The sequence below is a fragment of the Serratia sp. TSA_105.2 genome (assembly GCF_052692115.1).
Map to the genome: position 1 here is coordinate 113,505 of NZ_JBQZFT010000008.1, position 43,196 is coordinate 156,700.

General features: G+C 60.8%; 46 protein-coding genes (1 of these 46 only partly in view). 30 read left to right on the plus strand and 16 right to left on the minus strand.

The genetic code is table 11. The features are described 5' to 3' along the window. Together ACUTSC_RS20295 and ACUTSC_RS20300 are read right to left on the minus strand one after the other, a co-directional pair. Positions 1-103, minus strand: the 5' portion of a protein-coding gene (locus ACUTSC_RS20295) for a GNAT family N-acetyltransferase (protein ID WP_194571821.1). 176 nt of this gene lie to the left of the window's left edge; only the first 103 of its 279 coding nucleotides appear in the window; its start codon is at positions 101-103; its stop codon lies off the left edge, out of view. Between the two features lies 1 nt (position 104). Beyond that, complete coding sequence (locus ACUTSC_RS20300; RefSeq protein WP_089196194.1) at positions 105-335, minus strand: (4Fe-4S)-binding protein; 231 nt, start codon at positions 333-335, stop codon at positions 105-107. 192 nt (positions 336-527) lie between these two features. On the opposite strand from ACUTSC_RS20300, the gene ACUTSC_RS20305 reads away from it, so the two are divergent. Then, the gene (locus ACUTSC_RS20305) at positions 528-941 is read left to right on the plus strand and encodes a DoxX family protein (protein ID WP_016929826.1); all 414 of its coding nucleotides are present in this window, start codon (positions 528-530) and stop codon (positions 939-941) included. Positions 942-991: 50 nt separating this feature from the next. Here ACUTSC_RS20305 and smrA read toward each other — a convergent pair whose 3' ends face one another. After that, a complete protein-coding gene (gene smrA, locus ACUTSC_RS20310) occupies positions 992-1,564 on the minus strand; it encodes a DNA endonuclease SmrA (protein ID WP_038872783.1) in 573 nt (190 codons plus the stop codon). A 184-nt stretch (positions 1,565-1,748) separates the two neighbouring features. Between smrA and ACUTSC_RS20315 the strand changes: the two genes are divergently transcribed. Both ACUTSC_RS20315 and ACUTSC_RS20320 read left to right on the plus strand, forming a co-directional pair. Continuing rightward, positions 1,749-2,084 (plus strand): MbeD/MobD family mobilization/exclusion protein, encoded by a 336-nt coding sequence (locus ACUTSC_RS20315; protein WP_004928976.1) that lies wholly within the window; start codon positions 1,749-1,751, stop codon positions 2,082-2,084. A 67-nt stretch (positions 2,085-2,151) separates the two neighbouring features. After that, positions 2,152-2,598: a DUF1198 family protein gene (locus ACUTSC_RS20320; RefSeq protein ID WP_445653523.1), complete on the plus strand. Its 447-nt coding sequence runs from the start codon at positions 2,152-2,154 to the stop codon at positions 2,596-2,598. 26 nt (positions 2,599-2,624) lie between these two features. On the opposite strand, the gene ACUTSC_RS20325 is transcribed toward ACUTSC_RS20320, so the two are convergent. From ACUTSC_RS20325 to ACUTSC_RS20335, 3 genes are all read right to left on the minus strand, one after another. Next, positions 2,625-2,963 carry a DUF2002 family protein gene (locus ACUTSC_RS20325; protein WP_038872785.1) on the minus strand — a complete coding sequence of 113 codons (339 nt, stop codon included), beginning with the start codon at positions 2,961-2,963 and terminating at the stop codon, positions 2,625-2,627. 102 nt (positions 2,964-3,065) lie between these two features. Next, a complete protein-coding gene (locus tag ACUTSC_RS20330) occupies positions 3,066-4,238 on the minus strand; it encodes an MFS transporter (protein WP_445653524.1) in 1,173 nt (390 codons plus the stop codon). Between the two features lie 90 nt (positions 4,239-4,328). Further along, positions 4,329-5,234: a LysR substrate-binding domain-containing protein gene (locus ACUTSC_RS20335; RefSeq protein WP_197773824.1), complete on the minus strand. Its 906-nt coding sequence runs from the start codon at positions 5,232-5,234 to the stop codon at positions 4,329-4,331. A 105-nt stretch (positions 5,235-5,339) separates the two neighbouring features. Between ACUTSC_RS20335 and ACUTSC_RS20340 the strand changes: the two genes are divergently transcribed. Both ACUTSC_RS20340 and ACUTSC_RS20345 read left to right on the plus strand, forming a co-directional pair. Further along, entirely contained in the window at positions 5,340-6,722 is a 1,383-nt protein-coding gene (locus ACUTSC_RS20340; protein WP_197768828.1) for an MFS transporter, read from the plus strand. Beyond that, positions 6,719-7,099 carry a DUF4440 domain-containing protein gene (locus ACUTSC_RS20345; protein WP_197773826.1) on the plus strand — a complete coding sequence of 127 codons (381 nt, stop codon included), beginning with the start codon at positions 6,719-6,721 and terminating at the stop codon, positions 7,097-7,099. The genes ACUTSC_RS20340 and ACUTSC_RS20345 overlap by 4 nt, the downstream gene beginning before the upstream one ends. A 195-nt stretch (positions 7,100-7,294) precedes the next feature. Here ACUTSC_RS20345 and asr read toward each other — a convergent pair whose 3' ends face one another. After that, positions 7,295-7,645, minus strand: a complete 351-nt coding sequence (asr, locus tag ACUTSC_RS20350; RefSeq protein WP_197768830.1) for an acid resistance repetitive basic protein Asr — start codon at positions 7,643-7,645, stop codon at positions 7,295-7,297. 229 nt (positions 7,646-7,874) lie between these two features. Here asr and ACUTSC_RS20355 point away from each other — a divergent pair, with 229 nt between their 5' ends. After that, a complete protein-coding gene (locus ACUTSC_RS20355; protein ID WP_004928950.1) occupies positions 7,875-8,183 on the plus strand; it encodes a DUF883 family protein in 309 nt (102 codons plus the stop codon). 61 nt (positions 8,184-8,244) lie between these two features. On the opposite strand, the gene pdxR is transcribed toward ACUTSC_RS20355, so the two are convergent. Beyond that, positions 8,245-9,678: a MocR-like pyridoxine biosynthesis transcription factor PdxR gene (gene pdxR, locus ACUTSC_RS20360; protein WP_445653525.1), complete on the minus strand. Its 1,434-nt coding sequence runs from the start codon at positions 9,676-9,678 to the stop codon at positions 8,245-8,247. 95 nt (positions 9,679-9,773) lie between these two features. On the opposite strand from pdxR, the gene ACUTSC_RS20365 reads away from it, so the two are divergent. The 5 genes from ACUTSC_RS20365 to nrdF all read left to right on the plus strand — a co-directional run bounded on the left by ACUTSC_RS20365 (position 9,774) and on the right by nrdF (position 14,228). Further along, positions 9,774-10,205 (plus strand): carboxymuconolactone decarboxylase family protein, encoded by a 432-nt coding sequence (locus ACUTSC_RS20365; protein WP_130018113.1) that lies wholly within the window; start codon positions 9,774-9,776, stop codon positions 10,203-10,205. A gap of 272 nt (positions 10,206-10,477) precedes the next feature. Further along, positions 10,478-10,708 carry a glutaredoxin-like protein NrdH gene (gene nrdH / locus ACUTSC_RS20370; protein ID WP_443002938.1) on the plus strand — a complete coding sequence of 77 codons (231 nt, stop codon included), beginning with the start codon at positions 10,478-10,480 and terminating at the stop codon, positions 10,706-10,708. A 9-nt stretch (positions 10,709-10,717) separates the two neighbouring features. After that, positions 10,718-11,122 (plus strand): class Ib ribonucleoside-diphosphate reductase assembly flavoprotein NrdI, encoded by a 405-nt coding sequence (gene nrdI / locus ACUTSC_RS20375; RefSeq protein WP_004928930.1) that lies wholly within the window; start codon positions 10,718-10,720, stop codon positions 11,120-11,122. Next, complete coding sequence (nrdE, locus tag ACUTSC_RS20380) at positions 11,104-13,248, plus strand: class 1b ribonucleoside-diphosphate reductase subunit alpha (RefSeq protein WP_197768833.1); 2,145 nt, start codon at positions 11,104-11,106, stop codon at positions 13,246-13,248. The genes nrdI and nrdE overlap by 19 nt, the downstream gene beginning before the upstream one ends. A gap of 8 nt (positions 13,249-13,256) precedes the next feature. Then, positions 13,257-14,228, plus strand: a complete 972-nt coding sequence (gene nrdF / locus ACUTSC_RS20385; RefSeq protein ID WP_025303987.1) for a class 1b ribonucleoside-diphosphate reductase subunit beta — start codon at positions 13,257-13,259, stop codon at positions 14,226-14,228. Positions 14,229-14,290: 62 nt separating this feature from the next. Here nrdF and ACUTSC_RS20390 read toward each other — a convergent pair whose 3' ends face one another. Together ACUTSC_RS20390 and ACUTSC_RS20395 are read right to left on the minus strand one after the other, a co-directional pair. Next, positions 14,291-14,494, minus strand: a complete 204-nt coding sequence (locus ACUTSC_RS20390) for a DUF1289 domain-containing protein (protein WP_197773829.1) — start codon at positions 14,492-14,494, stop codon at positions 14,291-14,293. Between the two features lie 64 nt (positions 14,495-14,558). Further along, entirely contained in the window at positions 14,559-15,299 is a 741-nt protein-coding gene (locus tag ACUTSC_RS20395; protein ID WP_197773830.1) for an SDR family oxidoreductase, read from the minus strand. A gap of 105 nt (positions 15,300-15,404) precedes the next feature. On the opposite strand from ACUTSC_RS20395, the gene ACUTSC_RS20400 reads away from it, so the two are divergent. Further along, the gene (locus ACUTSC_RS20400; RefSeq protein WP_197768836.1) at positions 15,405-16,298 is read left to right on the plus strand and encodes a LysR substrate-binding domain-containing protein; all 894 of its coding nucleotides are present in this window, start codon (positions 15,405-15,407) and stop codon (positions 16,296-16,298) included. A 12-nt stretch (positions 16,299-16,310) separates the two neighbouring features. Here ACUTSC_RS20400 and ACUTSC_RS20405 read toward each other — a convergent pair whose 3' ends face one another. After that, positions 16,311-17,255, minus strand: a complete 945-nt coding sequence (locus tag ACUTSC_RS20405) for an MBL fold metallo-hydrolase (RefSeq protein WP_197768837.1) — start codon at positions 17,253-17,255, stop codon at positions 16,311-16,313. 206 nt (positions 17,256-17,461) lie between these two features. On the opposite strand from ACUTSC_RS20405, the gene ACUTSC_RS20410 reads away from it, so the two are divergent. After that, positions 17,462-17,656 (plus strand): patatin-like phospholipase family protein, encoded by a 195-nt coding sequence (locus ACUTSC_RS20410; RefSeq protein ID WP_445653526.1) that lies wholly within the window; start codon positions 17,462-17,464, stop codon positions 17,654-17,656. Next, positions 17,646-18,416 carry a patatin-like phospholipase family protein gene (locus ACUTSC_RS20415; protein ID WP_445653527.1) on the plus strand — a complete coding sequence of 257 codons (771 nt, stop codon included), beginning with the start codon at positions 17,646-17,648 and terminating at the stop codon, positions 18,414-18,416. The genes ACUTSC_RS20410 and ACUTSC_RS20415 overlap by 11 nt, the downstream gene beginning before the upstream one ends. 97 nt (positions 18,417-18,513) lie before the next feature. Here ACUTSC_RS20415 and ACUTSC_RS20420 read toward each other — a convergent pair whose 3' ends face one another. Continuing rightward, positions 18,514-19,869: a 2-hydroxycarboxylate transporter family protein gene (locus tag ACUTSC_RS20420; protein WP_033635692.1), complete on the minus strand. Its 1,356-nt coding sequence runs from the start codon at positions 19,867-19,869 to the stop codon at positions 18,514-18,516. 326 nt (positions 19,870-20,195) lie between these two features. On the opposite strand from ACUTSC_RS20420, the gene ACUTSC_RS20425 reads away from it, so the two are divergent. Together ACUTSC_RS20425 and ACUTSC_RS20430 are read left to right on the plus strand one after the other, a co-directional pair. Continuing rightward, entirely contained in the window at positions 20,196-21,788 is a 1,593-nt protein-coding gene (locus ACUTSC_RS20425; RefSeq protein WP_130018108.1) for an ATP-binding protein, read from the plus strand. A gap of 32 nt (positions 21,789-21,820) precedes the next feature. Then, positions 21,821-22,507 (plus strand): response regulator, encoded by a 687-nt coding sequence (locus ACUTSC_RS20430; RefSeq protein ID WP_033635694.1) that lies wholly within the window; start codon positions 21,821-21,823, stop codon positions 22,505-22,507. 16 nt (positions 22,508-22,523) lie between these two features. Here the strand turns inward: ACUTSC_RS20430 and ACUTSC_RS20435 are convergent, their stop codons facing one another. Beyond that, positions 22,524-22,787: a hypothetical protein gene (locus ACUTSC_RS20435; protein WP_197768840.1), complete on the minus strand. Its 264-nt coding sequence runs from the start codon at positions 22,785-22,787 to the stop codon at positions 22,524-22,526. A 126-nt stretch (positions 22,788-22,913) separates the two neighbouring features. Here ACUTSC_RS20435 and proV point away from each other — a divergent pair, with 126 nt between their 5' ends. The 3 genes from proV (at position 22,914) to proX (ending at position 26,286) form a co-directional block, all read left to right on the plus strand. Beyond that, positions 22,914-24,116, plus strand: a complete 1,203-nt coding sequence (gene proV, locus ACUTSC_RS20440; protein WP_063990638.1) for a glycine betaine/L-proline ABC transporter ATP-binding protein ProV — start codon at positions 22,914-22,916, stop codon at positions 24,114-24,116. After that, complete coding sequence (gene proW, locus ACUTSC_RS20445; protein ID WP_443002935.1) at positions 24,109-25,215, plus strand: glycine betaine/L-proline ABC transporter permease ProW; 1,107 nt, start codon at positions 24,109-24,111, stop codon at positions 25,213-25,215. Before proV ends, proW begins: the two co-directional genes overlap by 8 nt. A 69-nt stretch (positions 25,216-25,284) precedes the next feature. After that, complete coding sequence (proX, locus tag ACUTSC_RS20450) at positions 25,285-26,286, plus strand: glycine betaine/L-proline ABC transporter substrate-binding protein ProX (RefSeq protein WP_033635697.1); 1,002 nt, start codon at positions 25,285-25,287, stop codon at positions 26,284-26,286. 30 nt (positions 26,287-26,316) lie between these two features. On the opposite strand, the gene ACUTSC_RS20455 is transcribed toward proX, so the two are convergent. Next, the gene (locus tag ACUTSC_RS20455; protein ID WP_038872847.1) at positions 26,317-27,195 is read right to left on the minus strand and encodes a LysR family transcriptional regulator; all 879 of its coding nucleotides are present in this window, start codon (positions 27,193-27,195) and stop codon (positions 26,317-26,319) included. A gap of 105 nt (positions 27,196-27,300) precedes the next feature. Between ACUTSC_RS20455 and ACUTSC_RS20460 the strand changes: the two genes are divergently transcribed. The 7 genes from ACUTSC_RS20460 to emrB all read left to right on the plus strand — a co-directional run bounded on the left by ACUTSC_RS20460 (position 27,301) and on the right by emrB (position 34,618). Beyond that, on the plus strand, positions 27,301-28,500 hold the full coding sequence (locus tag ACUTSC_RS20460) for an MFS transporter (RefSeq protein WP_060441098.1): 1,200 nt from the start codon (positions 27,301-27,303) through the stop codon (positions 28,498-28,500). A gap of 121 nt (positions 28,501-28,621) precedes the next feature. Next, on the plus strand, positions 28,622-29,368 hold the full coding sequence (locus ACUTSC_RS20465; protein ID WP_197773832.1) for an AzlC family ABC transporter permease: 747 nt from the start codon (positions 28,622-28,624) through the stop codon (positions 29,366-29,368). Then, positions 29,358-29,705 carry an L-valine transporter subunit YgaH gene (gene ygaH / locus ACUTSC_RS20470; protein WP_445653528.1) on the plus strand — a complete coding sequence of 116 codons (348 nt, stop codon included), beginning with the start codon at positions 29,358-29,360 and terminating at the stop codon, positions 29,703-29,705. Before ACUTSC_RS20465 ends, ygaH begins: the two co-directional genes overlap by 11 nt. A 162-nt stretch (positions 29,706-29,867) precedes the next feature. Beyond that, positions 29,868-30,386 (plus strand): transcriptional repressor MprA, encoded by a 519-nt coding sequence (mprA, locus tag ACUTSC_RS20475; protein ID WP_025160249.1) that lies wholly within the window; start codon positions 29,868-29,870, stop codon positions 30,384-30,386. 28 nt (positions 30,387-30,414) lie between these two features. Further along, positions 30,415-31,866, plus strand: coding sequence for an efflux transporter outer membrane subunit (locus tag ACUTSC_RS20480; protein ID WP_033649765.1), 1,452 nt, complete (start codon positions 30,415-30,417; stop codon positions 31,864-31,866). Positions 31,867-31,889: 23 nt separating this feature from the next. Then, positions 31,890-33,062 (plus strand): multidrug efflux MFS transporter periplasmic adaptor subunit EmrA, encoded by a 1,173-nt coding sequence (gene emrA / locus ACUTSC_RS20485; protein WP_049200874.1) that lies wholly within the window; start codon positions 31,890-31,892, stop codon positions 33,060-33,062. A gap of 17 nt (positions 33,063-33,079) precedes the next feature. Continuing rightward, on the plus strand, positions 33,080-34,618 hold the full coding sequence (gene emrB / locus ACUTSC_RS20490) for a multidrug efflux MFS transporter permease subunit EmrB (RefSeq protein ID WP_063990642.1): 1,539 nt from the start codon (positions 33,080-33,082) through the stop codon (positions 34,616-34,618). A 59-nt stretch (positions 34,619-34,677) separates the two neighbouring features. On the opposite strand, the gene ACUTSC_RS20495 is transcribed toward emrB, so the two are convergent. After that, positions 34,678-35,766: a tRNA/rRNA methyltransferase gene (locus ACUTSC_RS20495; protein ID WP_197768843.1), complete on the minus strand. Its 1,089-nt coding sequence runs from the start codon at positions 35,764-35,766 to the stop codon at positions 34,678-34,680. A 207-nt stretch (positions 35,767-35,973) separates the two neighbouring features. On the opposite strand from ACUTSC_RS20495, the gene trxC reads away from it, so the two are divergent. The 4 genes from trxC to pssA all read left to right on the plus strand — a co-directional run bounded on the left by trxC (position 35,974) and on the right by pssA (position 41,402). Then, positions 35,974-36,393, plus strand: coding sequence for a thioredoxin TrxC (trxC, locus tag ACUTSC_RS20500; protein ID WP_004928868.1), 420 nt, complete (start codon positions 35,974-35,976; stop codon positions 36,391-36,393). A gap of 114 nt (positions 36,394-36,507) precedes the next feature. Continuing rightward, positions 36,508-37,197, plus strand: a complete 690-nt coding sequence (locus tag ACUTSC_RS20505) for a DTW domain-containing protein (RefSeq protein ID WP_197768844.1) — start codon at positions 36,508-36,510, stop codon at positions 37,195-37,197. 48 nt (positions 37,198-37,245) lie between these two features. Continuing rightward, positions 37,246-39,894, plus strand: coding sequence for a bifunctional acetate--CoA ligase family protein/GNAT family N-acetyltransferase (locus tag ACUTSC_RS20510; protein WP_445653529.1), 2,649 nt, complete (start codon positions 37,246-37,248; stop codon positions 39,892-39,894). Positions 39,895-40,046: 152 nt separating this feature from the next. After that, complete coding sequence (pssA, locus tag ACUTSC_RS20515) at positions 40,047-41,402, plus strand: CDP-diacylglycerol--serine O-phosphatidyltransferase (protein ID WP_197768846.1); 1,356 nt, start codon at positions 40,047-40,049, stop codon at positions 41,400-41,402. Between the two features lie 36 nt (positions 41,403-41,438). On the opposite strand, the gene ACUTSC_RS20520 is transcribed toward pssA, so the two are convergent. Further along, positions 41,439-42,749, minus strand: coding sequence for an MFS family transporter (locus tag ACUTSC_RS20520; protein ID WP_197768847.1), 1,311 nt, complete (start codon positions 42,747-42,749; stop codon positions 41,439-41,441). Positions 42,750-43,196: the final 447 nt, after the last annotated feature.

The following is a 43,196-nucleotide window of genomic DNA, read 5'->3' on the forward strand; positions in this document are numbered from 1 at the left end:
TCAGTTTGTCGCCGCTCGGCACGAAAGAGATCTCGGCGATCAGCTTGCCTTGCTCATCATTGATATAAAAACGCTTGTCGTCTGCCAGTATTTTATGTTCCATATTATTTCTCCCTATATTTAAGTGCGCCGCTGGGGCAGGTGTCGATAACGCGTTTCACCTCGGCTGGCTCGGCATTGTCCGGCATAATCCACGGGCGGCGGTTCAGGGTGAATATAGCCGCGTTGCCACGCACGCAGTTGGCGGAATGGCGGCATAGCGCGCTGTTAAAATAAACGTCAATCTTGTCGCCGGAATAACGGCGGTAACCGGCGGCAGTCAATTCCTCGTCCATCTTGGCCTCACATTGTCTGTTTTATTGTTTTTGCTCCAGGCTCAAGTATAGGCAATGCCACCGGCTTCACCACGCGTCTCACCCAACGAAAAAAGTGGCGCAACCGCCCGTCGCCGCTAGAAAAAAACGTAAATTGTTCTAATCTTTATTCAGTAAGACAACATCATTCCGACAGTGGCTAAGGAGTTCGAAATGGGTGATAGCTCAAAAGACGGCGTAATTCTACTGTCCCGCATATTACTGATGGTTCTGTTTATCATTTTCGGCTGGATGAAACTGGTCAACTTCGGTGCGACCGTCACGGCGATGGAAGGCTACGGCACGCCGATGCCTTATTTAGCGGCGATCGTTGCCGTGGTAGTGGAGTTTATTTTCGGCATCGCGCTTATTCTCGGTCTGTTTACTCGCCCTATCGCGGTCATCTTCGCTCTGTATGTGTTGGGCACCGCGTTTATCGGCCATCCGTTCTGGAAAATGACCGGCATGGAAATGATGGGCAATGAAATCAACTTCTTTAAAAACATCAGCATCATTGGCGGCTTACTGTTGCTGGCGGTAACCGGCGCCGGCCGTTATTCGCTGGACTATAAAATATTTAATAAATAATTCATCGATGGCCGGCGATATTCGCCGGCCATTTAATTTCGGCTATCCCTTCAACGGCTGCGCTTGGCGTGGCGCTCAAAGTTTTCCGCCTTGGCCTGCGCCGATTTACGCAGCGTGACATAGCAGGCGCCCTCGCCGCCGTCGCGCGGTAAGGCGCGGCAAAACGCCTGTACCTGTTCAAACTGCGCCAGCCATTTGGCGACGTAACTGCGCACGATATTCGGATGGCTTTCGTTCTGCCGCCCGCGGCCGTGCACGATCAGCAGCGAACGCAGGTTTTGCGCCTCCGCCTGCACGATGAAGCGAAACAGCGCCTGCCGGCTGGCTTCGACCGACTGACGCAGCAGGTTCAGCGACGCCTGCGGCGGATAACGCCCGTTGCGCAGCTTGTCCAACACGCCCTGTTGAATGCCTTCCCCTTTGAACTCCAGCGGCTGTTCGCAGGGGATCACCTCGAGAAAATCGGTGCTGAGGAAGTTTTCCTGCATCAGCCGCTGCGCTTCGCGCCGCGCGCTTTTGTCCACCGCCTCCTGCGGCTTGAGGTACAGCGTCTGCCGCCCGCTCGCCAGCGGCACCACGTCCGCCATCGCCTGTTCAAAAAAGTCTTTTTCCTGCTCGCTCATCTTCCACCTCTCTTGAACGGCAGCCTTTACGGCCGGGAATGGGGTCGATTGTAAGACGCCTTGCCGCGGTTGCAAGCCGGGAATTGTCAGCGGCATTTGTCTCATTTGTCGTCAACGGGTGAGCTTGCGAACAGTTTTCGCTATACTGCTAAGCCATCATTGAGTGCCGCAAAGGATCGAGCCCATGACAATGCGCGAGCTGGAAATCCAGTTTCAAAATGCGATGAATGAGTTGCAGAGCAGCTTCGAACGGCAACACCGCGAATGGCAGCAGAGCTACCAGGCGCTGCAGCAACTGCTGGAAGAGGCCAAACAGCGCGAAGCCGCGCTGCGGGCGCAGAATGAACAACTGGCGCGCAAACTGAGCACCGCCAGTTCGGTACCGGAACAGCATGCGCTGGTGAAGCAGATCAAAATGCTCGGCGCCCATCTGGACGCGCTGGCCAAAGACGCGGCCACCTTCAATCACCACCTGCGCCAACAGAGCGCGGTCGGTAATTTCAGCGGCGAACAGCATTGATAGCGGGCGCTGTCGCACAGCGCCTCCCGCCCCTCTTCTGGCGTATTGAGAGTGTAATAAAGCCTAAATGACCTGGATCATCCTCGCCGCCCTGATCGTCGTATTCATTATCGGTTACTGCATCCTGACGTCCGACACCCGCAAAGCCATCGATTCGCTGGCCCATCTGCTGAGGGTCAAACCGATGCTGATCGAATCGATGATCCAGGAAATGGGCGGCCGCCAAAGCCAGACCTTTATCCGTATGCTGAACAACGGCTACACCGAAGAGATGCACCAGGCGGCTTATCTGCTGTTCATCTACCTGACGTTCATCAAACAGGCGGACGACGAACAGATTGCCCTGTGGCGCGACATGCTGCTGCGCGCCGGGCTGTCGCCGGAGCTGCACGCCGAGCACACCGAAGCGGCGCTGTTTTACTTCGCCGAGCTGGATATTGATGCGTTTGAACTGGCGCAGTTCCGTCGCGCCTACAACGAGCGTTTCAACCGCGAAGCGTTGGCCCACGGCTGATCGCGTCCCCCTAGGCGGGGGACCGATTACAGGAACATGCTGAAGAGGTAGCGCGACAGCGCTTCGCGCGAGCTGAAGCCGTGTGCGATGCCGTAACGCAGGTTCGGGGCGTCGCCGCTTAAATCCAGGGGAAATTCCAGATACTGCTCGCTGGTGCGCACCGGGGAGGTTGGCGTGGCGAAATGCACGCTTCTCTCTTTCAGCGCCGGGTGGATCACCAACGCGGTTCTGCCCATCCGCGCTTCGCGGTTCACATACACGTAGTGCGCACCCTTGCGGTAGCCATAGGCCTGATCGGTGACATAATCACGCTCAAAGCCGGTATTCTCCAACACTTTAGCCACTTCATCCGGCCGTAAATACATCGATTCCTCCTCTCATTCTGGACCGCTGAGCGACCTTACCGTAATCATTCACCGAAACAATGATTTTCTGGGGAGGAATCCGGGTTTCGGACTATTCCTGAATCAGCTCCGGCTGCGCTGCAGCAGGCGCAGAGTGAGCAACACGCCGAGCGCCACCAGCAGCGCCGCCGCCAGATAGATCGACGGCACGCCCGCTTGCCCAATCAGCAGCCCGGCCAGCGGGCCGGTGATGCCCAGCGCCAGGTCGAGGAACGCCGAATAGGTGCCGAGCGCCGTGCCCTGATTCTGCGGCGGCACCTGTTTCACCGCCTCGACGCCCAGCGCCGGGAACACCAGCGAGAAACCGGCGCCGGCCAGCAACGCACCGGTTTGCACCATCCAGGGTTCGCCGGCCTGCCAGATCAACAGCAGCCCGACGATCTCGACCAGAAACGACGCCAGCGTCACCTTCAGGCCGCCGTGGCGGTTAATGACGTTGCTGAAGATCAGGCGGATACCGACGAAGGCGCAGCTGAACAGCGTCAGCGAAAACGCCGCACCGCTCCAACCTTTGTCGGCATAGTAAAGCGTGATGAACGTGGCGATCACGCCGAAGCCGACGGTGCCCATCGCCAGCCCGAGACCATAGGCCCAGATGCGGCCAAACACCGCGCGAAAGGCGATGCGCTGCCCGGCGGCGATCGAGACGTCCGGCTTGCCGCTCGCCAACAGCAGCGCCACCGCGACCGCCAGCACGATCAGCGCCGCCACCCCGGCCAATCCCCACTGCTGATTCATGTACACGCCGAGCGGCGCCCCGGCCGCCATCGCCCCATAGGTGGCAACGCCGTTCCAGGAAATCACCCGCGCGGTGTGCATCGCTCCGACCCGGCCGATGCCCCACAGCGTGGAACCGGTGCTGGCGAAGCTTTCGCCGACGCCGAGAAACACCCGCCCCACACACAGCAACAGCAGGCTGAGCCACGGGTAACCGTCAACGCCGAACGCCAGCGCGTAAAACAGGCCGCTGGCGCCGCAGCACGCCAGGCCGAACAGCACCACCTTCTTCGGCCCCAGCTGATCGGCATAGCGCCCGGCGTGCGGGCGGCTGAACAGCGTGGCGAAGTACTGCGCGCTGATGATAAGGCCCGCCAGCACCGAGTTGTAGCCCAGGTGGTCATGCACAAATCCCGGCAGCACCGCCAGCGGCAGGCCGATGGTCAGGTAGCAGACGAAGGTGAACATCACCACGGACAGAATGCGTCGGTTCAGCTGGAGATTATTTTCTGCGGTCATCGAAGGTGGCTCGCATCGGACGGGGTAGACAGAGATTGCCAGCATACCCCGATGGGATCTGATGATAAATGAGAGAGTGATAACGAATTATTATTTCGCTAACGATTTTGCCGCCACCCGCGCGCGCAGAAAATCGATAAAGGCTCGCACCTTTTCCGGCACATGGCGGGTGTTCGGGTAGAGCGCATAGATGCTCTGCTCGGGGAAACGGTGATCCGGTAGCAACCGCTGCAGCCGGCCGGCGTCGATTTCGGGCTGCGCCAGCCACGCCGGCAGCAGCGCCACCCCGGCACCATGCAGGGCGAACGCCAGCAATGCCGCGGCGCTGTCACCGGTGAGCGTGGCAGCGTCCGCGACCTTGAACAGCACCGCTTCGCGCTGCGGCGTGGCCACCTGCCAGTTGAGCGGTGAACTGAGCCGGCTGTGGGCGATCCACTGCGCCTGCGCCAGATCCGTCAGCGAATGAATCGGTCGGTCGGCCAGATAACCCGGCGACGCCACCGGAAAAATGGCGAAGCTGTCGATCAGCGCCGCGCGATGGCTGGAATCCGCCAACTGGCCCAAGCGGATCGCCACGTCAAAGCGCTCCGAGATCAGATCGGCATGATAAGAAGAAGACACATGCTGGATGCGCAGCCGCGGGTGCTGTCGCGAAAATGCCGCCAGCGCCGGCACCACCACCTGCGCGCCGTACTCCGGCGTACTGGTGATGCGCAGCACGCCGCTCAACCCGTGATGATCGCGGCGCACGTCGTCCAGCACGTTTTCCGCCTCCTGCAGCAGCTGCAGGCTGCGCTGGTAAAAGCGTTCGCCGGCGTCGGTCAGCGACAGCCGCCGGGTACTGCGCGCCAGCAGTGACACCCCCAGCTCGTTCTCCAGCTGTTTGACGTTAAAACTCACCACCGCCTTGGTTTGCCCCAGCGCCGCCGCCGCCGCGGTAAAGCTGCCCGCTTCCACCACCGCAGCAAAGATCGCCAGGCGCTGCAAATTCAGCATTTCGCCGCCCTTATTGTCAAAATCATTTTGACAGTGTAATCGCCCGCCGCCGATTTATCCGCACTTTTCCCCCCGATACACTGCTCGCCTTCAACCGGAGGCACCATGTCTTATCGCAGCAAAGTGGCAATCGTCTATCTGCTCGGCTTTTTCGTCGATCTGATCAATATGTTTATCGCCAACGTCGCCTACCCCGCCATCGGCCAGGCGATGCGGGCATCGGTCAGCCAACTGGCGTGGGTCAGCAACGGCTATATTCTCGGCCTGACGCTGGTGATCCCGCTCAGCGCCTGGCTGGCGCAGCGCATCGGCGGGCGGCGGGTGTTCCTGCTGTCGCTGGCGCTGTTCATGCTGGCCACCCTCGGCGCGGGCAACGCCGACAGCATCGGCGCGCTGATCGGCTGGCGCACCCTGCAGGGCATGGGCGGCGGCTTGCTGATCCCCATCGGCCAAACGCTGACCTACCAGCTGTACCGCAGCCATGAACGCGCCGGGCTGTCGGCGGCCATCATGCTGGTGGGGCTGCTGGCGCCGGCGCTGTCACCGGCGCTGGGCGGCTGGCTCGTCGATCGGCTGGACTGGCGCTGGGTGTTTTTCGCTAACCTGCCGCTGGCGGCCCTGGCCCTGGCGCTGGCGGCGCTGTGGCTGCGCGCGGAAACGTCGACGGCGGCGCGTAAACCGCTCGACGGCAAAGGGCTGCTGAGCGCCTGCGCGGCGTTGACGCTGCTACTGCTCGGCCTGACCCGGCTGAGCGAGGCCGGTCATCAGGCTTCCGGCGCGGCGCTGCTGGCCGCCGGCCTGCTGGTGCTGGCGTACTATCTGCGCCATAGCCTGCACACCCCGCAGCCGCTGCTGAACCTGCGGCTGGTCGGCGATCCACTGCTGCGCAACGCCATGGCGGTTTATTTGTGCATTCCCGGCCTGTTCATCGGCGTCAGCCTGGTGGCGATGCTGTATCTGCAAAACCAGCTGGGGATGCCCGCCGCACAGGTCGGGGGCCTGATGCTGCCCTGGGCGCTGGCGTCGTTCCTGGCCATCACGCTGACCGGCAAAACCTTTAACCGCCTCGGCCCGCGGCCGCTGCTGATTACCGGCTGCCTGTTGCAAGGTGCCGGCATGCTGACGCTGGCGCAGATCGATCAGGCCGGGCAGCACGCGTTGCAGATCGCCGCCTTCGCCCTGATGGGGTTTGGCGGCAGCCTGTGCAGCAGCACCGCGCAGAGCAGCGCGTTCCTGCAGATCCCCGACGCTCAGCTGGCGGACGCCAGTGCGCTGTGGAACATCAACCGCCAACTCAGTTTTTGCCTCGGCGTGGCGCTGCTCAGCCTGTTGCTGAATCTGCTGCTGACCGTGTTGCCGCCCGCAGCGGCCTACCGAACCTGCTTCATTCTGGCGGGCGCCAGCGTATTTATCCCGCTGTTGCTGTGCCTGCGCCTCGCCAACCGCGCCATCGTGCGCCAACTCAACGCTCAACAGGATGCTTTATGAACCCGTACTTTACCGAAGTGATCGACGCCCACATCGCCATTGAACGCTGGCTGGGCAAAGGGGCCGGAGAAGAGCAGGCGCTGCTGGCGCGCTTTACGCCGGATTTCAGCATGATCGCGCTGAACGGCGCTCCGCTGGATTTCGCCGCGCTGTGCGCCTTTTTCCGCGCGCATCGCGCCGCCAAACCGGGATTGGAAATCGTGATAGAAGAGATGAAGCTGGTGGCCGAATGGCCGACGGGCGCGGTAGTCAGCTACCGGGAAAAACAGAGCCTGCCGGGGCAAAGCGCCACGCTGCGCTATTCCACGGTGGTCTTTGAACGCCTGCCCGACGCGCTCGGCTGGCGGCATTTGCACGAAACCGCCGCGGCGCAATAATTACAAAAAGCTGCCGGCCAAAAACAGTTCCCAACCGACGATCATCCCGCACAGGGTTACCGCACTGAAAATGACTTCAAACAGATAGCGATTGATCATCGTTCGTCGCCTCAAAAGAAGACACCCGGAAGAACCGGGTGTCTGGAGTACGGGCTGGAGAGTGCGGAACCTTCCGGTTCCGCAAACATCACTTAATTAAGCTTTTTTACCGGCTTTTTTGTGGTGTTTTTTAGCGGCCTGAGCTTTCTGCACTGGCGCTTTTTTGTGGTGTTTTTTAGCAGCCTGGGCTTTCTGAGCTGGCGCTTTTTTGTGGTGCTTTTTAGCGGCCTGAGCTTTCTGGGCTGGCGCTTTTTTGTGGTGCTTGGCTTTCTTGTGGTGCGTTGCTTTAGCTGGCGCTTTTTCAGCAGCAGCCGCTGGCGCAGCGGTAGTGGTGGTCGCAGTTGGCGCGGTGGTGGTAGCCGGAGCAGTAGCTGCAGTATCAGCAGCGAAAGCAACAGAAGACAGACCCATAGTGGCAGCAACGATCAGCGCTAATACTTTTTTCATCTTTAAATCCTCAGAGTGTTGTTTCGGTAAGCTCCGGTGGAGCCGTTGAAACAGATACTAGTGGAATCAAACTGCCGTTTCCGTGAGTGATTGGTTTCGCCGAGTAACCAAATGTACAAAGCCCAGGCGCCGGCAAACACCTGCGTGACGGCGGTTTTTTTCCGTGATCGGCTACACAAATCTCAGCATGGTCTACACTTAAAAGACATGTGTCGAAATGGAGAGCTGAATGTTTAAGAAAGCGGAAAGAACAGAACGCGATATCGATCAGGACGTCACTCTGTTGGCCGATACGCTGGATGAAGTGTTACGCGAGTCCGGTGACAAGACCAAAGAGGAACTGAAAGAGCTGCACAGCAAGGCGAAAGGCGTGCTGCGCGACGCTCGGGCGCGGTTCAATGGCTCCACCAGTCTGACACAGCATGCGCGCGACGCGGTCGATCAAGCCGACAGCTATGTGCGTGACAAACCTTGGCAGGGCGTAGGGATCGGTGCCGCCGTCGGCATCGTGCTCGGCGTGCTGCTGGCCCGGCGTTAACACCCCTGTAGTCATAAAGATAAAACAGATGTGCGTCTGGCCCGCGGAAATCGCGGGCCGTTTAATTTAGGCGTTTGAACAGCTGCGCCAGCCCCTGCACCGCCCGCTCCGTCTCCTCTCGCCGGGTGAAATTGGCGAACCCCAACAGTAACCCTTGCCCCGCCGGATGGTCGATTCGCCAGTCCGACAACGCCTGCACCGCCAGCCCCTGCTGCCAGGCTTGCGCCGCCAACGGCGCATCCGCCACGCCGTCACGCAGCCGGGCCAACAGCTGAATACCGCCCTGTTGCGGCACCGTCGTCAGCCACGCCCCCAGCTGCCGTTCCAGCGCCTGCGTCAGCCACTCGCGCCGCTGACGGTACAGCGGCCGCATGCGTTTCAGGTGGCGGTAGAAATGCCCTTGCCGGATAAAATCCGCCACGCCGGCCTGCAGCAGCGGCGGGCACCCGCAGCCGCGCAGCCGACTGCTGCGCGCGAATGTCTCCGTCAGACCGACGGGCACCACCAGATAAGCCATGCGCAGCGCCGGGAACAGCGTTTTGCTGAAGGTGCCGGCGTACAGCACCCGCCCCTGAACATCGAGGCTTTTCAGCGGCGGCAGTGGCCGCCCGTGATAGCGAAACTCGCTGTCGTAGTCATCCTCGAGGATCCAGGCCCCGCGCTGCTGTGCCCAGTCGAGCAGCGCCATGCGCCGCGCCAGGCTGAGCGAGACGCCGAGCGGGCTTTGATGGGTCGGCGTCACCACCGCCAGCCGCGCCTCAGGCGCCGTCAGCATACTGGCGGCCACGTCCATGCCTTGTTCATCCACCGGTACGGCGACCGGCCTGACGCCGGCGGCCCGCAGCAGCGGGCGCGTAACCGGATAGCCGGGATCTTCGATCCATACCGCGTCGCCGGCGTGCAACAGCGTCTCCACCACCCAGTCCAACAGCGCCGGATAACCGGCACAGAGGAAAACCTGCTCCGGCCGGCAGCTGATGCCGCGCGACAAATGGAGATAATGGGCGATCGCCTCACGCAGCTCAGGCAGGCCGCCGGCCGGCGGCAGCGCCAGGGAAGCCGCCGTGGAGCCGCGCAGCTGGCGGGCGACAATGCGCTGCCACAGCGCCCGTGGAAACGCATCCAGCGCCGGTAGCCCCAGTTGGAAAGGCTGCAGCATGCCCTGTGGCTGCAGCGGATCGGGCGCCATCGCCGCCAGCGGTGGCGCAGCGGATACCGCGCCCGGCGGCATGTGCGGCAGCTGCGGCGAGACATAGGTGCCCGCCTGCCCGCGACTCTGCAAAAAACCTTCGGCGATAAGTTGCGCGTAGGCGCTTTCCACCGTGGCGCGCGCCACGCCCAGATCGCTCGCCAACCCGCGCACTGAGGGCAACCGGCTGCCCGCCGCCAGGCTGCCCTGGGTAATGGCGTCTTTAATCCGCTGGTAAATCTGCCGGTACAGTGGCTCGGCGAGCCGGCTGTCCAGCCGCAGCGAGGTCAGGAAAGATGGCATCATGGCCCGGTTAAATAATCATTTTATGGCCCTATAGCATAGACCATAAGGCCGCTAAAGTAGCGCCATGATTTCGTTACTACCGATTGAGGTTGACCATGATTAAGCAACGTTTGAACTATGCCGAGCTGGCGCCCGCCCCGTATAAAAATATGGTGAGCGCGCTGATGGCGCTGGAGAAAGGCGCCCTGGACAAGGCGACCATCGAGTTGATGTTTATGCGCGTTTCGCAGATCAACGGCTGCGCCTACTGCCTGGATATGCACGGCAAAGCGCTGCGCGAAAGCGGCTTCAGCCATGCCAAGCTGGATACGCTGGCGGGCTGGCGCGTCAGCCATGAATTCAGCGAGCGCGAACGCGCCGCGCTGGAATGGGCCGAGTCGGTGACGCTGATCGCCGCCACCGGCGCGCCAGACAGCGCTTTCGAGGCGCTGAAGGCGCACTTCAGCGACGTCGAGATCGCCGATCTGACCTTCGCCATCAGCATCATGAACGCCTTCAACCGGCTGGCTGTCAGCATGCGCCAGTAATACGCTCGCCTCCCCCTCTTGACTGAGAGGGGGAATTCCACACCCGCAAAAATTTTTTCCCTCGCCTTTTCCAGCCCCGACGCGGCCTGCGCCCCCAACCTTACAAAACACCATATATAGCGTGGTTGATAAAACAAATATCAACATATAGTATTTTATGGGTCAGCCGCAGGGAATGTCGTTCGGTTGATAACGCCGTCAGAAACGCCAGGAACGATGCTCCGTTATCTGACTTGTCCGCCTTTCCTTCAGCCTAAAGGTAAATGCGAATCATGAGCATTATTATTTACAGTAAGCCGGACTGTGTCCAGTGCAACGCCACCTATCGCGCATTTGATAAACAGGGGATTGATTATCAGGTGATCGATCTCACCCAGGATCAGCAGGCGCTGAACCACGTTAAATCCTTAGGTTATCAGCAAGTTCCGGTAATTATCGCCGGTGAGGATCACTGGTCCGGTTTCCGGCCGGACAAGATCGGCGCGCTGGCGCTCACCTGCTGAGGCCCGCCGATGAATCCGCTGGTCTATTTCTCCAGCAGCTCGGAGAACACCCATCGGTTCGTTGAGAAACTGGGCCTGCCGGCGATCCGCATTCCGATCGCCGGCGCCCGCAGCAAGCTGCTGATGGAGCAACCCTATATCTTGATCGTGCCCAGCTATGGCGGCGGCAGCGCCGTCGGCGCGGTACCGATCCAGGTGATCCGCTTTCTCAACGTTCCGCAAAACCGTTCATACCTGCGCGGCGTCATCGCCGCCGGGAACACCAACTTCGGCGCAGCGTACGGCATCGCCGGCGACATCATCGCCAAAAAATGCCAGGTGCCTTTTTTGTACCGCTTCGAGCTGCTCGGCACGACGCAAGACGTTGAAAACGTTAGACAGGGAGTAACCGCATTTTGGCAACGACAGAATTGACCAGGCCCGAGACGGGCGCGCTGGATTACCATTCGCTCAACGCGATGCTCAATCTTTACGATGCGGAAGGCCGGATCCAGTTCGATAAAGATCGGCTGGCGGCGCGGCACTACTTCCTGCAGCACGTCAACCAAAACACCGTGTTCTTCCATAACCTGGAGGAAAAGCTGCGCTATCTGGTGGAGGAAGGCTACTACGAGCCGCAGGTGCTGGCGCAGTACGAATTCCCGTTTATCAAGCAGCTGTTCCAGCAGGCCTATGCCAAAAAATTCCGCTTCGAGACCTTCCTCGGCGCCTTTAAGTATTACACCAGCTATACGCTCAAAACCTTCGACGGCAAACGCTATCTGGAGCGCTACGAAGATCGGGTATGCATGGTGGCGCTGACGCTGGCGGCGGGCGACACCGTGCTGGCGCAGGATCTGGTGGAGGAGATGATTTCGGGCCGCTTCCAGCCGGCCACGCCGACTTTCCTCAACTGCGGCAAACGCCAGCGCGGTGAACTGGTCTCCTGCTTCCTGCTGCGCATCGAAGACAATATGGAATCGATCGGCCGGGCGGTGAACTCCGCGCTGCAGCTGTCGAAACGCGGCGGCGGCGTGGCCTTCCTGCTGAGCAATATTCGCGAGGTGGGCGCGCCGATCAAGCGCATCGAGAACCAGTCCTCCGGCGTCATTCCGATCATGAAAATGCTCGAAGACGCCTTCTCCTACGCCAACCAGCTCGGCGCGCGCCAGGGGGCCGGCGCGGTGTATCTCAACGCCCACCACCCGGACATTCTGCGTTTCCTCGACACCAAGCGGGAAAACGCCGACGAGAAGATCCGCATCAAAACGCTGTCGCTGGGGGTGGTGATCCCGGATATCACCTTCGAGCTGGCGAAGAACAACGAAGAGATGTACCTGTTTTCGCCCTACGACGTCGAACGGGTGTACGGCGTGCCGTTTTCGGAGATTGCCGTTAGCGAGAAATATCGCGAGATGGTGGACGACAAGCGCATCCGCAAATCGCGCATCAACGCGCGCGAGTTCTTCCAGGTGCTGGCGGAGATCCAGTTCGAATCCGGCTACCCGTACGTGATGTTCGAGGACACGGTCAACCGGGAAAATCCGATCGCCGGGCGCATCAACATGAGCAACCTGTGTTCGGAGATCCTGCAGGTCAACCGCGCCAGCACGTATCACGAGGATCTGAGCTACGATCGCATCGGCAAGGATATCTCCTGCAATCTCGGCTCGCTGAACATCGCCAAAACCATGGACGCGCCGGACTTCGGCAAGGCGATTGAGACCGCGATCCGCGCGCTGACCGCGGTGGCCGACATGAGCGATATCCGCTCGGTGCCGTCGATCGCCGAGGGCAACCGCAGCGCCCGCGCCATCGGCCTGGGCCAGATGAACCTGCACGGTTACCTGGCGCGCGAGCGCATTTTCTACGGCTCGGAAGAAGGCATCGACTTCACCAACCTCTATTTCTATACCGTGGCCTATCACGCCATTCGCGCCTCGAACCGGCTGGCGATCGAGCGCGGCGGCGCCTTCGACGGTTTTGAACACTCCCGCTATGCCAGCGGCGAGTACTTCGACAAGTACACCGAACGCGACTGGCTGCCGCAGACCGAGCGGGTGCGCGAGCTGTTCGCCGCCGCCGGCATCGCCATTCCGGGCCGCGACGAGTGGCGCGCGCTGCGCCAGTCGGTGATGATGCACGGGCTGTACAATCAGAACCTGCAGGCGGTGCCGCCGACCGGTTCCATCTCGTACATCAACAACGCCACCTCCAGCATCCATCCGATCGTCTCGCGCATCGAGATCCGCAAGGAAGGCAAGATCGGCCGCGTTTACTATCCGGCGCCCTACATGACCAACGACAACCTGGCGTATTACCAGGATGCCTACGAGATTGGCCCGGAAAAGATCATCGATACCTACGCCGCCGCGACGCAACACGTCGATCAGGGGCTGTCGCTGACGCTGTTCTTCCGCGATACCGCCACCACCCGCGACATCAACCGCGCGCAGATCTACGCCTGGCGCAAAGGCATCAAGACTATCTACTACATCCGCCTGCGCCAGATGGCGCTGGAAGGCACCGAGGTGCAGGGCTGCGTGTCCTGCGCGCTGTGAGGCAACTTATGACGACCCTAACATCGGCGCCGCTGGTGCGCGCCATCAACTGGAACATCATCGAAGACGACAAGGATCTGGAGGTGTGGAACCGCCTGACCTCCAACTTCTGGCTGCCGGAGAAGGTGCCGCTGTCGAACGATATCCCCTCCTGGGCCACGCTGACGCCAAAGGAGCAGCAGCTGACCATTCGGGTGTTTACCGGGCTGACGCTGCTGGACACCATCCAGAACACCGTCGGCGCGCCGGCCTTGATCGCCGATGCGCTGACGCCGCACGAAGAGGCGGTGTACTCCAACATCAGCTTTATGGAGGCGGTGCACGCCCGTTCGTACAGCTCAATCTTCTCCACCCTGTGCCAAACGCCGGACGTGGACGACGCCTATCGCTGGAGCGAGGAAAACCGCGCGCTGCAGAAGAAAGCCGGCATCATTCTCGCGCACTACCGCAGCGACGATCCGCTGCTGAAAAAGGTCGCCAGCGTGTTCCTCGAGTCGTTCCTGTTCTATTCGGGCTTTTATCTGCCGATGTACTGGTCGAGCCGCGCCAAGCTGACCAACACCGCCGATCTGATCCGCCTGATCATCCGTGATGAGGCGGTGCACGGCTACTACATCGGCTATAAGTTCCAGAAAGGGCTGGAAAAAGTGGACGCCGCACGGCGCCAGCAGGTGAAAAACTTTGCCTTCGATCTGATGCAGGATTTGTACGACAACGAGGTGCGTTACACCGAGGAGCTATACGACGGCGTCGGCTGGACGGAAGACGTGAAAACCTTCCTGCACTACAACGCCAACAAGGCGCTGATGAATCTGGGGTATGAGGCGCTGTTCCCACCGGCGATGGCGGAGGTCAACCCGGCGATCCTGTCGGCATTGTCGCCGAACGCCGATGAAAACCACGACTTCTTCTCCGGCTCCGGTTCGTCTTACGTTATCGGCAAGGCGGTCAACACCGAGGATGAGGACTGGGATTTCTGAGGGCTGGCTGGCCGTATCAGGAAAAGGCTTTCGCGGGAGTGCGACGTGTCGTGCTCCCGCGACTATGTGTTTTGCTTGAAGGCCGCACGCAGCTCAAGCCGCCGCCAAATAGCGCGTTTCTCCGCGTCGCCGGCGGTCGGCCAGGCAGCGATCTCCCCCCGCGTGCGCCGGCATCCCCGGCACTGCTGGGTTTCGTCGTCGATGCGGCACAGGCTGACGCAGGGCGATCTCACGCCGTGCTGGAATTGCTGATTGTCGCCCGCCATAAACCGCCCTTGATGTGATGTGTGAAGCCACAGGATACCCGATCCGGCGGCGGCGCGTCGTCAATCAGATGATGCCGCCGTTGGCGCGCAGGGTTTGGCCGTTAATCCAGCCGCCGTCGGCCCCGGCGAGGAAGGCCACCGCCGCAGCGATATCGTCCGGCGTGCCCAGCCGCTCCAGCGGCGCCATCTTCGCCAGCCGCTCGATCAGCTCCGGCGTTTTGCCATCGAGGAACAGCCCGGTGGCGGTCGGCCCCGGCGCGACGGCGTTCACCGTGATATTGCGGCCGCGCAGCTCTTTTGCCAGCACGCTGGTCAACGCTTCTATCGCCGCCTTACTGGCGGCGTACATGCCGTACCCCGGCTGCAGCAGCCCGACTACGCTGGAGGAGAAGTTGATGATACGCCCGTTATCCCGCAGGCGTTTCGCCGCTTCACGCATCGTGTTGAAGCTGCCTTTCAGATTGATGTCGATCAGGCGATCCGCGTCTTCATCGCGCATGTCCGCCACCGGCGCCAGCGCGATCACCCCGGCGTTGTTGATCAGCACGTCGACGCCGCCAAACGCCTGTTCGGCGCTGTCGAACAATCGGGAAACCGCACCCGCATCGCTGACGTCGGCTTTGGCGCCGAGCGCGCGGCCGCCCGCCAGTTCTATCTTGCGCACCAGCTCATCGGCCGGCGCCGGGTTGCCTGAATAGTTAATGATGACGGTAAAACCGTCGGCGGCCAGACGCTCGGCGATGGCGGCGCCGATGCCGCGCGATGCGCCGGTGACGATGGCGACGCGTTGAGTAGCGTGATTCATGAATATCTCCTCATCGGGTTAATGTACCGTCATCATGCACCTTTCGCTGTGTCGAATAATCCCCTATTCTTCGACATCACAATCCGAAATAAGCGAACAATCATCATGGACAGGATCGATGCCATGCGCCTGTTCACCCGCGTGGTGGAACAGCGTAGCTTTACCCAGGCGGCGCAGGATCTTAACCTGCCGCGCTCCACCGTGACCGACGCCATCAAACAGCTCGAAGCCCGGCTGCAAGTCAGGCTGCTGCAGCGCACCACCCGCCACGTCAGCCCGACGCTGGACGGCGAAGCCTACTATCAGCGCTGTCTGAGCATTCTGGCGGACATCGAAGAGGCGGAGATGGCGTTCGCCGGCGCCAAACCGCGCGGGCTGCTGCGCATCGAGGTGCACGGCACGCTGGCGCGCCATTTTCTGTTGCCCGATTTGCCTGATTTCTTGGCGCAATACCCGGATATCGAACTCTCTATGAGCGAAGGCGATCGGCTGGTGGACGCGCTGCGGGAAGGCATCGACTGCGTGGTGCGCGTCGGCAAACTGCGGGACAGCGACATGGTGGCGCGCCGCCTGGGCGAGCTGGAAGAGGTGACCTGTGCCGCCCCGGCCTACCTGCAGCGCTTCGGCACGCCGCAAAGCCTGGACGATCTGCGCCATCACCGCATGGTGGGCTTTCGCTCTTCGGCGACCGGCGCGCTGATGCCGCTGGCGTTCACGGTGGCGGAGCAAGCGCAGCAAATCACGCTGCCGGCAACGGTGTCGGTCAACGCGGCGGAGAGCCTGGTAGCTGCCGCCCGCGCCGGGTTGGGCATCATTCAGGTGCCGCGCTATCACCTGCGCGGCGATCTGGCCGACGGCAGCCTGTTGCCGCTGCTGCCGCATTGGCCTTCTCCACCGATGCCGGTCTCGCTGCTTTATCCGCGCAACCGCCAGCTGTCGCCGCGGGTGCGCGTGTTTCTCGATTGGTTCAGCCGGGTGTTCGCCGAGCGGAACCGGTAGCGACCGAGTGCGTTACAGCGCGCCGTAATTCAGCGGCACCCAGCCGTACCCTTCACCCTGGCGGTTCAGGTAGCCCAATCCCGGGAACGACAGGTGCGCGCCGCCCACCAGCTCGCTCTGCCGCGCGCTGTCGCCGAACACCCGCAGTCGCTGAGCGACCGCCGCCTTGGCGTCGCTGTCAAAGCTGATAGCCACCTTCGGATGCGGCATCTGTACCGCCGCCACGTGGATCAGATCCCCCAGCAACAGCAGCTTTTTGCCCTGGCTCGTCACCTGATACACGCTGTGCCCCGGCGTATGGCCGTGAGCGGCAAAGGCGGCGATGCCCGGCGAAAGCTCGCCGTCACCGCTGAACGGCTTAAAGTGGCCAACCGCCTGGTACGGCTTGATCGCCGCCATGGCCTTTTCGAAATTGCCTTTGTTCTGCGCATTGGCCTGTTTCAGTTTGTCCGCGCTCAGCCAGAAGTCCGCGTCCTGACTGGCGGCACGCACCACCGCATTGGGGAATACCGCCTTGCCGTCGTACGTCAGGCCGCCGAGGTGATCCGGGTGCATGTGGGTCAGGTAGATCTCATCCACCTGCTCCGGCTGGTAGCCCGCCGCGCGCAGGTTATCCACCAGTTTGCCCAGGCCGTCGCCCAGCAGCTGGCCGGCGCCGCTGTCGATCATCACCAGCTTGTCGCCGGTATTGATCAGATAGGCATTGACCGAGGTGACCACCGGCAGGCTTTGATGCCGCTCGGCCAACCCGGCGGCGATCTGCTGCGGCGTGGTGTTCAGCAACAGCTTGTCCGCCGGCAGGCGAATGACGCCGTCGGACAACGCGGTCACTTCAAAGCTGCCCAGCATGATGCGGTAAAATCCCGGCGTCGGGGTTTTGGCCTGCGGCGCGGCGGCCCCGGCCTGTAATGACATAACGGCCAGCGCCGCGCCCAGCAGACAACGTTTCCAGAACATGATGACTCCTTGCGAGAATTGAACAGCGCTAAGTATTGACGCAAAAAGCCCGATGCGCCTGTTTAATAAATGCCCCTGATAAATATATAAAGAATATATTTATTATGAATAGTTTTGTTTGCCGACTCACACAACCCCAATCCATATTTTCTCGCTCGCCACTTGGTTATTTTCCTTACTCCCTAAACCAAGAGTGAGGAAATATCATGAACTATCAATTCGAAAATCTGGTCTTTGAAGGCGGCGGCGTAAAAGGCATCGCCTATGGCGGCGCGCTGGAATTGCTGGAAGCCAAAGGCATCATGCCGCAGATCAAGCAAACCTCCGGCGCCTCGGCGGGCGCCATCGCCGCGCTGCTGGTCGGCGGACGTCACCAAAATTCTGTCGGCGATGGATTTTAAAAAATTCCTCGATTATAACGGCGGCTTTTTCGGTACGCTCCAGGACGCCTATCGCCTGTTCAATCAATACGGCATCGCGCCAGGCGATTATTTCTATCAATGGTCGCGCGATATTATCAAGCAATATACCGGCAAGCCGGATATTACCTTCGAGCAGTTCGAAGCGATGAAAGCGGCGAAAGGGTTCAAGTCGATTTACTTTATCGGCGCCAACCTCAACAGCGGCCAGCGCGAGATCTATTCGCATCGCACTACGCCGCGCATGAAAGTGGCGGACGGCCTGCGCATTTCGATGTCGTTCCCGTTCGCCTTCGTGGCGAAGAACAATACCCTGGGTGACCTGTGCATCGACGGCGGCATGATCGACAACTACCCGGTGCGGCTGTTCGACTATGACTTTTCCGCCACGCCACCTTATATCGACAGTTCCAGCCAGCGCATCAACACCCGCACCCTGGGCCTTCGCCTGGACTCCGCCGGCGAAATCGCCCAGGCCGCCGGGCAGGCCGGCCCGCGCACGCCGGTCAACAACCTGTTTGATTTCACCCTGGCGGTGGCCAACGTGATGCTGGACATCCAAACCAAGGTGCACCTGGACAGCGACGACTGGAAACGCACCGTGTATGTCGACACGCTTGACGTCGGCACGCTGGAGTTCGGCATCAGCGAGGAGAAGAAACGCGCGCTGATCGAATCCGGCCGCCGCGGCGTAGAGCGCTACTTCGCCTGGTATGATGCCGCCATGAAACAGGCGGCGTAACCGGTATTATCCCTGCCCGCGCGTACGGCCGCGCGCGGGCAAAAAAAATCCCCGCGGGGGCGGGGAAAGGCAAAGTAACGCTAAGGATTTCTAGGAGTTATACGAAGAACTTGGCCAACACCAGCAGCGACAGCGAGACGTTGATAGCGCCCCCGATACGCGTGGCGATCTGGGCGAACGGCATCAGCGACATGCGGTTGCCGGCGGTGAGGATCGCGACGTCGCCGGTACCGCCCTGCCCACTCTGGCAGCAGGAGACGATCGCCACGTCGATAGGGTGCATGCCGATTTTCTTGCCGACGAAGAAACCGGTCGCCACCAGCGCGCTGACGGTCGTGACGATCACGATCAGGTTCTGTACGGTGAACGCGTCCACCAGCTCCTGCCACGGCGTGATGGCCACGCCGACCGCGAACAGGATGGGGTAGGTCACGGCGGTGCGGAAGAATTTGTACACCACCTGCGAGCCTTCCTGAATGCGCGGCGACACCCCGTGCGCCAGCTTCACCGCCACGGCGGCGAACAGCATGCCCACCGGCGCCGGCAGGCCGATCAGGCGGTGCAGCAGCATGCCCACCATATACAGCAGGATGGCCAGCAGCGCGCCACAGGCGATGGTGCTGACGTCCACCTTGCCGCTGATTTTTTCCACCGCGTTCATGTCGCTGTCGCCCTGCTTGCTCGGCATCAGGCTGCCTTCGCCGGTCAGGTGCGGATAACGCTTGCCCAGTTGGTTGAGCAGGCCGGCGATGACGATGGCGGTCAGGCTGCCGAGCATCACGATCGGCAGAATGCGCCCCAACGCCACGCCCTGCTCCATGTGCAGGATCGCCGCATAGCCCATCGACAGCGGGATCGCCCCTTCACCCACGCCGCCGGCCATGATCGGCAGGATCAGGAAGAAGAAGATCTGGAACGGCTCCAGGCCCAGCGCCATGCCGACGCCCATCCCCACCAACATGCCGACGATCTCGCCGCACAGCATCGGAATGAAGATGCGCAGGAAGCCCTGGATCAGCACCTGGCGGTTCATGCTCATGATGCTGCCGACGATGATGCAGCAGATGTAGAGATAAAGAATGTTGGTCGATTTGTAGAACTTGGTGGTCGACTCCACCACCACGTCCGGCAGCAGACCGTAGTGCACCAGCGCGGAAGGAATGAAGGTGGCGCAGATCGCCGCCGCGCCCATTTTGCCGATCAGCGGCAGGCGTTTGCCGAATTCGCCGCAGGCGAAACCGAAGAACGCCAGGGTAGCCACCATCACCACGATATCGCTCGGCAGTTTGCCTTCCAGGCAGTCGAGCAGAATCAATACGCCGGCCAGAATAAAGAACGGTAACGGAATAATCCCTACTTTATAATTGTCCAGTATCCGCCACCATTTCTCACGCAGAGGAATATCGGCGGCCTTGTCTTTGGCTACGAGGTAAGAATCATCTGTTGTGCTCATAATCTGGCCTCTTATTAGTTTGTTCAGCCATCATAGAGAAGCGCACGGATTATCTGCTGTGATTATGTTCAAAGTTAAAAAGGGTTTTTAATGGTGGTTATGGTTTCTATGGGGTTAATTAAGATTATGTAAAAACCGGCGTGGTTTTAATGGTGTTAATACCGCTTTTATTTTAAAGCTTATCAACTTTATCGCAGACGAACAATTCTCGTCCGGTTCACTCTAATCTCGTGTGAGGGATCACAAGTTGATCGGGCGCAATATTACAGACCCCGCTTCTCGTGATAGGGTAAGGCTTCAAGATCTCTTTACGGTGAAGCTCCGCCATGCGGCTCAAACTCTCATTTCAAATCAAGCTGTTTCTTTGCCTGGTGGCCTTCTCCTGCCTGCTGCTGACCTGTATCGGTGCCTATACCTATTACCAGCTGGATGCGCAGCTGCACCGCGATCTCGGCGCCCGCGCCCAGGTGCAGGCGCGGGAAATCGCCCTCATTCCTTCGCTGGTCGACGCCGTGGAAAACAACGACGCCGCCAGAATTGCCGCGCTGATGAAAAAAATCCGCGCCAGCAGCGACGCCAGTTATATCGTCATCGGCGATAATCACGCCCGCCATCTTTATCATTCCGAATATGAAGGCCGCCTGGGCACGCCGATGATCGGCGGTGATAATAAAGAGGTGCTGGAAGGAAAAAGCATTATTTCCATTCGCAAGGGCGGCATTGGCGTTTCATTACGCAGCAAGGCGCCGATCCTGGATGAAAATAATCACGTGATCGGCATCGTTTCCGTCGGCTATTTGAAATCGCATATCGATAATTTAAATGCCAGGACGTTGACGCAAATTATCGGCTCCATCGTCCTGCTGCTGATCGCCCTGTTCGTCTTTTCCTGGCTGCTGTCAAAAAACCTCAAACGCCAGATGTTCTGGCTGGAGCCGAAAGAGATCGCGCTGCTGGTACGCCAGCAAAAAGCGCTGCTGGAAGCCATCTATGAAGGGGTGATCGCCATCGATCCGCAGATGAGGATCATCACCATCAACCATGCGGCGCGCGAGCTGCTGGATCTGCACCAGCCCGCCGCCGGCTTGCTGGGCCGGCCGATCGGCGACGTGATCCAGGCGCAGCCGAACTTCTTCGCCGCCGCGCAGCTGGGCCAGGATACGCATGACGAGGTGTGCCGCTTCAACCACGTGCGGGTGATCGCCAGCCGGGTGCGCATCATGCAGGAACAGGAGCTGCAAGGCTGGGTGATCAGCTTTCGCGACAAGAACGATATCAATACCCTGAGCAGCCAGCTCAGCCAGGTGAAACGCTATGCCGACAACCTGCGCATCATGCGCCACGAGCAGCTGAACTGGACCGCCACGCTGGCCGGGCTGTTGCATATGCAGCGCTACGACGAGGCCATTCGCTATGTGGAAGCCCAGTCGGAGGGGGCGCAGGAAATCCTCGATTTCATCTCGCAGCGCTTCAGTTCGGCGGCGCTGTGCGGCCTGCTGCTGGGCAAATACTCCAGCGCCAGAGAAAAAGGCATCGAGCTGCGCTTCGATCCGGCCTGCCAGCTGCGGCAGATCCCGGCAGCGCTGAATGAGACCGAACTGATGTCGATCGTCGGTAACCTGCTGGATAATGCCGTGGAGGCGACGCTGCACTGCCCGGCCCCGCACGACGCGATCGAGCTTTATATCAGCGACGGCAGCGACGAGCTGGTGATCGAGGTGGCGGATCGCGGCACCGGCATCGCCGAGGAGATTCGTGATACGCTGTTTGAACAGGGCGTCACCACCAAAGCGGATAAAAGCGACCACGGCATCGGCCTGCATCTGGTCGCCAGCCACGTTGCGCAGGCGCACGGCAGCATAGAAGTGTCGGACAACGAGCCGCACGGCGCGATATTCTCTATATTTATCCCTAAATAAAACCCATAACCCGATTTTTTGAGCACCCGATTATGTCACACCAAGCACTGGACGTTCTGATCGTGGAAGACGAGCCGCAACTGGCGACGCTGCACGCGGAGTTCATCGAGAAAAATTTCAACCTGCGGGTGGTGGCTTACGCCGCCACGCTGGCCGAAGCGCGGGCCAAAGCCAATGCGCATCAGCCGCGGCTGATCCTGCTGGATAACTTTCTGCCGGACGGCCAGGGCATCGAGCTGATGGAAGAACCGGCGGTGAAGAACCCCGCCTGCTCGGTGATCTTCATCACCGCCGCCAGCGACATGCATACCTGCAGCCAGGCGATCCGCAACGGCGCCTTCGACTACATCATCAAGCCGGTGTCTTACAAGCGGCTGCGCAATTCGCTCGAACGCTTCATGCAGTTTGTGCAGACCCAGCGCACCTTCAAGATTATCGATCAGGACAACGTCGATGCGCTGTACAACCTGCAGTCGAAGCAGTTCTCCAGCGAGCCGAGCGCCAAAGGCATCGAAACCAATACCCTCGAGCTGGTGCAGGCGCTGTTTATCGCCCAGCCGGCGGTGGCGCATGCGGTGGAAGACGTGGTTGAGCAGGTCGGCATCAGCAAGACCACCGCCCGCCGTTATCTGGAATACTGCGTCGCCACCCAGTTCGTGCGGGTGGAGATGCTGTACGGCAATATCGGCCATCCGCGGCGACTGTATCGCAAGGCCTGAGGCTGCCATCTGGCTGTCATATTACGGCGATAACATAGCGCCCGACGATATCCCCCTCGATATCGGCACCTGTCGTTAAAACTGATGAAATACTGATGACTTTTACCCGGCCTCTGGTCGGGTTTTTTATTATCCGAACGGCAGGCGCAGAAGCGAAATATCCCATTGCTTCACGCCGCGTTATTTCCCCCAAAACCAAACCATTATGGTGAATAACGGCCATCAATTTTGAGTCACGGGCCAAATTACCATAACTAATTAAAACCTTGATGTAAACCACTAATATCCCATTTAAATGACATTGAGGGTTGTCTCAGATATTCACTGTGTTAGGGTAAAAAGCTCTTTTATTTTGCTAAGGACAGCCCATAACGCGTTAATTAAACCAGAGGAAACAGCAAATTGCATGGCAATTAAACTCGAAGTAAAGAACCTGTATAAGATATTTGGCGAACACCCGGAACGCGCATTCAAACTGCTGGATAAAGGTCTGACAAAAGATCGGCTGTTTGAAAAAACCGGCTTATCGCTCGGCGTAAAAGACGCCACTCTGGCCATTGAAGAAGGCGAGATATTTGTCATCATGGGGCTCTCCGGTTCCGGCAAGTCCACCCTGGTACGCCTTCTCAATCGTCTGATAGAACCCACTCGCGGTCAGGTGCTGATCGACGGTGAGGACATCGCCAAAATATCTGACACCGCGCTGCGCGCCGTGCGGCGAAATAAGATCAGCATGGTATTTCAGTCATTCGCGCTGATGCCGCACATGAATGTCATTAATAACACCGCCTTCGGTATGGAATTAGCCGGCATACCGCTGCAGGAGCGCCAGGAAAAAGCGCTGGATGCCCTGCGTCAGGTCGGGCTGGAGAATTATGCGCTGTCTTATCCGGATGAATTATCCGGCGGCATGCGCCAGCGCGTGGGATTAGCCCGCGCCCTGGCCAATAACCCGGATATATTATTGATGGACGAAGCCTTCTCGGCGCTCGATCCGTTAATTCGTACCGAAATGCAGGATGAGCTGGTGAAATTACAGGCCCAGCATCAGCGCACCATCGTGTTTATTTCCCACGATCTGGACGAAGCGATGCGCATCGGCGATCGCATCGCCATCATGCAGGGCGGTGAGGTGATCCAGGTCGGCACGCCGGACGAGATCCTGAACAACCCGGCCAACGACTATGTGCGCACCTTCTTCCGCGGCGTGGACATCAGTCATGTATTCAGCGCCAAGGATATCGCCCAACGGCGCCCGGTGACGCTGATCCGCAAAACCCCCGGCTTTGGCCCCCGTTCGGCGCTGCAGCTGCTGCGCGATGAGGACCGTGATTATGGTTATGTTGTTGAACGCGGAAAGAAATTTATCGGCGTAGTGTCGATAGAGTCGCTGAAAAAGGCGCTGTCCGCCAATCAAACGCTGGACGATGCCCTGCTCGAGGCCCCCGCCGCCGTGCCGGCCGACACGCCGCTCAGCGATCTGATTTCCCTGGTCGCCCAGGCGCCGTGCGCGGTGCCGGTGGTGTGCGAAGAACATAACTATCTCGGCATCATCTCCAAGGCCATGCTGCTGCAGGCGTTGGACAAGGAGGGCTCCGCCAATGAGTGATACTACGCAAACCCAAGATCCCTGGGCTACCGCACCGGCCGATACCGGCACCGCACCCGCAAACGATGCCGCTGCCAACGCCGGCGACGCCTGGTCCAGCGCACCGCCGCCGGCCACCCATGACGCTGCCGCGTCAGGCGCCGATTGGCTCAGCGGCGCCCCGGCGCAGCCGGAACACTTCAGCCTGCTCGATCCGTTCCACAAAGCCTGGGTGCCGTTCGATACCTGGGTCACGCAGGGCATCGACTGGCTGGTGCTGCACTTCCGCCCGCTGTTCCAGGGCATCCGCGTGCCGGTGGACATGATCCTGAGCGGCTTCCAGCAATTGCTGCTGGGCATGCCGGCGCCGATCGCCATTCTGGTGTTCTCGCTGCTCGCCTGGCAGGTCTCGGGCCTCGGCATGGGCGCTGCGACGCTGCTCTCCCTGGTCGCCATCGGCGCCATCGGCGCCTGGTCGCAGGCGATGGTCACGCTGGCGCTGGTGCTGACCGCGCTGTTCTTCTGCATTCTTATCGGCCTGCCGCTCGGCATCTGGCTGGCGCGCAGCAAGCACGCCGCCAAGGTGATAAGACCGCTGCTTGACGCCATGCAAACCACCCCGGCCTTCGTCTATCTGGTGCCAATCGTCATGTTGTTCGGCATCGGCAACGTGCCGGGCGTGGTGGTCACCATCATCTTCGCGCTGCCGCCGATCGTGCGCCTGACCATTCTGGGCATCAAGCAGGTGCCGGAGGATCTGATCGAGGCCGCCGAATCCTTCGGCGCCAGCCCGCGTCAGCTGCTGTTCAAGGTGCAGCTGCCGCTGGCGATGCCGACCATCATGGCCGGCGTGAACCAGACGCTGATGTTGGCGCTGTCGATGGTCGTCATTGCCTCGATGATCGCCGTCGGCGGGCTGGGGCAGATGGTGCTGCGCGGCATCGGCCGGCTGGACATGGGCCTGGCCGCCGTCGGCGGCGTCGGCATCGTGATCCTGGCGATCATTCTCGATCGCCTCACCCAATCGCTGGGGCGCGATCGCCGCAGCAAAGGCATCGGCCGCTGGTATCGCCGCGGCCCCATCGGGCTGCTGACTCGCCCGTTCATCAAGCAAGCCTGACGCTTTTCCCGCCGGCGGCTGCGGCCCCGGCGGGCTATGACACACCACATCGAAAAAAGGGGAAACACTATGCGCACTACGGGCATCTGGGCTCTCGCCCTGACGACGCTGATTGGCTCACAGAGCGTGAGCGCGGCAGATTTACCCGGTAAGGGGATCGCGGTACAGCCGGTGCAAAGCACCATTTCCGAAGAGACGTTCCAGACGCTGCTGGTCAGCAAGGCGCTGGAAAAATTGGGTTACGACGTGAAGGAACCGCGTGAAGTGGATTACAACGTCGCCTACACCTCGATCGCCTCCGGCGACGCGACCTTCATCGCGGTCAACTGGGATCCGCTGCACGCCGATCAGTACAAGGCCGCCGGCGGCGACGCCAAGTTCTACCGCGAAGGCGTCTACGTCAACGGCGCCGCGCAGGGTTATCTGATCGACAAGAAAACCGCCGAGCAATACCACATCACCAACGTCGAGCAGCTCAAGGATCCCAAGATCGCCAAGCTGTTCGACACCAACGGCGACGGCAAGGCCGATCTGACCGGCTGCACCCCGGGCTGGGGCTGCGAAGCGGTGATTAACCACCACATCAAGGCCTACGGCCTGAGCAATACCGTCGAACACAACCAGGGCAACTACGCGGCGATGATCGCCGACACCATCACCCGCTACAAAGAGGGCAAACCGGTGCTGTATTACACCTGGACGCCGTACTGGGTCAGCGATGTGATGGTGCCGGGGCGCGACGTGGTCTGGCTGCAGGTGCCGTTCTCCTCTCTGCCGGGCGAGCAGAAGAACGTCGACACCAAGCTGCCTAACGGCGCCAACTACGGCTTCCCGGTCAACACCATGCGTATCGCCGCCAACAAGCAGTGGGCCGAAGCCAATCCGGCGGCCGCCAAGCTGTTCGCCATCATGAAGCTGCCGATCGCCGACATCAACGCGCAAAACCTGCGCATGCATGAAGGCCAGGCTTCGGAAGCCGACATCCAGAACCACGTCAACGGCTGGATCAAGGCGCACCAGGCCACCTTCGACGGCTGGGTGAAAACCGCCGCCGAAGCGGCGAAGCCGTAACCGTTCAGGGGCGCCGCCTGTGCCGCGCCCCTACCCCGCCATATCGATGCCGCTGAAATGCAAAAAGCGCTCGGCGATAGTCGACATGGGCTGCGGCCAAATGCAATACACCTGGCGCCGCGGCCCGTCTTCAATCGGAATCGACACCAGCGCGCTTAAGCGTTGCGCGGTCGAGATCGGTACGATGCCCGCCGCCAGCCCGCGCCGCACCAAATTCTCCAGCCATTCGATATGATCGATTTCAAAACTGACGTGCCGACGGATGCCCGCCGCCTGAAAGGCGCGATCGGTTTGGCGCCGCGCGCCGGTGCCGCTGTAGAAATCCACCAGCGGCACTTCCGCCAGCGCCTGCAGGTTCACCCGCTCGCGGCCGGCCAACGGATGCTGCGGCGCCACCAGCGCCACCAGCGGCTCATCGGCCAACTGCCGGTGCGACATCGGCAACAGATCGGCATCGCCCGGCCAGATGCCGACGAACGCCATATCGCATTTTTGCTGGCGTACGTCCTCCAGCAGCGCTTCGCTCATGCCGACGTACAGGCGGATATTCACCGCCGGATAGTGGCGATGAAACTTGTCGAGCCTTTCGGTCAGAGCCATCACGTTTATCGTTGAAATGGTGCCGATGGTCAGGGTGCCGGACACCGCGCCGTCGGCCGCCGTCACCTCCTCCACCAGCGCCTGCTGCGCCGCCAACAGGCGCTGCGCAGGGGCCACGAAAGCCTGGCCGGCCGGGGTCAACCGCACCCGACGCGAAGTGCGTTCAAACAGCGTACAGCCCAGCTCCTCTTCCAGTTTGGCGATCTGGTGGCTCAGCGCCGACTGCACCGTATGGCAGCGCTGCGCCGCCCGGGTAAAGTTCAGCTCTTCCGCCACCGCCAGCGCATAGCGGATCTGTTTCAGGTTCATGGCATCTATCTTGAAATGAGATAAATAAAATGAAAATTATACATTGGTTTCCCGGCCTGCGTTGCCGGATACTGCGCGCCATCTTCTTTCCGTGATGAAAAAACCATGAGCCAACAAAACGCCCACCCAGGGCTCAGCCCGGCGCTGACCGTGCTGATCGCCATCGCTACCGGCCTGGCGGTCGCCAGCAACTATTACGCGCAGCCGCTGCTGGAAACCATCGCCACCGGCTTCAACCTGTCGGTCAATCAGGCCGGCTTTATCGTTACCGCCGCGCAGCTCGGTTACGCCACCGGGCTGCTGCTGCTGGTGCCGCTCGGCGATATGTTCGAGCGCCGCGGGCTGATCGTGTTTATGACGCTGCTGGCCGCCGGGGGCATGCTGATCACCGCCACCTCCGCCACCCTGCCGATGATGATCCTCGGCACCGCGCTCACCGGGCTGTTCTCGGTGGTGGCGCAGATCCTGGTGCCGCTGGCCGCCACGCTGGCCCACCCGGAAAAGCGCGGCAAGACCGTCGGCATCATCATGAGCGGCCTGCTGCTCGGCATCCTGCTGGCACGCACCGTCGCGGGCGCGCTGGCATCGTTCGGCGGCTGGCGCACCATCTACTGGGTCGCCAGCGTGCTGATGATCCTGATGGCGCTGATCCTGTGGCGCGCGCTGCCGCGCTATAAGCAACACTCCGGGCTGAACTACCCGCAGCTGCTGGCCTCGATCTTCAGCCTGTTCTGCCGCACGCCGCTGCTGCGCACCCGCGCCATCCTCGGCGCCCTGTCGTTCGCCAACTTCAGCGTGCTCTGGACCTCCATGGCCTTTCTGCTCGCCGCGCCGCCGTTCAACTATTCCGAGGGGGTGATCGGGCTGTTCGGCCTGGTGGGCGCCGCCGGGGCGCTGGCCGCTTCGCGCGCCGGGCATCTGGCGGACAAGGGCAAAGCCGGATTGACCACCACCGTCGGCCTGGTGCTGCTGCTGCTGTCCTGGATACCTATCGCGTTCGCCAAAGAATCGCTGTGGGCGCTGATCGCCGGCATCCTGATCCTCGATCTGGCGGTGCAGGCGGTACACGTCACCAACCAGAGCGTGATGTACCGCATCATGCCGGACGCGCGCAACCGCCTGACCGCCGGCTACATGACCAGCTACTTTATCGGCGGCGCCCTCGGTTCACTGCTCTCCGCCTCGGCCTATCAGCATGCCGGCTGGTACGGTGTGGCCGCCGCCGGCGGGGTGTTATGCCTGCTCAACCTGCTGACCTGGTGGCTCGGCAAGCACCACGATCCGCAGGGGCCGGCGACAATCTGATTATCGTGCAAATAGTCACTTAAGAAATTTATTAGCGGTGCAGGGTATAAACATTACTTACTCTCTGGTAATGTTCTGGGCATAAACTATTGAAGTCCTATCTACCCTGCGACCCACAACCATGCAAAGCCAAGCTGCAGACAGCCTCAATCCGCCCGCCGTCAGCGCCACCTTCGCCAACGGCGTCGTCGACAGTTTGCCGATCGTCATCGGGTATGTCCCGGTGGCGTTCGCCTTCGGCCTGAGCGCCGTCAAACTGGGCTTTTCCCCGCTGGAAAGCATTTTCTTCTCCTGCATCATCTACGCCGGCGCCAGCCAGTTCGTGATCACCGCCCTGCTGAGCGCCGGAATGTCGCTGTGGGTCTCCGCGTTGACGGTGATGGCGATGGACGTACGCCACCTGCTGTACGGCCCGGCGCTGCGTCACCGCATCGTCTCGCGCATGTCGCCCGGTAAAACGGCGATATGGGCCTTTGGCCTGACCGATGAGGTCTTCGCCGCCGCTACCGCCAAGCTGATGCGCAATAACCGCAGCTGGAGCGAAAACTGGATGTTGGGCATCGCGCTCTGCTCCTGGCTCTCCTGGGTGGCCGGCACCGCGCTCGGCGCGCTGTTCGGCAACGGCCCGCTGGAGCAGTTCCCGGTGATCGAAGCCTCGCTGGCCTTCATGCTGCCGGCGCTGTTTCTCAGTTTCCTGCTGGCCGCCTTCCGGCGCCCGCAGAGCCTGACTATCGCCGCCGCGCTGGCCGGCGCGCTGCTCGGCGTGGTGCTATTCTCCATTCCGGTCGCCATTTTGGCCGGCATCGGCGCCGGCTGCGTCGCCGCCCTGTTCCAGCCCGCCCCTGCGGAGGCCAACCATGAACACTGATGTGCTGGTGATCGGCCTGGTGGTGGGCTGCGCCAATTACCTGTTCCGTTATCTGCCACTGCGGCTGGCGCCAACGCGCGCCCAGCCCGGCCTCAAACGCGGTAAAGCCGCTCTGTTGCTCGACAGCATCGGCATTGCCTCGATCTGCGCCCTGCTGGTGGTCTCCAGCACGCCGGTCGTCATGCGCGAACCGGACAAGCTGCTGCCCACATTGGCGGGGTTCGCCGCGCTGGCGCTGTGCTTTTACCGCAGCAAAAGCATCATTCTGTCGACGCTGCTCGGCGCGACGGCCTTTGGCGTCACATTAAAGCTGTTAATGCTTTTCGGTCCGGGCTGACGCCGCTCCCGATCGTTTGGCTTCACTTTGGCGTTTTCATGCGTCACATCTTTACAAACACTGACAAATGACACGAATTGCTAAATTATCCGCACGGCTGAACATTTACATTATTAGTCACCGTCGTTACTATCTCGAACGAAATTAATGAGGCCCTAAATTATGGAAAGCTCGTTTGCCCCCATAGAACAAATGCTGAATTTCCGCGCCACCCGGCAGAAAGATTTCCCGTATCAGGAAATCCTGCTGACCCGCCTGTGCATGCACATGCAAGGCAAGCTGCTGGAAAACCGCAATAAGATGCTGAAGGCGCAGGGGATTAACGAAACACTGTTTATGGCGCTGATCACCCTGGATGCGCAGGAGAGCCACAGCATCCAACCTTCTGAGCTAAGCTCTGCCTTAGGCTCCTCGCGCACCAATGCGACCCGCATCGCCGACGAGCTGGAGAAACGCGGCTGGATCGAGCGCCGGGAAAGCGACAACGATCGCCGCTGCCTGCATCTGCATCTGACGCCGCAGGGGGAAGAATTTCTCAGTCAACTGCTGCCGCCGCAGCACCAATGTCTGCATTTCCTGTGGTCCACGCTGACCGACGATGAGCAAAAACAGCTGGAACAGCTGACGCGCAAATTGCTGGCACGTCTGGATCAAATGGAAATCACAGAACAGTTATCCTAATTCACAATTTCTGTTCAGGTACCTACTTATGCGATCCCCATTTAACTGGAGATTCACCCCGCTGTTCGCCGTGTTGCTGCTGGCCGGGTGTGCTTCGACCGATAATATTGCCCCGCAATCCACGCTGATGGATCCGCAGAGCCTGCAGTTGGCTCAGCCGAAAGTCAGTTCGCTGGCCGTCAGCCCGCAGTGGTGGCGCGCCCTCAAGGACCCGCAGTTGGATACCCTGATGACGCAGACGCTGCAAAGCTCGCCGACCCTGCGGCAGGCTGCCGCCCGCGTGCGCGAAGCGCAGAGCGTGGTGGGTGAAGCCAGCGCCGCCAACGGGCCGAATCTGGATCTGAACGCCAGCACCCAGCGCCAGCGCGTGCCGCAAAACGTCAATATGGGGTTGGGGTATCCGCATAAGCCGATCTACGAAAGCTCCAACTCGCTGGGGCTGAACCTGGCGTACGAGTTCGACTGGTGGGGCAAATACCGCAACCAGGTGAACGCCGCCAAGGCGCAGGTCAACGCCGCGCGCGCCGAGCAGGAACAGGCGGCGCTGACGCTGACCAGTTCGGTGGCGTCCGCCTACTATCAGCTGCAGAGCAATCTGGCGCTCGAGAAGCTGCTGCAGCAGGAAGTGAACAACAATGAGCGCCTGACCGCATTGCGCCAACAGCGCTATCAGGCCGGCCTGACCGGCGTCGACGTGCCGCAACAAACCCAGGCGCAGTCCGACGTCGCCAAACAGCAGATCCTGCAGCTGCAGTCGCAGATCGAGCAGCTCAGACACCAGCTCGCCGCGCTGGCCGGCCAGGGGCCGAACGCCATGCAGCACCTGCGTCAGGTGCCGTTGCCCGCAGACAACCTGATGGCGCCGCAGGGCGAGCTGACGGCGGATCTGCTGGGCAAACGCCCGGACATCGCCGCGCAACGCCAGCTGGTGGAGTCTTACAGCCAGCGCGTCAGCGCCGCGCGTAAAGAGTTTTACCCCAGCCTGACCATTTCAGCCTTCGCCGGCCTGATGACCACCAATACCAGTGGCACCAGCCCGAATCTGTTTGAAGCGGCCAGCCAGGCCTGGAACGTGATGCCGGCGATTTCGCTGCCGATTTTCCACGCCGGGGCGCTGCGCAGCAAGCTGGGCGAGGAATCCGCGCTGTATGACGAAGCGGTGGAATCCTACAACCAAACCATCCTGAATGCGGTACAGGAAACCGCCGACGCCATCACCATCCAGCAGAGCTCTGCGCAACAGCAGCTGCAGGCGGCGTCCGCGGCCCAGTCGATGCAACAGGTGTATCAGGTCGCCAACGCCCGTTACCAGGCAGGGATTATCGGGCGCGACGATCTGTTGACCAGCCAGACGCAGCTATTACAGCAGCAACAGGCGGAGTTGAATGCCAGCAGCAATTTACTGCAGGCGAAGATAGGACTGATCCGCGCGCTGGGCGGTGGCTATCAGGCCCCGGCCGCAGCGGATTCGAAAGCATAATAATATAAGGCTTGGAGAACACCATGAGCGCAAGCGCGGAAATCCAAAACCCGCAGCAGCCGAACGGCAAAAAGAAGCAGCGTAAATTTTGGCTGCTGTTGCTGACGGTTATTTTCATTGTTATAGGGGTGGCTTACTTAGTGTATTGGTTCCTGGTGCTGCGTCATCACCAGGAAACCGACGACGCCTACGTCTCCGGCAACCAGGTGCAGATCATGGCCCAGGTGTCCGGCAGCGTGAACAGCGTCAATTTCGACAACACCGACTACGTCAAGCAGGGCGACGTGCTGCTGACGCTCGATCCGACCGATGCCGAGCAGGCGTTTGAACGCGCCAAGACCGGCCTGGCCAACAGCGTGCGCCAGACCCACCAGCTGATCATCAACAGCAAGCAGTATCAGGCCAACATCGCCCTGCGCAAGACCGATCTGAGCAAGGCCGAGAACGATCTGAAGCGCCGCGTGGTGCTGGGCAGCGTTGACGCCATCGGCCGCGAAGAGCTGCAACACGCTCGCGATGCGGTCGACAGCGCCAAGGCCGCGCTGGAAGTGGCGGTGCAACAATACAACGCCAATCAGGCGATGGTGCTGAACACCCCGCTGGAACAGCAGCCGGCGATCCAACAGGCCGCTGCGCAGATGCGCGATGCCTGGCTGGCGCTGCAGCGTACCAAAGTGATCAGCCCGATTACCGGCTATGTCTCGCGCCGCAGCGTGCAGGTCGGCGCGCAGATCGCCGCTGGTTCGCCGCTGATGGCGGTGGTGCCGGCCGATCACATTTGGGTTGACGCCAACTTCAAGGAAACCCAGATCGCCAACATGCGCATCGGCCAGTCGGCGACGGTGGTCAGCGACGTCTACGGCGACGACGTGGTGTATCAGGGCAAAGTGGCCGGTATCGACATGGGCACCGGCAGCGCCTTCTCGCTGCTGCCGGCCCAGAACGCGACCGGTAACTGGATCAAAGTGGTGCAACGTCTGCCGGTGCGTATTGAGCTCGACGCCAAGCAGGTGGCCGATCATCCGCTGCGCATCGGTCTTTCTACGCTGGTGACCGTCGACACCGCCAACCTGGACGGCCGCGTGCTGGCCGACGTGGTGCGCGACAAACCGCTGTACCAGAGCGACGCGCTGGCGTTGAATCTGGCGCCGGTTAACCAGCTGATCGCCGACGTGATCCATGCGAACGCCGGCTAAGCGCGCGGGAGGCCATCTTGCCACAGAAACCGCTTGAAGGCGCCCAGCTCGCCTGGATGACGGTCGCGCTCGCCATGGCGACCTTCATGCAGGTGCTGGACTCCACCATCGCCAACGTGGCGATCCCCACCATTGCCGGTAACCTCGGGTCTTCCAACTCGCAGGGCACCTGGGTGATCACCTCATTCGGCGTGGCGAACGCCATCTCGATCCCGATCACCGGCTGGCTGGCGAAGCGCATCGGCGAAGTGCGGCTGTTCCTCTGGTCCACCGCGCTGTTCGTCATCGCCTCCTGGCTGTGCGGCATCTCCAACAGCCTCGGCATGCTGATCTTCTTCCGCGTGATCCAGGGCGTGGTGGCCGGGCCGTTGATCCCGCTGTCGCAGAGCCTGTTGCTGAACAACTACCCGCCCGCCAAGCGAGCGATGGCCCTGGCGCTCTGGTCGATGACCGTTATCGTCGCGCCGATCTTCGGGCCGATCCTCGGCGGTTACATCAGCGACAACTATCATTGGGGTTGGATCTTCTTCATCAACATCCCGATCGGCGCCTTTGTTATTATGGCGGCGATGGCGACGCTGAAGGGGCGAGAAACCAAAACCGAGATCAAACCAATCGATACGGTTGGCCTGGTGCTGCTGATCGTCGGCATCGGTTCGCTGCAGGTGATGCTCGATCAGGGCAAGGAGCTGGACTGGTTCAACTCGACCGAGATCATCACCCTGACCGTCGTGGCGGTCGTGGCGTTGCTGTTCCTGGTGGTCTGGGAGCTGACGGACGACCACCCGGTGGTGGATCTGTCACTGTTCAAGTCACGCAACTTCACCATCGGCTGCCTGTGCATCAGCCTGGCCTACATGCTGTACTTCGGCGCCATCGTGCTGTTGCCGCAGCTGCTGCAAGAGGTATACGGCTATACCGCCACCTGGGCGGGGCTGGCGTCGGCGCCGGTCGGGCTCATCCCGGTGCTGCTGTCGCCGATCATCGGTAAGTTCGGCAACCGGCTCGACATGCGCAAGCTGGTGACCTTCAGCTTCATCATGTATGCCGTGTGCTTCTACTGGCGCGCCTATACGTTTGAGCCAGGCATGGACTTCGGCGCTTCGGCCTGGCCGCAGTTCGTCCAGGGTTTCGCCATCGCCTGCTTCTTCATGCCGTTGACCACCATCACGCTGTCCGGCCTGCCGCCGGAACGCATGGCGGCGGCGTCGAGCCTGTCGAACTTTACGCGAACGCTGGCGGGTTCGATCGGTACCTCGATCACCACCACCCTGTGGACGCAGCGCGAATCACAGCACCATTCGCAGCTGACGGAGTTCGTCAATCCGTACAACCCGCAGTCGCAGGAGATGTACCGGCAGCTGGAGCAGCTCGGCATGAGCAAACAACAGGCGTCGGCATATATCGCCAACGAGATCACCGCGCAGGGCCTGATCATCTCCGCCAACGAGATCTTCTGGCTGTCGGCCGGGGTGTTCCTGGTGCTGCTGGTGCTAGTGTGGGTGGCGAAACCGCCATTCAGCTCCGGCGGCGGTGGGGGCGGCGGCGCTCACTAAGCTTCAATAAACGAAACGGGCGCCCTGGGGCGCCCGTTTTTTATCCGACGTAGAACAGATTACGCCTGATTCTGACGCCACCAGTCCGCCAGCAGAATGCCGGTCGCCACGGAAACGTTCAGGCTTTCCACCTTGCCGGTGCCGCCGATAGACACGTTCATGTCGCCCTGCTGCCAGGCGCTGTCGCTCAGACCGTCACGTTCCTGGCCCAGCACCAGTACCATCTTGGCCGGCAGCTTGGCCTGCGCCAGCGCGGTGCCTTTGTGGCTCGAGGTGGTGACGATGGTATAACCCGCCTTGCGGAAGGTATCCAGCACCGACAGGAAATCATCGGCGTTGATCGCCTTGATGTGCTCCGCGCCGCCTTCTGCGGTACGCACCGCCGCGCCGGATTCCAGCAGCGCCGGATCCTGCAGCAGCACGCCGTTGACGCCGAAGTGAGCGCAAGAACGGACGATAGCGCCCAGGTTATGCGGGTTACCCACTTCTTCCAGCGCCAGCACGCAGTCGGTCGCCGGTGCGCTTTTCAGGTAGGTCTGCGCATCCAGGCCCTGACGCTTTTTGATCAGGAAGCAGACGCCGCCGTGGTGCTCGGTGCCGGAAGCCTTGGCCAGCTCTTCCTCATCCACCACGTGGTAAGCCTTGCGGTTAGCCGCCATCCAGCGCAGCGCTTCGCGGAAACGCGGGGTGACCGACTGCACGAACCAGGCGCGCACGATCGCTTCCGGGCGGCTGGCGAACAGTGCCTGACAGGCGTTTTCACCGTAAACGCGGGTTTCTTCCGCGCGCTGGCGGCGCAGCTGTTCCGGATCGATAAAGCTTTTGCCGCTGATACCGCCGTGATCGAACGCCGGTTCTTCATTCGGCGCGCGCGAAACGGTTCTCCACGGTGACTCGTTGCCACCGCGATCTTCAGAGCGCGCCGGACGGCGAGGACGATCGCTTTCACTGCGGCGGGAGTCGGCACCACGGCGATCGTTGCCGCCGCGCGCCTTGTCTTGACCGGTACGGCCCGAGCGCGCACCGTCAGCCGGACGGCCTTTGCCGGCCGGACGTTTATTCTTGTTGCGGTCGTCGCCGTTGTCGTCGTCATTGCGGACGTACATCACTTTGACTTTACCGTTCTTGCCACTAAATGAATCGTTCATTGTCTTCTCCACCAACGCGCAGGGCGCGAAGATTACCTGATGTTGGTGCACGAAGCCACCAACTTGCGCTAAAAGCTCCCAACTATCACATCCATTGAACAAACCTCATTGTTCATGCGCCGGGTTTTGCCGATAATTGTCAGCATTAAAGAAACATCTCCGCAACTGCGTTGCGGGGACCATGCTTTCTCTGTACCCGAGGTCAACATGAATACAGTTTGTGCAGCTTGCAATGCCACCAACCGCGTGCCGGAAGAACGTTTGGCGGACAACGCGAAATGCGGCCGCTGCGGCCATGAGCTCTTCGACGGTGAAGTGATCAATGCCACCGCCGCCACGCTGGACCAGTTGCTGCAGGACGATCTGCCGGTCGTGGTCGATTTCTGGGCGCCGTGGTGCGGCCCGTGCCGCAGCTTTGCGCCGATCTTTGAAGACGTGGCCGAAGAGCGCGCCGGCAAAGTGCGCTTCGTGAAAGTGAACACCGAAGCCGAGCCGGAACTGAGCGCCCGTTTCCGCATCCGCAGCATCCCGACCATCATGGTGTTCCGTCAGGGCAAGATGGTCGACATGCTCAACGGCGCGATGCCGAAAGCGCCGTTTGACAACTGGCTCAACGAGTTAGTGTGATTCGGCAAGTATAGGCCGTATCCCGCCATCGCGCGCGAACGCGCCTAGATCGAGCCCGCCCCTCCCGGCGGGCTTTTTTCTGCGTTACAATGGCGGTTTTTCCCCAGGATCGTTATGACCGACAACGCCGTACTTCGCCTGCGCCAATTCCGTTTAGACCGCGCCACCCGCCCTTTTCTGGCGCGCGGTTGCCGGGTGGCGCGTTGTCAGGGTTGCCTGCTGCCGCATAAAAACTGCCTGTGCGACACCATTCGCCCGCAGCAGGCCGGCAGCCGTTTCTGCCTGATCATGTTCGGCGCCGAGCCACTCAAACCCAGCAACACCGGGCGCCTGATCGCCGATATCCTGCCGGACACCCAGGCGTTCCTCTGGTCGCGCACCGAGATCGATCCCGCCCTGCTGGCGGCCATCAACGATCCGGCGCGGCAGCCTTACGTGGTGTTCCCTGCGTCTTACGCCGACGCAGCACGGCCGGTGTTCAGCGAGCTGCCCGCCGGCGGCAAACCGCCGCTGTTCATCATGCTGGACGGCACCTGGGCGGAAGCGCGCAAAATGTTCCGTAAAAGCCCGTATCTCAATCAATTCCCGGTGTTTTCCCTCAACGTCGACGCCGCATCGGACTACCAGCTGCGCGAAGCCAGCCGCGCCGAGCAACACTGCACGGCGGAAGTGGCCGCCGCCCTGCTGCAACAGGCGGGCGATCTGCCGGCCGCCGACGGATTGAATCAGCATTTTCGCTATTTCCGTCAACAGTATCTGGCAGGAAAACCGACCCGGCCGGAGGCACCGGTCACAGCAATGTAGCCAGAAAGCGCCTAAAATCAGGCGTAACGTTGCCAAAAGGAGCCGTGCATGAGCCAGCGAGGGTTAGAAGCGCTACTACGTCCCAAATCGATCGCCGTGCTGGGCGCTTCGCAGCAGCCCGGCCGCGCCGGCAACCTGATGATAAGCAACCTGCTGGCCGGCGGATTCGGCGGGCCCATCTTGCCGGTCACGCCGCGCTACAAGGCAGTATGCGGCGTGATGGCCTACCCCGACGTCGCCAGCCTGCCGCTGACGCCGGATCTGGCGATCATCTGCACCCACGCCAAACGCAATCTGGCGCTGATTGAAGCGCTGGGCCAACGCGGCTGCAAAACCGCCATCGTACTCTCTTCGCCGCCGGAACAGTTCGACGAGCTGAAGGCCTGCGCGCAGCGCTATGCCATGCGGCTGTTGGGCCCCAACAGCCTGGGGCTGCTGGCGCCGTGGCAGGGCATCAACGCCAGCTTCTCGCCGGTGCCGATCCAAAAGGGCAAACTGGCGTTTATCTCGCAGTCCGCCGCCGTGGCCAACACCATTCTCGACTGGGCACAGCAGCGCGAAGTCGGTTTCTCCTACTTCATCGCGCTGGGCGACAGCCTGGACATCGACGTCGACGACCTGCTCGACTTTTTGGCGCGCGACAGCAAGACCAGCGCCATTCTGCTGTATCTGGAAAACATCAGCGACGCACGGCGTTTTCTCTCTGCCTCGCGCAGCGCCTCACGCAACAAGCCCATTCTGGTGATCAAAAGCGGCCGCAGCCAACAGGCGCAGCTGCTGCTCAACAGCCAGCTGGGGCTGGACGCCGCCTATGACGCCGCCATCCAGCGCGCCGGCCTGCTGCGCGTGCAGGATACCCTTGAGCTGTTCTCGGCGGTGGAAACCCTCAGCCATATGCATCCGCTGCGCGGCGAGCGGCTGATGATCGTCAGCAACGGGGCGGCGCCGGCAGCGATGGCGCTGGACGAACTGCTCGGACGCAACGGCAAGCTGGCCACGCTGAGCGATGAGAGCCTGGCAACATTGAGCGACGCGCTGCCGGATTTCATCCGCGCCGGCAACCCGCTCGACCTGCGCGATGATGCCACGCCGCAGCGCTTCCTGGCGGCTATCGAAGCGCTGCTCGACAGCCACGACTATGACGCGCTGCTCTTGATCCATGCGCCTAGCGCGGCGGCACCGGGCACCGCCACGGCGGAACGGCTGATCGACGCGCTGCATCGCCATGCGCGCGGCAAGCGCATCACATTGCTGACCAACTGGTGCGGCGAATACTCTTCGCAAGAGGCGCGCCGGCTGTTTACCGAAGCCGCGATTCCCACCTACCGCACACCGGAAGGCGCAGTGACCGCCTTTATGCATATGGTGGAATACCGTCGCAACCAGAAGCAGCTGAAAGAGACGCCGGCGCTGCCGGTCGGCCTGACCGCCAACACCGCCGACGCCCACCGGCTAATCCATCAGGCGCTGGCCGAAGGCGCCACCCAGTTGGATACCCACGAGGTACAATCCATTCTGCAGGCCTATGACCTGAGCACTCTGCCGACCTGGATCGCCGAGGACAGCGCCGAAGCGGTACACATTGCCGAACAGATCGGCTACCCGGTGGCGCTGAAGCTGCGTTCACCGGATATCCCGCACAAATCGGAAGTTCAGGGCGTCATGCTCTACCTGCGCACCGCGACCGAAGTGCAGCGCGCGGCGGAGGCGATCCTCGACCGCGTGAAGCGCACCTACCCTCAGGCGCGTATTCACGGCCTGCTGGTGCAAAGCATGGCCAACCGCGCCGGTGCCCAGGAGCTGCGCATCGCGGTAGAACAGGATGCCATTTTCGGCCCGCTGGTCATGCTGGGCGAAGGCGGCGTGGAGTGGCGCCAGGAAAATCAGGTGGCGGTCGCGCTGCCGCCGCTGAACATGGCGCTGGCGCGTTATCTGGTGCTGCAGGCGGTGAAAGGCGGCAAGATCCGCGGGCGCAGCGCACTGCGGCCTTTGGATATCCCCGGGCTGAGCCGCCTGCTGGTGCAGGTCTCCAACCTGATCCTCGACTGCCCGGAGATCGCCCGGCTGGATATTCACCCGGTGCTGGCCTCCGGCAGCGAGTTCACCCTGCTGGACGTTTCGATGCAGCTCGCGCCGTTCAGCGGCGATCCGCAGGCCCGGCTGGCGATCCGCCCTTATCCGCATGAGCTGGAAGAGACCATCGCGCTGAAAGACGGCAGCCAATGCCTGTTCCGCCCAATCCTGCCGGAAGACGAGCCGGCGCTGAAGCATTTCATCGATAGAGTGACCAAGGAAGATCTCTATTATCGCTACTTCAGCGAGATCAACGAGTTTACCCATGACGATTTGGCCAACATGACGCAGATCGACTACGATCGAGAAATGGCCTTTGTGGCGGTGCGTGCAGACGAGATCATCGGCGTGACCCGCGCGCTGTCCGATCCGGACAACACCGACGCCGAATTCGCCGTGCTGGTGCGTTCCGATCTGAAAGGCGTGGGCCTGGGCCGTCAGCTGCTGGAGAAAATGATCGCCTATGCGCGCGCTCATGGCCTGACCCGCCTGAGCGGCATCACCATGCCGAATAACCGCGGCATGATCGCACTGGCGCAGCGGCTGGGCTTTGGCATCGAGGTGCAGCTTGAGGACGGCATCGTCAATCTGACGCTGCCGCTGCAGGCCGCCGACGCGCAGTGACCTGCGTCGCAATGCGCTACGAATCCACCACTTAACGCCAAAACATACGCACAATCGAGGCAACTAATGGTATTATCGCCCGATTATTCGGTTTATTTTTTTTAAGCCCGTGGCGTTCCGGCCATTAATCATGAGAGAAGAAACGCACTGTGATGTTGTCAAAATTTAAACGTAGCAAACATCAACAACACCTTGCACAACTGCCCAAACTCCCCCAGACGGTTGCTGATGTTCGTACGTTGTACGCACCGTCCGATTTTCGCACCACGCTGCTGGACGCCATCGCCAACGCCACCCAACGCATCTATCTGGTGGCCCTTTATCTGGAGCATGACGACGCCGGGCGCGAGATCCTCAGCGCGCTGTATCAAGCCAAGCAGCGGCGACCCGAGCTGGAAATCTGCGTGCTGGTCGACTGGCATCGCGCACAGCGCGGGCGCATCGGCGCCGCCGCCGCCAATACCAACGCCGACTGGTACTGCGCTATGGCCGGCCAACATCCCGAGCAGTCGGTGCCGATCTACGGCGTGCCGGTCAATACCCGCGAAGCGCTGGGCGTATTGCACCTGAAGGGCTTTGTGGTCGACGATACCGTTATCTACAGCGGCGCCAGCATCAATGACGTTTATCTGCATCAGCATGAGAAATACCGGTACGATCGCTACCAGCTGATCACCAACGAGGTGTTGGCCGATACCCTGATCGATTACATCAAGCAGCATCTGCTCACCGCCGGCGCCGTACAGCGCCTCGACCGCAGCGATCGGCCGAAAAGCCCGGAGATCAAAAACGAGACCCGTCTGTTCCGTTTCGCCCTGCGCCGCGCCGGTTACCACTTCCGCGGCAAGGCCGGCAACGATGAGTTGGCGGTGACGCCGCTGGTTGGGCTTGGCAAGCAAAGCGTGCTGAATAAAACCATTCATCACCTGATGTCGTGCGCCGACCAGAAACTGACGCTGTGCACCCCCTATTTCAATCTGCCGGCGCTGCTGGTGCGCAACATCATTTATCTGTTGCGCCAGGGCAAACAGGTGGAGATCATCGTCGGCGACAAGACCGCCAACGACTTCTATATTCCGGAAGACCAGCCGTTCAAAATCATCGGCGCGCTGCCCTACTTGTACGAGATCAACCTGCGCCGCTTTCTGAGCCGCTTGCAGCGCTATATCGACACCGGGCAGCTGATCGTGCGTCTGTGGAAGGACGGCGATAACAGCTATCACCTGAAAGGCATGTGGGTAGACGAAGAGTGGCAGCTGATTACCGGCAATAACCTCAACCCGCGCGCCTGGCGGCTGGATCTGGAAAACGCCATTCTGATCCACGATCCCAAGCAGGAAATGCGCGAGCAGCGGCAAAAAGAGCTGGAATGCATCCGCACTCACACCACCGTGGTTGGCCACTATCAGGAGCTGCAAAGCATTCAGCAATACCCGATCAAGGTGCGCAAGCTGATTCGCCGTCTGCGGCGTATCCGTATCGATCGGCTGATTAGCCGTATCCTGTAAACGCTACTCTGACCCCGGCCAAGGCCGGGGTTTTTATTACAGCTGTATCTCCTTGCCTTTGCGATGCAGCCGGAGCGAGACCAATAGCGCCAGCAGGCACATGCCGGAAACGTACCAGAAGAAGGCATTTTCCACGCCGAACGATTTAAGCGATAACGCGACATATTCCGCCGAGCCGCCGAACAGAGCATTCGCTACTGCATAAGACAAGCCCACCCCTAACGCACGCACCTCTGGCGGGAACATCTCGGCTTTAAGCAACCCGCTGATCGCGGTGTAAAAGCTGACAACGAACAACGCCAGCACGATCAAACCGAACGCCATAAAGGGGTTGGTCACCTCTTTCAGGGCAAACAGGATCGGTACCGTCAACACGGTGGCCAATGCCGAGAAGATCAACATCGAACTGCGACGGCCGATTTTATCCGAGAACGCGCCGACCGCCGGCTGCAGCAGCATGAAGACGAACAGCGCGACGGTCATGATGGCGCTGGCCAGCTTGGCGTCCATGCCGGCGGTGTTCACCAGATATTTCTGCATGTAGGTGGTGAAGGTGTAGAAGGTCAGCGAACCGGCGGCGGTAAAGCCCAGCACCATCAGAAACGCTTTGCGGTTTTTCCACAGCCCCGTCAGCGAACCGGCATCCTTGTGGTTACGCGTCTTCGCATCGGAGGTTTCATTCAGCGAGCGGCGCAGGTACAGCGCCACCACCGCCAACAGCGCACCGAGCGCAAACGGGATACGCCAGCCCCACGCCTTCAGCTCTTCACCAGACAATATTTGCTGCAAGATCACCAATACCAGCAGCGCCAGCAGTTGCCCGCCGATCAGCGTTACGTACTGGAACGAGGCATAAAAGCCACGTCGGCCCTTGATCGCTACCTCGCTCATGTAGGTGGCGCTGGTGCCGTACTCGCCGCCCACCGACAGCCCCTGGAACAGGCGCGCAAGCAGCAGCAGCGCCGGTGCCCAGCTGCCGATCGATTCATATGTCGGCAGGCAGGCGATCACCAGCGATCCGGCGCACATCATGCAGACCGAAATCAGCATTGAGTTTTTTCGGCCGTGTTTGTCGGCAATATAGCCGAACAGCCAGCCGCCGATAGGCCGCATAAAGAAGCCGGCGGCGAACACCCCGGCGGTTTGCAGCAGCTGCGTGGTGCTGTTGCCCGCCGGGAAGAACGAGGCGGCAAAGTAAATGGAACAGAAGGAGTAAACGTAAAAATCAAACCACTCCACCAGATTGCCTGATGAAGCCCCGACGATAGCGAAAATGCGTTTCTTGTTATCCAGCGCTCCCTGTTCGACGCCGTGCTCATCCCCAAGAGCCGAGGTTGTTTCTGTCATGATGTTATCTCCGAGCCATAGCAATGATGAAATTCGGCTTCCTGCCGCCAGGTGTTACTTTATTGTTATTTATAAGTTAACAGCCAAACTTAATAGCGGACGAAGAATATCTGGCGTTTGGAGGAATAATGCGCGGATTTTGTGATGAATATTAAACCGTACGATGAAAGCTGAAGCGGATTACAACGGGGATTTTTCATTTTACGCATAGCAAAAAGCCCTGAACGTCAGTTCAGGGCTTTCGGCTTGGTTTGATGCCTGGCAGTTTATGGCGGGCGTCCTGCCCGCCCCCCTTCAGGCCGTTGCTTCGCAACGTTCAAATCCGCTCCCGGCGGATTTGTCCTACGCAATTCGTCTCATCCTGAGTCCCCCCTCCGGGGCCGCCGCGAGCGGCGTTAAGGCCCATCGGGAACGGGCCTTTCGCATGCCCATGCTCGAGCAGAACGC

Bases quoted from the DNA above. Each gene is read 5' to 3' on its own strand.
- ACUTSC_RS20405 (WP_197768837.1), bottom strand. From the start codon at position 17,255: ATGTTCTGGAAACGTTGTCTGCTGGGCGCGGCGCTGGCCGTTATGTCA.
- asr (WP_197768830.1), bottom strand. From the start codon at position 7,645: ATGAAAAAAGTATTAGCGCTGATCGTTGCTGCCACTATGGGTCTGTCT.
- ACUTSC_RS20395 (WP_197773830.1), bottom strand. From the start codon at position 15,299: ATGAATCACGCTACTCAACGCGTCGCCATCGTCACCGGCGCATCGCGC.
- nrdH (WP_443002938.1), top strand. From the start codon at position 10,478: ATGAGCATTATTATTTACAGTAAGCCGGACTGTGTCCAGTGCAACGCC.
- ACUTSC_RS20460 (WP_060441098.1), top strand. From the start codon at position 27,301: ATGAGCCAACAAAACGCCCACCCAGGGCTCAGCCCGGCGCTGACCGTG.
- mprA (WP_025160249.1), top strand. From the start codon at position 29,868: ATGGAAAGCTCGTTTGCCCCCATAGAACAAATGCTGAATTTCCGCGCC.
- ACUTSC_RS20510 (WP_445653529.1), top strand. From the start codon at position 37,246: ATGAGCCAGCGAGGGTTAGAAGCGCTACTACGTCCCAAATCGATCGCC.
- ACUTSC_RS20455 (WP_038872847.1), bottom strand. From the start codon at position 27,195: ATGAACCTGAAACAGATCCGCTATGCGCTGGCGGTGGCGGAAGAGCTG.
- emrA (WP_049200874.1), top strand. From the start codon at position 31,890: ATGAGCGCAAGCGCGGAAATCCAAAACCCGCAGCAGCCGAACGGCAAA.
- ACUTSC_RS20425 (WP_130018108.1), top strand. From the start codon at position 20,196: ATGCGGCTCAAACTCTCATTTCAAATCAAGCTGTTTCTTTGCCTGGTG.
- proV (WP_063990638.1), top strand. From the start codon at position 22,914: ATGGCAATTAAACTCGAAGTAAAGAACCTGTATAAGATATTTGGCGAA.
- ACUTSC_RS20520 (WP_197768847.1), bottom strand. From the start codon at position 42,749: ATGACAGAAACAACCTCGGCTCTTGGGGATGAGCACGGCGTCGAACAG.
- ACUTSC_RS20355 (WP_004928950.1), top strand. From the start codon at position 7,875: ATGTTTAAGAAAGCGGAAAGAACAGAACGCGATATCGATCAGGACGTC.
- ACUTSC_RS20505 (WP_197768844.1), top strand. From the start codon at position 36,508: ATGACCGACAACGCCGTACTTCGCCTGCGCCAATTCCGTTTAGACCGC.
- ygaH (WP_445653528.1), top strand. From the start codon at position 29,358: ATGAACACTGATGTGCTGGTGATCGGCCTGGTGGTGGGCTGCGCCAAT.
- ACUTSC_RS20300 (WP_089196194.1), bottom strand. From the start codon at position 335: ATGGACGAGGAATTGACTGCCGCCGGTTACCGCCGTTATTCCGGCGAC.
- ACUTSC_RS20365 (WP_130018113.1), top strand. From the start codon at position 9,774: ATGATTAAGCAACGTTTGAACTATGCCGAGCTGGCGCCCGCCCCGTAT.
- pdxR (WP_445653525.1), bottom strand. From the start codon at position 9,678: ATGATGCCATCTTTCCTGACCTCGCTGCGGCTGGACAGCCGGCTCGCC.
- ACUTSC_RS20345 (WP_197773826.1), top strand. From the start codon at position 6,719: ATGAACCCGTACTTTACCGAAGTGATCGACGCCCACATCGCCATTGAA.
- trxC (WP_004928868.1), top strand. From the start codon at position 35,974: ATGAATACAGTTTGTGCAGCTTGCAATGCCACCAACCGCGTGCCGGAA.
- nrdF (WP_025303987.1), top strand. From the start codon at position 13,257: ATGACGACCCTAACATCGGCGCCGCTGGTGCGCGCCATCAACTGGAAC.
- ACUTSC_RS20415 (WP_445653527.1), top strand. From the start codon at position 17,646: ATGGATTTTAAAAAATTCCTCGATTATAACGGCGGCTTTTTCGGTACG.
- nrdI (WP_004928930.1), top strand. From the start codon at position 10,718: ATGAATCCGCTGGTCTATTTCTCCAGCAGCTCGGAGAACACCCATCGG.
- ACUTSC_RS20420 (WP_033635692.1), bottom strand. From the start codon at position 19,869: ATGAGCACAACAGATGATTCTTACCTCGTAGCCAAAGACAAGGCCGCC.
- ACUTSC_RS20495 (WP_197768843.1), bottom strand. From the start codon at position 35,766: ATGAACGATTCATTTAGTGGCAAGAACGGTAAAGTCAAAGTGATGTAC.
- proX (WP_033635697.1), top strand. From the start codon at position 25,285: ATGCGCACTACGGGCATCTGGGCTCTCGCCCTGACGACGCTGATTGGC.
- ACUTSC_RS20465 (WP_197773832.1), top strand. From the start codon at position 28,622: ATGCAAAGCCAAGCTGCAGACAGCCTCAATCCGCCCGCCGTCAGCGCC.
- ACUTSC_RS20340 (WP_197768828.1), top strand. From the start codon at position 5,340: ATGTCTTATCGCAGCAAAGTGGCAATCGTCTATCTGCTCGGCTTTTTC.
- proW (WP_443002935.1), top strand. From the start codon at position 24,109: ATGAGTGATACTACGCAAACCCAAGATCCCTGGGCTACCGCACCGGCC.
- smrA (WP_038872783.1), bottom strand. From the start codon at position 1,564: ATGAGCGAGCAGGAAAAAGACTTTTTTGAACAGGCGATGGCGGACGTG.
- ACUTSC_RS20330 (WP_445653524.1), bottom strand. From the start codon at position 4,238: ATGACCGCAGAAAATAATCTCCAGCTGAACCGACGCATTCTGTCCGTG.
- pssA (WP_197768846.1), top strand. From the start codon at position 40,047: ATGTTGTCAAAATTTAAACGTAGCAAACATCAACAACACCTTGCACAA.
- ACUTSC_RS20315 (WP_004928976.1), top strand. From the start codon at position 1,749: ATGACAATGCGCGAGCTGGAAATCCAGTTTCAAAATGCGATGAATGAG.
- ACUTSC_RS20430 (WP_033635694.1), top strand. From the start codon at position 21,821: ATGTCACACCAAGCACTGGACGTTCTGATCGTGGAAGACGAGCCGCAA.
- ACUTSC_RS20320 (WP_445653523.1), top strand. From the start codon at position 2,152: ATGACCTGGATCATCCTCGCCGCCCTGATCGTCGTATTCATTATCGGT.
- ACUTSC_RS20305 (WP_016929826.1), top strand. From the start codon at position 528: ATGGGTGATAGCTCAAAAGACGGCGTAATTCTACTGTCCCGCATATTA.
- ACUTSC_RS20335 (WP_197773824.1), bottom strand. From the start codon at position 5,234: ATGCTGAATTTGCAGCGCCTGGCGATCTTTGCTGCGGTGGTGGAAGCG.
- ACUTSC_RS20325 (WP_038872785.1), bottom strand. From the start codon at position 2,963: ATGTATTTACGGCCGGATGAAGTGGCTAAAGTGTTGGAGAATACCGGC.
- ACUTSC_RS20400 (WP_197768836.1), top strand. From the start codon at position 15,405: ATGGACAGGATCGATGCCATGCGCCTGTTCACCCGCGTGGTGGAACAG.
- ACUTSC_RS20480 (WP_033649765.1), top strand. From the start codon at position 30,415: ATGCGATCCCCATTTAACTGGAGATTCACCCCGCTGTTCGCCGTGTTG.
- ACUTSC_RS20390 (WP_197773829.1), bottom strand. From the start codon at position 14,494: ATGGCGGGCGACAATCAGCAATTCCAGCACGGCGTGAGATCGCCCTGC.
- ACUTSC_RS20410 (WP_445653526.1), top strand. From the start codon at position 17,462: ATGAACTATCAATTCGAAAATCTGGTCTTTGAAGGCGGCGGCGTAAAA.